Here is a 55,715-nt window from a genome sequence, read left to right as displayed (position 1 = left end):
CCACCCCCACCAGAAACAGCGGCCCGGTCAGTGCCGCTGCGGTGCCCGCGCCAAACAGCGCCGCCGCGCCGAGTACTCCGGCCGAGGCGCCGAAGGCCCCGCCCGCCACTTGCAGGCCACCGGCGGCCTGGGCCAGCGGGTCTTTGCTGTCTACCCCGGCCTTGATGGCCAGGGCGCCCAGCACGATGTCGGCAAAGCCGCCGGCGATGTCGGTGGCGGGGCCCAGGATCTTGATCACCGACCCTGCGATCTTGGCCGACTTGGACGCGCCGAGCTTGGCTGCACCTGCCGCGGCGAGCCCGTCGTCCAAATGGGTGGCCAGGCCGTCGGTCGCCTCGGCGACCGCTTTGTCGCCCTCGCCAAAGAGCTTGGAAATACCGTCGTACTGGCTGTCGGGCACCGCGTCCAGGGCCGTGGCGATCTTGGCCTTGACGTCCGGCGGCAGCTCGGTCACGCGAAACTCGAAGTTGGGCTCCTGCAAACCGGTCTTGCCCCAGATCTCCGGCAGGGTTTTGTCCAGCCCCAAAAAGTCCACCAGCCCGCCCTTGCCCAGGGTTTCACCGATCTTGTCACCCAGGCGCACAAAGTGGCTGGAGCCACCGGCAAAACTCAAGAAGTCCTTGGCGATGGTCATGCGCTGGGCCGGGGTTTCACCCAGCTTGCCGCCTTTGCCCACCAGTTGGTAAATCGCCGAGAACAGGCTCACACCCGCGCCCAGGGAGCCGAGGATGCCCTTGCTGTTGAGCGTATGGAACACCTCGCCGAGGGTGCCCCGGTCGGCGATCGGAATATAGGGTTTGTTCAGGGCGGTGTTCAGGTCGCTTTCAGTGATGACGCCGTTGTTTTTGTAGACCTCGCCCAACTCTTCCAGGGCCTGGGTCACGGCCGAAGATTTTTCCTTGCCTTGCAAGCCCTCGTTAAGGAATTTCTCGATGGTTTCCTGGGACCTGCGCGGCAGGTCGAGCAGGCTGCCCTTGAGCACCCCCTTGAGCAGGCCGAACAGGTCTTTGGTGGCCAGTGCTTTGTTTTCGTCGGAGATCTTGCTGGGGTCCGACAGGATCGCATTGAGGTCGGTGGTCAGGCCGTCGGCCTGAATGTTTTGCGCCGCCTTGCTGGCCGCTTCGGGGTCGAACAGCGACAGCGAGGTGAGCGTGTCGCTCAAGTCTTTTTGCGCCTCGGAGGTCTTGCCTTGGTTTTGCAGGTCCTTGAGGTAAAGCACGTAGTCGGGGTTGCTGGTGAGGTCGAGCAGTTTCTGCTTGATCTCGTCCTTGTTGGGCAGGTGGTTGATGGCATCGTCCATCTTGGCCTTGTAATCGGCCTGGATCGTCGGGTCGTTGAACAGTTCGCCGATCTGTTTTTGCACGGCCTTGCCGTCGATGATGTCGTGCATGTCGGCCGACGTCAGTTCGGTCTGATGGTCGTCGAACTCGCGCCAGGTGGTGTTGAACGGCCGCTTGGCTTCTTCATAACCGGTGATGCCATGGCCATTCTGATAGGCGGCCTGGGCCTCCAGCGCCCGTACCAGCTTGGCCCGCGGGTCGTCCTTGGGAATCGAGCCGTCCTTGACCCCGGCGCGGTAGGTGTCGATCAGCCCGGTGGTGGCCAGCTCGCTCACCGACAGGGTCGGTGACGTGTCGTCGTCCTTGTCGGCGTGCACGCCGGTGTCCATGTTCAGCACGTCCAGGTCGCCTGGCTTGGGCAGGTTGTGCTGGGCGCGGGTGTCATCGATGCCGCCCGCGCTGAAGTCGGTCCACTTGGCCAGGACGTCATCGTACAGCTGGGGGCTGAGTGCCTTGGAGACGATCACCTTGCCTTCGCTGGTTTCGTATCGGATCAGGCCGGGGCCGACTTCGTCGGGTGGGCCGATGGCCTTGTAGCTGCTGAGGTTGTCCGGTGCGGTCGCGTCCTTGGGGGCCAGGACGTAGCCCTGGTCCTGGCTGGCCTTGAGCCCCGAGACGGTCTTGTCCTGGGCGCCTGCCTTGTGAGTGGCGCTGTGCTTGAGCAGCGTATGAAACGCGACGCCGGAATCGAGGGCTTTGGAGGGCGGGGACTTGGGTTCGGACCAACGATTCAGCGGCTGCGTCGCCATAAAAGGGGCTCCTGCTGTGACCGGGGACGGGTCCGAAAACAGTAACAGCAGGCGTTTTAGCGGCGTTGCGAAACGTTGTGAATTGAGTGTTAACGCGCTTGCAGGCTGCGGGCCATACGCGCCAGGCCTTCTTCGAGCAGGGCCCTTGGGCAGCCGAAATTCAAGCGGACGAACTGTTGGGTGTCGTCACCAAACTCGAGGCCGGCGCTCAAGCCGACCTTGGCGTGCTCCAGAAAAAACTGCTGTGGGTCGTGCAGGCCCAATGCGCTGCAATCGAGCCATGCCAGGTAGGTGCCTTGCGGCGCGTGCATGACCACCCCGGGCAAGCGGGTGCGCACGGCGTCGAGCAGGTAGTCGCGGTTGGCTTGCAGGTAGGCCCGCAATGCTTCAAGCCATTGCCCGCAATCACTGTAGGCCGCCCGCGTGGCTTCCAGCCCCAGGGGGCTGACGCTGTCGACCATGCCGCAGCGGGCCTGGTTGAAGCGCTCGCGGATCGCAGGGTTCTGGACCACCGCAAAGCAGGTCTTGAGCCCGGCCACGTTATACGCCTTGCTGGCCGACATCAGGGTGATGGTGCGCTGCGCAATCTCGGGGCTCAGGCTGGCGGTGGGAATGTGGCGGCGCCCGTCGAAGCACAGGTCGGCGTGGATTTCATCGGAGATGATCAGCGCGCCGTGCTCCAGGCACGCGGTGGCTACGGCCAGCAATTCGTCACGGGGGAACACCTTGCCCAGCGGGTTGTGCGGGTTGCTCAGCAGCAACGCGCCCGCGCCGTTCAGTGCCTGGCGCAGGGCGGGCAGGGGCGTGAGGTATTCACCGTTGCCTGCCAGTTCAAAGGGCACTTCGATCCTTGGCAGGTTCCAGTGCCCGGGCGCCAGGCGGATCGGGCGATAGTTGGGGGTTTGCAGCACCACCGGCTGACCCGGCTGCACAAACGCATGCAACGCCATGTTGAAGCCGGGTTCGACGCCGGGCAAAAACAGCAATTCTTCAGGGGCGACGCGCCAGGCGTATTTGGCCCACAGGTCGGCGACGATGGCCGCACGCACCTCATCGCCTGCCACGCTGTAGCCGAGCACCTGCTGGTCGATGCGCTGGTGCAAGGCGTGCAGGATCGCCGGCGGCGCGGCGATGTCCATGTCGGCGATCCACATCGGCAGCACGTCTTGGGGGTAGCGGTTCCATTTGGTGCTGCCGGTGCCGAGGCGGGGGTGGATCGTGTCGAAATCAAAGCTCATGGCGGGCTCGTATCAAGGAGGCAGGCGAGAAAAGGCGCTGATTCTAGCGCCATGCTCGTCGCCCGAACACTGGTGCAGGCGGCCTTTTGATCCGGCGTTGCGCGGCTTATGGCTTGGCGGTCCGATAGACACCCCCGGGGCGCGCATCGACACGCAAAAAGCTTTCGTCAATATGGGCCAGGTCGGCTTCGTTCAGGGTGCCGGCGTAGTAGTGCAGTTTGGTCCAGGCGATCAAGTAGTCATAGCGGGTTTTGGCCAAGTCGCGACGGGTGGTGTAGAGCTGTTGTTGGGCATTGAGCACATCGAGGTTGACCCGTTCACCGCCCAGGACACTCTGCTGAGTGGACACCACCAGGGCCTGCGCCGACGCCAGTGCCTTGCGATACGCGGTTAACTTGTTGCGCCCGGACAGGCACGCGTTGTACTGGCGCCGCAGCTCGATGAGGGTTTCGCGGGTTTTTGCATCCAGCTCGAATTCGGCCTGTTCCATCGCGCTGTAGGCCTGGCGGGTGGAGGCCGAAACGCCGCCGCCGCTGTACAGCGGCACGCTGATGTCGATGCCAATGGTGTTGGTGTCGTAACGCTGGTTGAAGGTATTGCCGCTGTCGGACTGCTGTTGGCGCAGGCTGGCGTAGGCGGTGATCTTGGGCAAGTGCCCGGCGCGGTTGCGCTCCACTTCATTGCTGGCCACCTCGATGGCTTGGCGCTGTGACGCCAGTTGCGGGTTGTCGCTCATCGCGTGTGTGGACCAGGCGTTGAAGTCGGACGGCTCCAAGGCCAGGGCCTGAAAGTGCTCGTCCAGGGGCGCGAGGTCGTCGATGTTGAACGCAGAGGTGCCCGTCAGCGCGGCCAGTTCGCGCAGTGAGGCGTCCTGTTCATCACGGGCTTCGAGTTCTTCGGCGGTGGCCAATTCAAAGCGCGACTGGGCTTCGAGGATATCGGTACGGGTGCCTTCGCCCTGGATGAACAGCTGCTGGTTTTGCTGGCGCAACTGTTCGAAGGCTTTTTCTTTGGCCACGGCGATGTCGATCTGGTCCTGGGCAAACAACGCCTGGGTGTAGTCCGTCAGGACCCGCACGAGCAACTCTTGGCTTTTGCTGCGAAACGTCTCGTCGGCAAACAGGGCCTGCGCGATGCCCTTGCGGTAGGTGGCGTAGGCCTCGTAGTCAAACAAGGGTTGTTGCAGGCTCAGGGTCGAGCCGTAGCTGTCGTAGTTGCGCCGCTGGCTGATCGAGCCTTGCTGGGTATCCAGAAACGTGGCCTTGGAGGTGTTGTGCCCCGTGTTGTAGTCGTAGGACAGGTGCGGCAGCAGGCCCGCGCGGCCGATCTGGCGGTTTTGCTCTCCGGCGTCGCGCTCCTTGAGCGCACCGAGGTAGACGGGGTCGTTGCGCAGCGCCTGTTCGTAAACCTGGAAGGGGCCCATGGCGGCCAAGGCCGTGTTGCAGGCCAACAGGGCCAGGGCGGTGGCGGGTACAGTCAGCGTCTTCATTCGTCGCCAGGTCCTTATTGTTCGGTCAACGCGGAACCTGCCCGGTCGAGCAGGGGTTTGAACAAATAGTTGAGCAGTGAGCGTTCGCCGGTCCGCACAAACATCTGCGCGGGCATGCCCGGTTTGATCACCAGGTCGTGGAGTTTGCCCAGGGCCTGGGCGTCGACGCTGCTGCGCACGATGTAGTAGGGGGTGGCGGTTTTTTCATCGAGCAACTGGTCTGCCGATATCAGGCTGACTTCGCCCGACACCCGAGGCGTGCGGCTTTGGTTGAAGGCGGTAAAGAGGATGTCCACCGGCAAATGGGGTGCGATCTTGTCCACCAGGTTGACCGGCAGGTGGCCCTCGACTTCCAGCGGCGCGTCTTGTGGAACGATCTCCAGCAAGGTGTCGCCGGGGCGCACCACGGCGCCTTCGGTGTGAACGCCCAGGTTGACCGCGACACCTGCGGCCGTGGCCAGGATGTCGCTGTGTTGCAGGTCGAAACCGGCGGAAGTCAGTTGCTCGTTCAGGGTCACGCTTTTGAGTTGCGCATCGACCAGTTGGGCACGGACGTCTTTCTGGTACTCCTCGGTCTGTTGCTGCAATTTCAACCGGGTTTCCAGGATGCCTTGCGCCACGCGCCCGCTTTCGCCAGTGTTCTGGGCCAGCGACTGTTGGACTTGCGAGAGCTGTCGCTGAAAGTCCAGCAGGCGGTTGCGGGGGATGTAGCCGTTGTCGGCCAGCGGTTGCAGGTTGGCCAGTTGTTGGCGCAAGGAATCGGCCTGGGCCGTGAGGTCGCTGCGCGCTTGACGCATGCCCGCCAGTTGCGCGGTGGCGCCGTCGATGTTGGCGTGCAGGCCTGACTGCTCCCGGGAAAACGCTTCGCGGCGGCTGCTGAACAGCTGGCGCTGGCCTTCCAGCACCGTGGTCAGGTCGGCATCGGGAGGCCCGCCCGGCCACGCGGGAAAGTCGATGTGCGTGAGGTTGTCGCGCTCGGCTTGCAGGCGCGCCTGCGTGGCCCACGCCATGCGGTACTGGGCCTGCAACGATTGCACATCGGCCCCGGCGCGCGTGGTGTCGAGGCGAAACAGCGCTTGCCCCTGATGTACCGTTTCGCCCTCGTGCACCAGGATGCGGCTGACAATCCCGGCGCTGATCGACTGCACCGCCTTGCGTTTGCCCGACACCACCACCGTGCTGTTAACCGCGATGCCTTGGTCAAGCGGGGCCAGGCTGGCCCACAGGAAAAACCCGCCAGCGCCGATGATGACCAGCCCCCAGCCCAGGCGGGCAAAAAAGCCAGCGTCGCGCTCCACGTAGCTGCGGTGTGTCGGGGCCAGTGGGTCGTTTTGTGTGTAGAGGTTCATGCGCCGGGGCTCCGAGTGCTGCTTTGATAGTGGCGGCCGTAAGACAGGCTGACAGGGCCACTGGCTTTTTCCGGGTCTGATGCTTGCCGGGGGGACAGGGCTTTGAGCACCTCGTCGCTGGGGCCGAACGCTTGCAGGCAGCCGTCCCCCAGCACCAGCAGTTTGTCGGCCTGCTTGAGCGCCGAGGCGCGGTGGGTGACTAGCACCACCGTAGTGCCCTGGGCTTTCATCTGGCTGATGGCGTGGGCCAACGCCGCTTCGCCGACGGTGTCGAGGCTGGAGTTGGGTTCGTCGAGCACCAACAGTTTGGGCTCGCCATACAGGGCGCGGGCCAGGGCCAGGCGTTGCTTTTGCCCACCCGACAGCCCGCAGCCGTCATCGCCCAACAGGGTGTCGTAGCCTTGGGGCAGGCGCAGGATCATCTCGTGCACGCCGGCCTGGCGGGCCGCGCGTATCACACGTTCGGGGTCTGCCTGACGAAAGCGGGCGATATTGTCGGCCACGCTGGCGCTGAACAACTCGATGGTTTGCGGCAGGTAACCGATGTGCGGGCCCAGCAGGTCGCGGTCCCAGCGGTGAATATCGGCACCGTCCAGGCGTACCGTGCCCCCCAGTACCGGCCAGACGCCCACCAGCACACGAGCCAACGTCGACTTGCCGCTGCCGGAGGCGCCGAGCACGCCCAATACCTCACCGGCGGCCAGTTCAAAGCTGATCTGATGCAACGTGGCCAGGCGTTGCCCGGGCGGCGCAGCGCTGACCTGTTCAAAGCGGATGTGGCCGGTCGGGGCGGGCAGGTTCATCACCACCTGGCCGGGCGGGAACGCCTGCAGCAGCTCATTGAGGCGTCGGTAGGCCAGGCGGGCGCCGCTCCACTGTTTCCACACGCCGATCAACTGGTCAATCGGGCTCAGTACCCGGCCCATCAGGATGGAGCCTGCGATCATCATGCCGGGAGACATCTGGCCTTTGATCACCAGCAGGGCGCCCAGGCCCAGCACCAGCGATTGCAGGCACAGCCGCAGGGTTTTGCTCACGGCGCCAATGACCGAGCCGGTGTCACTGGCGCGGTTCTGCAAACCCAAAAAGTGGCTCTGCAGCGTAAACCAGCGCTCACGCAATGCGCCCAACATGCCCATGGCCTGGATCGCCTCGGCGTTGTGCAGGTGGCTGGTCGCCAGGTGGCTGGAACGCTGGGCGTAGCGGCCGGCCTCTTGCAAGGGGCGCCGGGTGAGGACTTCATTCAGGTAGGCCAGGGCCATCAACAACAGCGCACCGCCGGTGGCCAGCAAGCCCAGCCAGGCATTGAACAGGTAAATCACCAGCAAGTAGACGGGAAACCATGGCGCGTCGAAAAAGGCGAACAGGGCGGGCCCCGTGAGGAACTGGCGCAGCAGGGTCAGGTCCCCCAGTGCCTGGCCCGCATTGCCTGCCGATTGGCTCAGGTTACGCTCGAACGCGGCCCGGTAGACGTGCAGGTTCAAGCGCCGCTCCAGGTCGCTGCCCACGCGTATGACGATTAAGCTGCGCACGCATTCGAGCAGGCCGATAAAGCCAAAGAAGCCGACGACCATCAACGTCAGCATCACCAGCGTGGTTTCGTTCTGCGACGTCAGCACCCGGTCATACACCTGCAGCATGTACACCGACGGCACCAGCATCAGCACGTTGATCAGCGCGGTAAAACAACCCACGCTCGCCAGTGTGCTTTTGAAGTCTGCGAGCACTTTGAACAACGGGACGACGGCCTTGCTCATGGCGCATCCTTGCGACGCAGGACCAGGACAGGGCGTGCGCCGGGCAGGCTCTGATACACGCCCTCCTGCTGTTTGCCCAGGTGAAGGAGGCGTGAGCCCTGCGCGTCGGTGAGCGACACCCCATCGGGCTCGGGAAACCAGCCCGCCGGTGGCTGTTCAAGCCAGCCGGCCAGGCAGTCGAGGTCGCCGCCCAGGGTTTTGTCGGGCCCCAGTGCCACGCTGCAGCGCGTGTGGGATTCTGATTGCAGGTAGGCCTGCCATTGGCCAGCCAACGCAGGGGCGTTGGCCAGTTGCAAACTGTTCGCCATGGCGGTTTCTCCAGTAAAAATCATCAGCCAGGCGAGCCCGCTGGCGTATCGATGCAAAACGGTAGGGGTCATAAGTGCGGTTCCGCTGGCGTTCCGGGGAGAAGGGCGGTGCGCGTGCACCGCCCTTCGGGTCATCGCGTTACGCAGCGATATCCGTTGTTGCCACATGGCCAACGGTCGTCACCAGGAAGTCCGCTGTTCCGTGCCCGGAAAAGTCGACGTACAGGTTGCTACCGTTGACGTTGTTGGTCAGCACGGCTTCATCGGCATGGCCGCTGAACGCGTTGACGAAATGCAACCCCACGCCCTTGGTGATGGCCGTGACGTCGATCTTGTCGATGCCGCTCTGGAAATCCATGATCTGATCAAACGCCCTGGGCGTGGAGTCCGACGATTGGGTGAACAGGAAGGTATCGGCGCCGTTGCCACCCCACAGTTTGTCGGCACCGCCGCCGCCGTAGAGGATGTCGTTGCCGTCACCACCGCGCAGTACGTTGGCGGCATCGTTGCCGATCAGGATGTCGTTGCCGGAGCCGCCGATGGCATTTTCGATGGTCACCCCCTTGGCGATGGAGACGTTGCCCACCAGGCCGCCGACGTCGGAGAACGAACCGGCGTTGAGGTTGATTTTCTGGTTGTCGCTGTAGCCGGAGAAGTCGAGGGTGTCGTTGCCACCGCCGTCCCACACGGCAAACACCAGCTTGTCCGAGGCCGAATTCGCGGTGTAGAAGTCGCGACCGGTGTTGGAGTGAAAGCCATACGTGGTGTCACCGGCACGGGTGCTCATGTTGGCGCCATAGAGTTTCTGGATGGCGGCAATGTCGTCCAGCATCGGCGCCGAGGCGTAGTACTGCACACCGTTCTTGGCGAAGTCCTGGCCGGTGTTGGCTTCACTCCAGTAGCTCATGATGCTGTAGCCGCGGGTGTCCTGGGCGTAGGTCACGTCGTTGTAGGTCGGGTTGCCGTTGGTGGCGTCGTAATCGCCCGGGTGTGCGAGGCCCAAGGCATGGCCCAGTTCGTGGGTGAGGGTCTGGCGCCCGAAGTTGGCAACGCCGGGTGTGAGGTTTTCGGTGTAGTTGTTGTTGACCAAGTACCAGGAACTGCCGGAGTTGCTGTAAGGCCCGGGGTAGTAGGTAAAGGCCGAAGCGCCATCATGGCCACTGGCATAGTTGGCCAACGTGATATGCCCCTCACCGCCGGATGCGCGTTCGGTGAACGTCACATTGGCCACGTCGGCCCATGACTGCATGGACAATACGGCCTGGGCCTTTTGTTGTGCATTGAACCCACTGACCCCGGACATGCCTAGTTGGCTCGCCAGGTTGGAGGAACTGATGAAACTGTAAGTCAGGTCGATCTTGCCGTTGTGGTTCTGGTCATGCCACACCTGGCCAAGCCGGTCTATTTGTGTCGCCGCCTGGTCAATGGAGTAGGAAGGTTTGCCATTGAGGGTGCCGGAGCCCCGCGTGTATTCGTTATAAAACCCGACAAATTGCTGATAGTCCGAACTTACCGCGCCGCTGGCGTCAGCGTGTAACAGCGTGGGTAGTGTCGCCGGAGTAATACCCCAGACATGTTTTTTTACGGCCATACATGGCACCTCTTTATAAGAAAGTTAGACAGCTGTTTGGCAGCGGCGCGCCCAGGCGGGTTCGCCCTGACAAGTGTCCGATCAAGGAGAGCGGATGCTGACAGATTTGTTATATGAACGAGGTGCGAAGGGTTGTTTTGTTGCGCTCTGTCTCAAAATGGAAATAATTTAACGCGGTGTGCCGGACTTATATAAATAAGTCCGGTCTAAGTGCAAAGATTGATGGCGTAATGATTTCAATGTTTGAATAAAGACTCAAACTTTTAAAGTGGCGTCGGGAAACGTGCGTTATTTAATCTGTTTGAGTGTTTATTTAATTGACTCTTTTTGTGAAGTTTGGTTTTTACTGTCATAAAAGCGGCCCGCATTCGTCCAGGGCCTGGCATACCTGTTCGCGAGCGTTTGCAACACTCAAGTTGACCGCCTCCTGGCCGCGCACCATGGCCGGCAAGTACACAAACGTTACCGAATGGATACCCAGCATTGCCAGGAGGGCGCTCAGGTACGGCGTGAGAAAGTCCGGCTCATGGCCCTTGCGTGAGTTGCCGCAGCTGACCAGCACCACGGTCTTTCGGTCATTGAGCAGACCGACTTTTTCAAAGGCCTCGTTGAGCGTGAAACTGCGATGGATGCGCACCACGTGGTCGATCCAGCCTTTGAGCGCGGCGGGCACGGTGAAGTTGTGGATCGGGGTGCAGATCACCAGCAGGTCGCAGTTTTCCAGTTCGACGATCAACTGTTCGGAACGGTCCGTCGCGCCGTCATCAGGGCCGCCGGTCAACGCGATGGCGTAGTCGCGGGTGACCGGTGGAAGCGCATGGTAATCACGCTCTGTGAGCTGCGCCTGGGGCAATTGCTCAGTGATTACGGTGCGGGCCAGTTGATAGTTTTCGGCTGCCTTGCCGTGTGGGCTGAAGGCCAGCAGCAGGGCGCGGGTCATTGAGTCAAATCCTGGGAAAAGTGCATGCCCAGAGGCAGGAGGCCCTGGCGGAAGTAGAAACGCTGGGCCAATGGCATGTGCATGCCGGTGTCCAGTACCAGGAACGGGTAGCCCAACGCCCGGGTGATCTGGCGTACGTGGTCCAACAACTGCTCGCCCAGGCGGCGACGTTGCAAGGTGGCGTCCACCACCAGGTCGTCCACATAGATGAAACGCCCGTACAGCAGGTTTTCCGTCAACCGATAGCCCGCCAGTCCCAGCACCTTGCCGTTTTCCCGGGCCGCGAGCAGGCGGTAGCCGTTTTCGCGTTGGCGCTGGACCTGGCGCACAAAGGCTTCGGGGTCGCTGAGTTTGACGCGCAATTGCTGCATCACGGCAAAACAGGCCCGGCAATCGTCATCGCTTTCCATCTGCACGAATTGGACCTGATTATTCATCGTTGCCATGCTCCATGTGGGCCTTCACGGCGGCGGGCACTTTGCGAAAGCTCACGCCGATGCGGTTCAGGGCGTTCATCATCGAAATCGCCAGGGTCAAGTCGGCGATTTCCTTGTCATTGAACACGGCTGCCAGCTCGGCATAGTCGGCGTCCGGGACGTTGGTCTCGGCCACCCGGGTGACCGATTCAGCCCAGGCCAGTGCGGCCCGTTCACGCAGGGTGAACAACGGCAGCGCTTCGGGCCAGGCGGCCAGCAGCACCAGTTTTTCCAGGCTGATGCCTTGCTTGAGCAGGTCGCGGGAGTGGGAGTCCAGGCAATAGGCGCAGCCGTTGAGCTGCGAGACGCGCAGGTACACCAGGTCAATCAGGGGTTTTTCCAGGCCGCAGCCGTGGACGTAGCTATGCACGGCCAGGAGCGCGGCGTAACCGGAGGGCGCTGTTTTGGCGTAGTCGAGACGATCTTTCATGGCGGTGTTTCCTGAGGGCTGTAAAGGAACGACGCCATTTTGGCGGCTGGCCTTACGGCCCAGTAGGGCCAAAAATGGACAATCGGGTTGGGACATGCCCAGACTTGGGCCTTTGAGTTGCCATAAGCGTGTGAACGATGCCGTCTCTGCCCAAATACCAGGAAATTTACCGGCGCTTTCGCCAGGCCATCGACCAGGGCCAGCTGCGCCCCGGCGAACGTGTGCCGTCGGTGCGCGCCCTGGCGCAGGAACTCAAGGTGGCCCGGGGGACGGTCGAGACGGCGTATCAGTTGCTGGTGAGTGAGGGGTTTTTCCTGGCGCGCGGGCAAGCGGGCACGGTGATCGCCGATGCGCTGCCGCAACGTTCCATCAAGCCGGCGCCGGTGGTTGCGCCGCTGCCTGAATCGCCGCTGGCACCCCGACCGTTGCAGATGGGCCTGCCCGCCCTCGATGGGTTTCCGCGCAAACTGTGGGCACGGCTAGTGACCCGCCAAGTGCGGCGCAGTGACCTCAACAGCCTGGCCAATGGTGACGAACAGGGCGTTCACACGCTGCGCGTGGCCATCGTTCATTACCTGGCGTTGTACCGGGGCATCGAGTGTTCGCCAGAGCAAGTGTTTGTCAGCGCAGGTTACGCGGCCGGGCTGGGGTTGGTCTGCGATGCGTTGGAAATGGCCGGCCAGCAGTGTTGGTATGAAGACCCGGGCTACCTGTATGCGCGGCGTTTGTTGGTGCACCGCAGCGTTGAACTGGTGCCGGTGCCGGTGGACCGCCAGGGCATGCAGGTGGACGAAGGCGTGCGGCGTGGCCCGCAGGCGCGCCTGGCGATTGTCACCCCCGCGCATCAGAGTCCGCTGGGCGTGGCCCTCCACCCGTCGCGCCGCCAGGCCTTGCTGGAGTGGGCGCGAGAGCAGGGCAGTTGGGTGGTCGAGGACGACTACGACAGTGAATTTCGCTACAAGGGCCAGCCGCTGGCCGCGCTCAAGAGCCAGGACGCCCATGACCGGGTGATCTACGCGGGCAGCTTCAGCAAAATGCTGTTTCCGGGGTTGCGCCTGGGCTACCTGGTGGTGCCGCAAACCCTGGTGCCGACGTTCGGGCGCAGCGCTCGCCTGTTGCAGAACCGCAGCGCCGAACTGCTGCAGGCCACCACCGCAGAATTTCTGGAACAGGGGCACTTCTCGCGGCACCTGAAAAAAATGCGCCAGCTGTACCGCGAGCGCAGGGCGTTGCTGGTGCACGCCCTGAAAACCCATTGCGCCACGTTATTGCGCGTGGATGAACAGGCGGGCGGCATCAACCTGTTGGCCCGGCTGTTGGTGGCGGTGGATGACCAGGCGGTGGCCGACGGCGCCGACCGTGCGGGGCTGGGCGTCCAGGCGTTGTCCCGCTGGACCGTGGCAGGCGGCGCGCAGGGCTTGATGATGGGCTTTACCAACGTGACCTCCCAGGAGGAGGCCATGGCCGCTGCGCAGGTGTTGCGCGGTGTCATCACCGCTGCCGTGGACGCGTGAGGCTTATTTGTCGATTTGGGTGCCGAACACGCGATTGAGCTCGTGGGCAACAGCGATCAGTTGATGCTCCAACGCCTCGACATCACAGTGGGTGATGCCCTCGTTTACCGTGTGTAACGAGGCTGCGTGTTGTTTGGAGGGGTTGGTCAGGTCGTAGGTGTATTGAGACAGCAACACCTGGCGCAGCACGTTATTGATGACGGTCTGATAACCGATGCCCGCGCTTTCGGCGCGCGCGCGTGCGGCCTCGATCACCGTGTCGTCGAGCATGATACTGATGCGGGTCTTGCCTTTGCCGCTGGCGACAGCGCCGCGCTTGGCGTTGCCGAAGTCATATTCGTCTTTCATGGTTCAAGCCTCCTGATACTGGCGTCGTTCATGCCGGGTTGCCAGCCTGGCACTGATGATTCGCACGATGTCCGGTTCCCGATAGGTGTAAGCCACCACGAGCAGCCGTCCGCTTGCGTCCTTGCCCAGGGTGATCCAACGGGCTTCGTCGTGATCACGGTCTTGCAGGGTCAATGCCGCTTCGTCGAAAAGCACCGCGTCGGCGTCGGCCAGGCTGACGCCGCCGTGTTTGCGTAGGTTGGCGATGTTTTTGGCAGGGTCGTACTGAATCTTGAAGTTCATCAGTATGCATATTTTATATGTATATAGAAGCGATTGAGGGGACCGTCGGTCAGGCGGCTGCCAGGCAGACGTTGTCCGATCTGCCGGGGAGCAATATTGAGAGGGGCAACATCCGATGTGTGCCTGAAAACGCCAATTCGCGGGGTATGAAAACTCTGAATTTATTATCGGATTTACAGCGCTTCTTGCTTTGACGGTGTTATTTGCTGACGTCCACTCAGTGTGCGGGGCTACCTCCACGTATCACGTGCCCCCTCACAACCCCTGGCTTGCCCGAATCAAGTCATACGCCTTGCGCGCAATCGGGTTCGCCGTATTGGGTCGGATCCACAGGTAATACGTCACCTCCGGCATCCTCGGTAGACCGTCGTTTTCACCCAGTACCCGCATGTCCGGGCCGAGCATTTCCATGCTGCGTGGCGTCACGCCCAGCCCTGCGCGGGTGGCGGCCTTGATGCCGATCAGGTTGGACGCCAGGTAGGCCTGGCGCCACGCAATATTTGCTCGCTCCAATGCTTCCAGTGCATAGCGGCGGTAGATGCTGGGCTCGTCCACCAGGATCAGGGGCAGCGGCTCGCTGGGGGCGTGCAGGTACTGCGCCGAACAGATCCACCACACGGGCGAGGTGCGCAGGGCAAAGCCTTCCAGATTGGGATCGGTACGGGTGGAGATGATCATGTCGACCTTGCCCCGGTGCAGATCGTCCATCAGGAAGGGGCTGCGGCCCACGTCGATTTCCAGGCGCAAGCGCGGTGCCGACCGGGCGATGCGACTGAGAATGGGCGGCAGGATGGTGTCGGCAATGTCGTGGGGCGAACCGATGCGTAACACGCCACTCAGGCTGCTTTCACGCAGTGAATTGAGCGCGTCGTCGTTGAGAGACAGCATTTGCCGCGCATGCCGCAGCAGTTGCAGGCCGGGTTCGGTCAGTTGTTTTTGGCGGCCGCGCTTTTCGAACAGGCTCACCCCCACTTGCTGTTCCAGGCGCTGCATGTGCTGGGTGACAGACGATTGCGTGCGCGCCAAGTGGGTGCCGGCTTCGGCAAAACTGTGGTGATCGACCACGGCAATAAAAGTGCGCAGCAGTTCAAGGTCAAGGGTCGACATGGCCAGTTCCGGGGCGGTTTTATATCAAGTGCGAGAAGATAAACATTACAGATATTTATGTATTGGATCGCGAATTTTTTATATGGGCCCGCAAAATGGGTGATTAATCCAAGGTCGTGGTTTTAGAAACACGGCAAGTTATAACGATATTAGATATTTGCATTTCCGTTCACCCAGCACTCTCCCTAGCATGCCCTCCCATCAGGTCGGGGTACGCCGATCGCTAATGAGGGGCAGAGGCCATGGGCGTTGTGCGCGCAGCGGTAAAACAAGGGATGCCGGTGATACTGGGTGCGTTGATCGCCCTGGGCAGTGCGGCGGTGCAGGCCGATGCGACCCTGGACAAGATCCAGCAACGCCATGTGCTCGTGGTGGGGGTGATGTTGTCCGGCGGGCCGTTTGGCGGCATCGACCCCGTGACCCAACAACCCAAGGGCCTGAACGTGGACCTGGCCAACGAACTGGGGCGCCAGCTGGGGGCCGAGGTGCAACTGGTGCCGGTGCTGCCCGCCAACCGCGTGCAGTTCCTGCAACAGGGCAAAGTCGACCTGTTGATCGCCAACATGGAATGGACCGCCGAGCGTGGCGAGATCCTCGGGTTCGTGCCCACCCCGTTCTACAAGATCGGTGGCACCGCCGCCGTGCTCAAAGACAGCACGATCACCACCTGGGCCGACCTCAAGGGCCAGCCCGTGTGCACCTCCCAAGGCAGCAGCTACGTCAAGCCGTTGACCGAGTTGGGCGCGCAGATCAAGGCGTTCAAAAGCTCCTCCGAGTCGCTGCTGGCACTGCGCGGCAACAACTGCGTGGCGGCGGTGCATGACTCCACCCTGGTCAACCCGCTGGTCAACGACAGCGCCGAATGGAAGGACTACCGCGCTATCAGCCCGGAGCTGAACCCGGCCCCGTCCGTGATCTGGACCCGGCGTGGCGAGGGCGACACCCAAGCCCGGCTCGACCCCATCGTGCAGCAGCTGCACCGCAGCGGCTGGCTGATCGAGGCACAGACCCGCAACCGCATCACCCCGGCCTCACCGGCATTGGTGCAATTGCACAACCAGTTCAAGGGCGCCTGATATGACCTTAAAACTGCTGGCCGCCCTCAGTCTTGCCGTGTGTGCAAGCGTGGCCCAGGCCGACGCCACCCTGGACAAGATCCAGCAACGCCATGCCATCAGCGTAGGGGTGATCCTCACGGGCCCACCGTTTGGCAGCATCGACCCCAAAACCGGCGAGCACCTGGGCTACAACGTCGAGTTGGCCAAGGGCATCGGCCAGGCGCTGGGCGTAGAAACCAAGACCGTCTCGGTACTGGCGCCCAACCGCGTGCAGTTCCTGCAACAAGGCAAGGTCGACATCCTGATCGCCAACATGCAGTACACCGACGAGCGCGCGCAGATTCTGGACTACGTGCCCACGCCTTATGAGGAAGTCGGCGGCGCGGCTTTGATTCGCAAGGGCGCCGGCATCACCCAGTGGGCCGACCTCAAAGGCAAGCCGGTGTGCGTGTCCCAGGGCAGCAACTTCATCAAGCCGTTGCAGGAAACCTACGGCGCCGAGATCAAGGCGTTCCGCAGCCAGTCCGAGTCGCTGCTGGCGCTGCGCGGCAACGGTTGTGTGGCGGCGGTGCACGTCAGCCCGACCATGCACGCCTTGCTCGACGATGCCGAGTGGTCCGGTTATGAAATCCCGTTGCCGGGCGATTTGATCCCGTCCAAATCGGTGATCTGGGTCCGCAAGGGCGAGCACGACACCCAGGCCAAGCTCGACGCCATCGTGCGCGAGTGGCACCGCAGCGGCTGGCTGATCGCCCTGGGCGAGCGCACCGGCATGGCCCCGTCCCAGGCCCTGCGTGACTTGCACGAGCAACTGAGCCATGAGTGAAACGCTGTTCGACACCCTGCAACAACTGCTCGGCGCCGCCCACGTGCAGCGCAATGAAGACGCCGCGCCCTGGCTCACCGACAAGCAGGGCCGCTACACCGGCAAGGTGATCGCGGCGGTGCACCCGGCCACTACCGAAGAAGTGGCGGCGGTGGTGCGCGCGTGCGTGGCGCTGAACACGCCGGTGGTGGTGCAGGGCGGCAACACCGGGCTGATGGCCGGTGCCACTCCGGACGCCAGCGGCCGTTCGGTATTGCTGCTGCTGGACCGCATGAACCGTGTGCGCAGTATTGATACCGACAACGACACCCTCACCGTCGAAGCCGGGTGCATCCTGCAAAACGTGCAGGACGCGGCCCGTGCGGCAGGGCGCCTGTTTCCGCTGAGCCTGGGCGCCGAGGGCAGTTGCACCCTTGGCGGCAACCTTGGCACCAACGCGGGTGGCACTGCGGTGTTGCGCTACGGCAACACCCGGGAGCTGACGTTGGGCCTGGAGGTGGTGACCGCCGAAGGTGAGATCTGGAACGGCCTGCGTGGTTTGCGCAAGGACAACACCGGCTACGACCTGCGTGACCTGTACATTGGCAGCGAAGGCACGCTGGGCATTATCACCGCCGCCACCCTCAAGCTGTTCCCGCTGCCCAAGGCCCAGGCCACTGCGTTGCTGGCCTTTGACGAACTGGCGCAGGCCGTGGCGTTTTTGTCCCATGCCCGCGCAGGGTTTGGCGCCAGCCTGACCGCGTTCGAACTGCTCAGCGCCGATTGCCTGGCGCTGCTGCGCGAGCAGTTTCCCGAAGGCCCGCAACCGTTCCTCGACGCCCGCCAGCCGTGGTTCGCGTTGCTGGAGCTGTCGGACAACCACGGTGAGGCCCACGCCCGTGAAGCCTTTGAAACGGTGCTGGGCGCAGCCTTTGAGCAGCAATTGCTGGCCGATGCCTTGATTGCCGAAAGCCTGGCGCAAAGCGAAGCGCTGTGGCTGCTGCGCGAAAACATGAGCGAGGCGCAAAAGCGTGCCGGGCGCAACATGAAGCACGACATCTCGGTGCCGATTTCTCAGGTGGTGGCCTTCGTCGCGCATACCGACGCGTTGTTGCAGCAGCATTTTCCCGGCGTGCGCAATTTTACTTTCGGCCACTTGGGCGACGGCAACCTGCACTACAACGTGTCCCATCCGCTGGGCTCGAGCATCGACGCGCACATGGCCCACTACGCCCAATTGAGCGCGCTGGTGCATGACAGCGCCCACGCCCATGGCGGTTCCATCAGTGCCGAGCACGGCATTGGCCAGCGCAAGGTCGGTATGCTCAGCCGCTACAAAAGCGCGGTGGAGCTGGACCTGATGCGCCGCATCAAGCACGCGCTTGACCCTCACAATTTGCTCAACCCCGGCAAGGTGCTGCCATGACCGTCCGCTTGTCCCAACGGGTGCAGCGCGTGTCGCTGTCCGCCAATGCTGCCGCCAAGTCCCGCGCCACCGAGCTGCGCGAGGCCGGTCGCGACATACTTGACCTCACCACCGGCGAACCGGATTTCGACACCCCCGAGCACATCAAGCAGGCCGCCTACGCCGCCATTGCCGCAGGCGCCACCAAGTACACGCCGACACCGGGCGTCAAGGCCCTGCGGGTGGCGGTGCAGCGCAAGTTGCTGCAAGAAAATCACCTGGACTACCCGCTGGCAAACATCGTCATTGCCAACGGTGCCAAACAGATCATCTTCAACGCCTTTGCCGCGACGCTGGATGACGGCGACCAGGTGCTGGTGCCCACGCCTTATTGGCCGTCGTTCCCCGACAGCGTGCGCTTCAACGGCGGCGAGCCAGTGTTCATCGAATGTGGCTTTGCCCAGGGCTGCAAGCTGCTGCCCGCGCAGTTGGAGCAGCACCTCAACGCCCGCACCCGCTGGCTGATCCTCAACGGCCCGGGCAACCCCAGCGGGGCGGTGTACAGCGAGGCCGAACTGCACGCGTTGGCCGAGGTGTTGCGCCGCCATCCCCACGTGCTGGTGTTGCTGGACGAGTTGTACGAACACATCCGTTTCGACGGCCGCCCGGCCCAGAGCCTGCTTAATGTCGCACCCGATCTGCAGGGTCGCTGCCTGCTGGTGGGCGGCGTGTCCAAGACGTACGCCATGACCGGCTGGCGCATCGGCTTTGGCGCCGGGCCCAAGGCCCTGACTGAGGCGATGGCGGTGGTGCAATCGCAATCCACCTCGGGTGCGTCTTCGGTGGGGCAGGCGGCGGCACTCGCGGCCTATAACGGGGGCCTGGCGTTTCTTGCAGAGCAGGTCGCGGCCTATCAATTGCGCCGGAACCTGCTGGTGCAGGCGCTCCAGCCGGTGGACGGCCTCGAGGTGCTGGAGCCGCAGGGCGGTTTCTTCGTGTTCATTCGCTGCCAGGGCCTGCTAGGCCGCTACCGCCCGGACGGCCAGCGCCTGAACGACGACGCCGACGTGGTCGCGTATTTGCTGGAAGAAGGCGTGGCCGGTGTGGCGGGCAGCGCGTATGGCCTCTCGCCGTGGTTTCGCCTGTCCATCGCCACTGCCACCGACAGCGTGGTGGAAGCCGGGCGGCGGATTGCGGTGGCATGCGCGCAATTGCGGGGCGCGGCATGAGTGATTGGCTGGCGCTTTTTGTTCATTGGGCCGCAGGGTTCGGGCTGAACTACACCTTTTTGCTGGACGCCTACCAGCGCGGCACCTTGGTGCAAGGCGCCTGGACCACGGTGTTGTTGTGCCTGTTCACGATCGTGGGCAGCTTGCTGGCGGGCATCAGCCTGGCGGCGCTGCTGACCTCGGGCAACCCATGGTTGGCGAGGCCTGCACGGGTGTTCATCGAGGTCACGCGCAACACGCCGACGCTGGTGCAGCTGTACTGCGCGTTTCTGGTGCTCAACATGTTGCTCACCCAAGCGGTGGGCGCGGCCAACCCGCTGACGCCGTTTGCCTGGGTAGTCATCGTGATCTCGTTGCACAAGGGCGCCTTTCACGCCGAAGCCCTGCGCGCGGGCATCGAAGCGGTGCCGGCGGTGACGCTGGAGGCCGCCAGCTCCCTGGCCTTCAGCAGTCGCCAGTTGCTGTGGAACGTGCAGTTGCCGCTGGCCGTGCGGTTTGCCTTGCCGTCGTTGATCAACAACCTGATCGACCTGGTGAAGATGACCGCCGTGGCCTCGGCGATTGCTGTCGGCGATATCACCTACGCCTCGATCATGATCTGGACCCAGAGCGACAACGTGCTGGAGCTGATGATCTTGATCCTGAGCTTTTTCGGCCTGCTGAGTTTTGTCGTCAATTGCGTGGGGCGTGCGCTGGAAGCGCGCCTGAGGATGCCCGGTTATGGCCATTGAATCGTTCCCGGTGCTCAACGCACTGTTGCAATGGTCGCCCGCGCTGGCGGTGGGCTTTGCCCAGAATATTTTGATCAGCCTGTTGGCGATTGCCCTGGGCACCGTGCTGGGGGTGTTGATCGGCGCGTTGGCGCTGTCACCGCTGCGCAGTGTGTCGCGCCTGTGGGTGCAGGTGTTTCGCAATGCGCCGTGGTTGGTGCTGATCTACTTCACCACCTATGTATTCCCCTTCGAGATCCACATCGGCAGCAGCTACGTGTCGTTTCCCGACTGGATCAAAGTGACCATCGGGCTGGCGTTGCCAGCGAGTGCCAACGTGGCGGAGATCTTTCGCGGCGCCATCGGCTCGATCCCCAGCACCCAGTGGGAGGCGGCGCGCTCGCTGGCGTTTACCCGGGTGCAGTTGTTCACCTCGATCATTTTGCCGCAGTGCTTCAAGCGCATGTTGCCGCCGTGGATGAACCTGTATGCCGTGGTGACCATGGGCACCGCGCTCGCCTCGCTGGTGGGAGTCCATGACGTGATCGACACCGCGCAGATCGCCAGCAACACCGTGAACATCACCGGCTTCACCGTGGTGATTTACCTGAGCCTGCTCGCGCTGTTCTTTGCCTATTGCTACCCGATTTCCCGTTTGACCCAACACCTGGAGCGCCGTTATGCCTTCTATTGAACCCTTGGTGAGCCTGCGGGATGTGCACCTGTCGTTTGGCGACAACCGGGTGCTCAAAGGCATCGACCTTGACGTGCATCGCGGCCAGGCCGTGTCGATCATCGGCCCGTCGGGGTCGGGTAAATCCACCATCCTGCGCTGCATCACCGGTTTGCTGTCGTCCCAGCAAGGCACGATTCGCGTGGGCGACACACGGGTAGACACCCTCACCCAGGAGGCCCAGCGCATCCAGTTGCGCAAGCGCGTCGGGTTTGTGTTCCAGCAATACAACCTGTTCCCGCATTTGTCGGTGCTGGAGAACCTGGTGATCGCCCCGCGCAAAGTGCTGGGCCGCCACCGCAGCGACGCCGAAAAAGACGCCCGCGCCTTGCTCGCCAAGGTGCGCATGGAGCACAAGGCCGATGCCTACCCGGGCCAGCTTTCCGGTGGCCAGCAGCAACGCGTGGCGATCGCCCGCGCATTGGCGATGCGCCCGGAACTGATCCTGTTCGATGAAGTGACCTCGGCCCTGGACCCGGAAACCGTCGGTGAAGTGCTCACCGTGATCCGTGAGCTGACCGAAGAGGGCATGACCTGTGTGCTGGTCACCCACGAAATGCGCTTTGCCGAGGACATCAGCGACCTCGTCTACTTCACCGAAAACGGTGTGATTGTGGAGCACGGCAGCGCCGCGCAGATCTTCCAGAACCCGGCGAGCGAGCGCACCCAGGTGTTCCTGCGCCATGCGCTGGGTGACCCGGGACGCCGTCCGGTGCCTGCCAACGACCCGTACCTGTTGACCAATTTGAGCCGTTACAGCCTGTCTGTCTGATAAGAGGAGTACCGTCATGAGTACCGCAAACCGTGCCGCCGTTATCGAAGCCTTCCTGCAGCAAGTCCGCGTGATCAACGACCGCGGCGTCGACCGTGCCGCGCTGGCAGAAATCGTCGCCTTGCTGGAAGGCCTCACGGAGCGCCGCGACCTGTTCAACTTCGACGCCTTCCCCGCGCCGGTGCCGGGGCAGGGCAGTACCGCGTTCCGCTATCGCCTCAACGACGACGGCGATACCCCGACGCTGTACCTGAACTCATTGCTGCCGGGCAAAAGCACCATCGCGCACAACCACGAGACGTGGGCGATCATCAGTGCCATCGAGGGGCAGGAGATCAACCATGTCTATGAGCGCAACGATGAAGGGCGCGAGCCGGGCTTCACCACGCTGAGCCTGCAAAAGGAAGTGATTGTGCAGCCGGGCACCTCGATTTCGTTTTTGGGTGAAGACCTGCACGGCATTCGTGTGGAGGGCGAGCAGGCGACATTGCATTTCCACCTGTACGGCTTGCCGCTGGAGTCGCTCAACGGTCGTTACGGTGTGGAGGCGGACGGTCGAATCCTTAACTACAACGCCTCGCAGATGGCGCCTTCGATCAAGGCCTACGCATGATCGACTTCTACTACTGGCCGACCGGCAACGGGCTGAAAGTCGGCATCCTGCTCGAAGAGCTGGAACTGGATTACCGCTTGATCCCGGTGAACATCCGCGAGGGTGCGCAAAAACAGGAGAGCTTCCAGCGCATCAGCGCCAATGGGCGCATTCCGGCGATTGTCGACTACCGCGGCCAAACGCCGCTGAGCCTGTTCGAGTCTGGCGCCATCCTCAATTACCTGGCTGACACCGACGGGCGCTTCTTGCCGCCTGCCGGCACGGCCGAGCGGCAAACGGTGCAGCAATGGCTGTTCTGGCAAGTGGGGCATATCACCCCGTACCTGAGCCAGTTGCAGGTGTTCAAGGAAAAGGCGCCCCAACCGATCCCATTTGCCCTGGACCTGTTGAACGCCGAAGCCACGCGTCTCTACCAGGTGCTGGAGCAGCGCCTCGCCGAGGTGCCTTACGTGGCCGGGGACTACTCGGTGGCCGATATGGCGATTTTCCCGTGGATCCAGCCGCTGCGCCAAGGCCAGGACCTGGCGAGCTACCCGCATATCCAGGCCTGGCGCCAGCGCATCAAGGCGCGCCCGGCGGTGCAACGGGCGTATGCCAAGGGCCGCGACATCGCGGTAAACGAGCGCTCGCTGGCGCTGCAATAACTCCTCTTTCTGGTTGGGACTTTCATGAGCAAGACCATCACCCCAAAGCAATTGCAGCAATGGTTGTTTGACGGGCAGGAAATCGCCCTGTTCGACGTGCGTGAGCACGGTCAATACGGCGAGGCCCACCTGTTTTATGGGGTGAACCTGCCCTACAGTCGCCTGGAGCTGGAGGTGCGTCGCCTGGCGCCCAACCCTCAGGTGCGCCTGGTCATTTACGACCAGGACGACAGCGACGTGGCCGCGCGCACGGCGCAGCGCTTGGAGGCGCTGGGGTATACGCATGTGCATCGCCTGCAAGGCGGCGCCGAGGGCTGGCAGGCCGCCGGTTTCCAGCTGTTTGCCGGTGTGCATGTGCCGTCCAAAGCCTTTGGCGAGTTGGTGGAGGAGGCCAGTCACACGCCTCACGTCACCGCTCGCCAGTTGGCCGACTGGCAAGCCGCGGGCACGCCATTGGTGGTGCTGGACGGCAGGCCGTTCGAGGAATACCGCAAGATGACCATTCCCGGCTCCGTCTGCTGCCCGAATGGCGAGCTGGGGTATCGCGTGCATGACCTGGTGCCCGACGACGCCACGCCCATCGTGGTCAATTGCGCGGGCCGCACCCGCAGCATCATTGGCGCACAGACCCTGATCAACCTGGGCCTGAAAAACCCGGTGTACGCGCTGGAAAACGGCACGCAAGGCTGGTACTTGGAAGACTTCCAACTGGAACACGGCAGCACGCGGCGGTATGCCGACGCCGTGAGCAGCGACTTGCAGCCCCAGCGCCTGGCCGCGCAGCAGTTGGCCGAGCGCGCAGGGGTGGTCACGGTGACGGCCGGGCAGGTGCGCCAATGGGCCGATGACGCCGCGCGCAGCCTGTTCCTGTGCGACGTGCGTACCGCCGAAGAGTTTGCCGTGGGCACACTGCCCGGCGCGCAACACACCCCGGGCGGGCAGTTGATCCAGTCCACCGACCTGTACGTGGGCGTACGCCGCGCGCGGGTGGTGCTGGTGGACAGCGACGGCATCCGCGCGCCCATTGTGGCCAGCTGGTTGCGCCAGTTGGGCCACGAGGCCTACGTACTTGAAGGGGGCATCGGCAGCGGTTTGGTGCTGCCCCTGATCGCGCCGGTGGCGTATGCGCCGTTGCCGTTGATCAGCGTGCAGGCGCTGGAAGGCCTGGCGGTCAACCTGGTGGACCTGCGCCCCAGCATGGTGTACCGCAAGGGGCATATTGCCGGGTCGCAGTGGTCGATCCGCTCATTGCTGACAACCGATCACCGCCCGCTGGTGCTGGTGGCTGACGACCCGGCGCTGGCCGCTTTTGCAGCCCTCGACCTGCCGGGGCCGGTGCACCTGCTCGACGGCGGTTTTGCCGCAGGGGTGGCCGCCGGGTTGCCGGTGAGCGAGGGCGTGCAGACGCTGGCAGACGCTCAATGCATCGACTTTCTGTTCTTCACCCACGACCGCCACAGCGGCAACAAGGCGGCGGCGCGTCAGTACCTGGCGTGGGAGATCGGCTTGCTCGCGCAGATGAGCGAGGCCGAGATTGCCAGCCTCACCCCGCTTACAAAACCGTCGCGGGTACGCACCCGCCTGGCGCATGCCGCACGTACTGCAAAAGGCCAGGGCGGCCGTGCAGTGAATGTGCCGGTGACCCGTTTGAGCACGGTGTTGTTCGACAACCTGGCGCAGATGCGCGATGCCCGCGCCCGACGCGACAGCGAGCGCGTACTGAGCTATGGCGCACGCGGTAATCCGACGGCGTTTGCCCTGGAAGACCTGGTGACGGAACTCGAGGGCGGCTATCGCACACGGCTCTACAGCACCGGCCTTGCCGCGGCGGCGCAGGTGTTTCTGGCCTACCTGCGTCCCGGCGACCACGTGTTGATCACGGATGCGGTGTACTCGCCCGTGCGCAAGTTGGCGCTTGAGTTTCTTCAGCCGTTCGGTATCGAGGTCAGCTATTTTGCCCCTAACGGCAAGGGCCTTGAGGCCGCGCTTCGGCCCAACACCCGAATGGTCTACGCCGAGGTGCCGGGCTCGCTGTTGTATGAGCTGTGCGACTTGCCCGCGATAGCGGCGCTGTGCAAACCGCGCGGCATCCTGTTGGCGGTGGACAACACCTGGGGCTCGGGTTACCTGTACCGGCCGCTGACGCTGGGGGCGGATATTTCCATCATGGCGTTGACCAAGTACCTGGGCGGCCATAGCGACGTGATGATGGGCAGTGTGTGCACCACTCAAGCGGCGTGGCCGACGCTTGCGAAGATGAGCGATACCTTCGGCAACGCCGTGAGCCCGGACGATGCGTACCTGGTGCTACGCGGCGCCCGCCCGCTGGCTGCGCGGCTGGACGTGCACGAGCGCCAGGCGTTGCAGGTCGCGCAGTGGTTGCAGGCGCAACCGCAGGTGCGACAGGTGTTCCACCCGGCATTGCCCGGGCATGCGGACCACGCCCTGTGGCGGCGCGACTTCACCGGCAGCAACGGCTTGCTGTCGTTCGAACTGGTGGACGCCGATGTGCGCAACGTCGAGCGCTTTATCGACGCGCTGCAGGTCTTTGGCCTGGGCGCATCGTGGGGCGGCTACGAAAGCCTGATCACGCCAGCCGATACCCAGGACCGCGAAAACCAGGCAAACCGTGCACTGAACCCGGTGCTGCGTTTGCATATCGGCCTTGAGGATGTGGAGGCGCTGATCGAGGATTTGCAGCGCGGGTTTGCAGCGCTGGCTTAATGGCCGCGCCTGAAAAGCAGGGGAGCGTGCACCGCCGCTTCCCAGCTTTTTTCAGCGCTATCAGTCAGGCGGTTTTGAAGCCCGGCAGACCGTTGGTTTCGCGCCAATGCTTAACCGTTTGCGTAATGCCCTCGTTGGAATTATCTGCACCCTCTTCGGGGTAATAGATCAAGTCTGTACCGTCAGGGTGTTCTGTGACAGAGCAAAACTGACTCAACAGCAGATCAAGCACTTCATCAGAAGCTTCTCTGTTGGCCGCTCGAATGCTCTGCATAAAACGTATGAATTGCGCTTCGGTAAAGTCAGAGAACTGTGTTTTCATCCGTCTGTTTCCGGTGAATGTGTCGAGGGTTTTTAGGCGTATTGACCCGAACGTTGTCGACGTTGTAAGTCTCGCCGCCTGCGCAAAGCCCATTCACAGGGTGAAGTTCAAAAGCCCTGTTTCCCTGCTGGAGCGAGCAATCACTGCTCCAGTAGGGAAAGAGGCCAGGGTTTACGGCTTGAGGGTCACCGGAGTAGGCAAGGTTACGAGGTTGACGTAGCCGTCCCAGAATTTTTTCTGGTCCACGCCGAACACCACCTTGGCTTTTTGCGTTCCCACCGGCGCGACTTTGCTGTAGCCCAGTGCGCGGCCGTAGTCGGCGCCAAAGGTGGCGTCTACGTCCACCCACAGGTCGCGCGATTGGGTGACGATGTCGGGGTTGACCAGAAACAGCGCGGGCAGGCTGTCCCAGGTGAAGCTGTGGTAGCTCGGGTCTTTGGCGAACAGCGGGCCGAACTCGTGTTTGTACAGGTCGGCAATCGCGCCTTTGTGGGCAATCACGCGCTCGTACACCGACTTGTCAAAGGTGACGGTCTCGCAGACATCGTTGGGGAAGATCACGTGTTCCACTTTTGAGCGCAACACGATCTTGGCCGCCTCGGGGTCGAACCACCAGTTGAACTCCGCCGCGGGCGTGGTGTTGCCCGGGATCTCCAGCGCGCCGCCCATGTACACGATGCGTTTGATCAGCGGCACGATGTCCGGTGCCGAGCGGATCGCCAGGGCGATGTTGGTCAGTGGGCCCACCGCCAGGAGCGTGACTTCATGCGGGTTGGCCCGCACGCTGTCGACGATGAACTGGGCGGCGGTTTCCTTGCGCAGTTGGGTGTGGGTCGCGAGGCCGTCTGGCGGGGCGATCAGTTGGGCAGGCGAGGTGGGGCGCGGGGCCTTGAAGGCGCCGGACCAGGCCGTGCCGAATAGCGCCTTTTCCTGTTCGTAACTGGCGTAGTCATGCAGCAACGGGTAGGCCGCGCCGGAATACACGCCGACGTGTTTTTCGACGCCCATGCGTTCTACCGCCTTGAGCGCATCCACCTGTTCCTGGTCGACCCAGGCGTTGCCGCTGACCAGGGTCATGCCCAGCAGGTCGATGCGTTTTTGTGCATGCAACTGGGCGAGCATGATGAAGGCCTGGCCGTCATCGTTGAGCACGTTGAAGTCGGTGTCGAAGATGACCTTTTCGGCCGCCTGGGCCGTACCGGCGCACAGGCCTACGGCAACGAGCAGGGCACAGCGTTTGATGAAACCTTGCATGGGGATTCACTCGAAAAATTGTTGTTGTTAGCGGTTCACCAGTTTCGCCGGCAAGGCGATGACCAGGAAGCTGCTGAGAATCAGGCAGCCAGCGAAAAACCACAAGGCCCCGGCGCTGCTGCCGGTGAGGTCGATCGCCACCCCCATCAACGAATTGCTCACCAGGCCTGCAATGTTGGCCAGCGAACACGCCAGCGCAAAGCCGGTGGCCGCCGCCGTGCCTTTGAGAAAGGTCGCTGGCAGGCTGAAAAACACCGGCACGGCGCCGATGATGGCGGCCGAGGCAATGGCGAACAGCGCCTGGCCACCACGTTATGGGTAAAGAACGTGCTGGTGGCCATGGCTGCTGCGCCGATGAAGAACGGCACGATGATGTGCCAGCGGCGTTCGCGGTGTTTGTCGGAGCTGGCGCCGATCAACAGCATGCCCAGCAGCGCAGCGACGCTGGGCAGGGCGGTGAGTACGCCGATGTGAAAGGTGTCGGTGACACCGGCGTTGCGGATGAAGGTCGGCATCCAGAAGCCCATGGCGTAGGCGCTGAGCAGGATCGAGAAGTCGATGCCGCCCAGCATCCACACTTTGAGGTTGAAGAAACCGTCGCGAAAGCTGTGCTTGCTGGCGCTGCCGTCGGCGTCGTCCTTGCGCAGTTCGCTTTGCAGCAGGCGTTTTTCGTCCTCCGACAGCCATTTGGCTTGCTGGTAGCTGTTGGGCAGTGCCCAGAAGGTCAGCACGCCGAGCAGCACGCTGGGAATCGCTTCGATCAAAAACAGCCACTGCCAGCCGCGCAGCCCGGCGATCTGGTCGAAATGCCCCATGACCCAACCCGACAGCGGGCCGCCGATGACGCTGGACAGCGGCAGGCCGATCATGAACAGCGCGATGATCCGCCCCCGGCGGTAGGTGGGAAACCAGGTGGTGAGGTAATACAGCACGCCCGGCAAAAAGCCCGCTTCGGCGGCGCCCAGCAGGAACCGCAGAATGTAGAACTGGGTGGTGGACGTGACCAGCAGGGTGCATGCCGACAAGAGCCCCCAGGTGATCATGATGCGGGCGATCCAGATCTTCGCACCGACCTTTTCCAGTACCAGGTTGCTGGGCACTTCAAACAGGATGTAGCCGACAAAAAACAGCCCGGCCCCCAGGCCGAACGCGGTTTCGCTGAAGTGCAACTGGTCGAGCATCTGCAGTTTGGCGAAGCCGATGTTGATCCTGTCCAGGTAAGCGGCCAGGTAGCAGAAGCACAGGAACGGGATCAGCTTCCAGGTGATCTTGTGGTAGAGCGTGTGGACGGGGTCGGCGACGGTGGTCGCGGGCGCTGCATTCGCAATGGGCATCGGGGTGTCTCCTGGCGGTGACTTATGGTTTTTATACGGCCGCTTTGTTCAGCACTTCGGCGTGCTGTAGAAGCGACGTCCAAAGGCAGTGTCAGAAGACTGAGGCGGCCCTGCTTGGAGGCCAGCCTCAGTTTTTCAAGGACCGCGCTCTGTGGCGCGGTTCCGGGTCAAACCTTATTGCTCCTTGAACCGGGCGATGGCCTCCTGCTTGCTCACCACGTCGCCGTACTTGCTGTCGATGTCGAACAGGTTGGCTTCGTGGGGCGCCGGGTGTCGGTCGCCGACGCACTCGCGCACGACAATGGTGCGAAAGCCGTGTTGCACCGCGTCCACTGCGGTGGCGCGGATGCAGCCGCTGGTGGAGCAGCCCGCCAGCACCACGGTGTCGATGCCCTGAGCGTGCAGCATCGGGGCCAGGCTGCTGCCAAAAAACGCGCTGGCGTACTGCTTGGTGATCACCACTTCATCGGCATGCGGCAGCACCTCGGTGCAGAACGCGGCCAGCGGGTTGCCCTCGACCATGTCCTTCATCACCGGGGCTTTTTTGACCCAGATACCGCCGTCGGCGAAATGGCCGGGATGGTAGCGGATATTGGTGTGCACCACCGCAATGCCCTGCGCCCGGGCGGTGGCCAGCAGCGCGACGCTTTCGGCCACGGCGCTGACCACCCCCGGCGCGAACAGCGGCGCGCCCGGCGTGGTGTAGCCCTGCATGAAGTCGATCATCAGCAGCGCGGCTTTTTTGCCGAAACCGATGCGGTTGCCCCACACGCCCTGGTAGTTGGCGTCGGCGGTTTGTTCACTCATGGCCGCGCTCCTCAGTACGCGCCGGACAACAACGCACCGGCGCCGGGAACCACAGGTTCCAGGTCCAGCGCCTTGAGCATGGCGTAGGTGGTGGCGATGGCCGCGGTGAGCACGGGCTTGCCGGTTTGCGCTTCGACCTTGGCCACGACCGGCAGCGACTGCATCTGCACGCAGGCCGACAGCACGATCACATCCACGCCTTCCAGGTTCATGCCTGCGACGATGGCGGGCAGCCTGGCCGGGTCGTGGCGGGCCACTTCGAGGTTGTCGGGGATCTCCAGGGCGCGCCAGTCCACCACCTCAAAACCCTCTTCGCGGATGTAGTCCACCACCAGTTCGGTGAGCGGCTTCATGTACGGCGCGACAATCGCGATGCGTTTGGCGCCCATCACTTTCAGGCCTTCGATCAGCGCACCGGCGCTGGTGATGACCGGGGCGTTTGCGTCGTTGTCGGCAGTGGCCTTGCGCAGGCGCTGTTCGGACTGGCGGTGATAACCCAGCCCCATGGCCATGATCGCCACCAGGCAGGCGTAGCCCAGCACGTCCACCTTGGCGTCGGACAGCTCGACGGCGCAGCGGTCGGACTCGCCGTCCATGGCCGCCAGTTCTTCCTTGCGCACCTGTTTCATGCGCATGCGGCTGGAGTGAAAGGTAAAGCGCTCCGGGCGGATCGCCTGGCGTGCGATGAGCATCGCCGGGATCTCGGTTTCCATGGTGGTGTTGGAACTCGGCACGATCTGGCCGATGCGGTAAGGCTTGAGCATGGAGGTTTCCCTTATTGTGGGGTGAGGCGTGGGCCGAGGAATTCGTCGAAGGCTGCGAAGAAACCTTCCAGGTCATCCCAGGGGATCATGTGCCCGGCGTTGGCCACGCGGGCGACCTTGATGGCCGGTTGCAGGTCCTGGATTTCGGCGATGTCTTCATCGAGGATCACGCCGCCGCGCCCGGCCACCATCAGCAGGGTGGGGGCCTTGAGGTGCGGCAGGTGCTGATGGAAGTCCACATCGTGGAAGTCGTTGAAGGCCCGCACGATGGCTGGCGTGTAGCAGGTGTGCAGCCATTCGGCGCGCAGTTGCAGCTGCTCCTCGCTCCAGGTGGCGCAAAAGGCGCGCATCGCCTCGGCGTCCATGCCTTGGGTGGCCTGGCGGATCGAGTCGACGTACCACGGCAGTTTGCTCGGGTATTCACGGCGGCCGGGGCCGGACACGGGCGGGTCGATCAGCACCACACGGTCCACGCCCTGCGGGTGGCGTACTGCGCTCAGCACGGCAAAGCGGGCGCCCATGGAATGGCCCACCAGGTGGTAGCGGTCCAGGTTCAGTGCTTGGGCGAACGCGCCAATGTCATCGGCGCAGGTTTCGACGCTGTAATCCAGGTCGGGGCCGGTTGCCGACAGGCCGCGCCCGCGCACGTCCAGCACGTAGGTGTCAAAGTGCGCGCCAAAGCGCTCGGCCACGAACCCCCAGGTGATCGCAGGGCTGGTGATGCCCGGGACCAGGACAAGCACGGGGCCCTTGCCGCCGTAGCGCAGGTAGTGCTGGCGAATGCCGTTGGCGTGCACGTGAGCGCCGTAGAGAAAGGTGCTCATGCGGCCACCCCCGACTTGAGGGGGTGGGCATACAGGTCGTAACCGTAGACCCAGTCGGGGTCTTCCTGGCTGCGCAGCCAGGTGTTGGCGTTGGACACGGCCTGCACGCGGGAGGCGCGCTCCTTGCGGTTGGCTTCGTACAGTTCAAAGGCGGTGCGGTAGTCACTGATGCCGGTTTCTTGCAGGCAGCGTGTGAGCATCGCGGCATCTTCAATGGCCATGCCAGCGCCCTGGGCCATGTGCGGCTTCATCGGGTGGCAGGCGTCGCCCAGCAACACCAGGCGGCCACGGCTCCACAGGGGTAGCGGGTTGCGGTTGCGCAGCGGCCATTTGGTCACGCTTTCGGTGGACTCGATCAGCGCCTGCACGGTGGGGTGGTAACCCTTGAAGGCCTCGAACATCTCTTCGCGGCTGCTGTCGACAAAGGCGCCCTGGAAGTCCCACTCGGCATGGGGCACGCCGGTGACGTAGTAGTACTCGTCGCGCTTGCCGGTGGTGTAGTAGACCATCATGTGGCGGTCTTCGGTCCACCACTTGATGCAGTCTTCAAACGCGAGGTCGTACTTGGCCAACTGGTCGCCACGGATCAATGCACGGTGCGCGACCCAGCCGCTGTACAGCGGTTTTTCGACCCCCAGCAGTTCTTCGCGGATTTTCGAGTTGATGCCGTCGGCGCCGATCACGATGTCGGCGTACCTCACCTCGCCGTCGGCAAAGGTCATGCGCACCTGGTTGTCGGTTTCTTCCAGGGTTTCCAGGCGCTTGTTGAAGTGCAGGGTGCCCGGCTTGAGGGTGGACATTTGCAAGGCGTGCAGGTCGCCCCGGTGCACGGTGATGTAGGACGCGCCGTAGCCGGTGAGGGGGATGCGCGAGAAATAATCACCGGTCTGGCCGCAACGGCTGAACCAGTGCTCGGGGTGCGAGCCCATCAGGTCCAGCTGTTTTTCGATGCCCATGCGGCGGAAGATTTTCATGATGTTGGGACCCATGTGGATCCCGGCTCCCAGGCGGGAAAATTCCGGTGCCTGCTCGAAGATGTCCACGTCGAACCCGGCCTGTTGCAGCAGGGTGGCGGCGGCGGCGCCACCCAGGCCTGCGCCGACGATCGCGATTTTCTGTGTGCTTGCCATGGGGCGTGGTCCTCTCTTTTTTGGTTTTCTGGCGGCAGCGGTCCGCAAGGTTTTTAAAGTGTATACGCTCATATTTTTAAATTAATAGCCTGTGGGCGAAAAATTATTTTTTGGCCATATTTATCCCGTGTAACGCATATAGCCCATATTTTATTGGGTTTGTGTGGATTGGTAACGTTTTGGTGCGCTGCTTGCAGTCCGGCCTTAATTCAGGTCTTATCGTGATTAATTAGCGTATACGCTATAAAAATGCACCGAGGTGAAGCGTGGTGCCAGAACTTGGTGCAATCTTTCAGGAGACAGGAACATGCCGGTAAGCGACTGCGAACTGACCCAGATGTTTGAACACGTGTTGAGCTTGTCCAAGGTCGATGCGACCCAGAGCGTGGCAGTGCTCAAGAGTCACTATTCCGACCCGCGCACGGTGCGCGCCGCGATGGACGCCGCGCAGCGCCTGGGGGCCAAGGTGTATGCGGTGGAATTGCCCTCGTTCAACCACCCCAAGGCGATGGGTAACGACATGACCGCTTACTGCGGCGACACCGCGCTGACTGGCAACATCGCGGCCCAGCGGGCGCTGGAGGCGGCCGACTTGATCGTCGACACGATGATGCTGCTGCACTCACCGGAACAGGAGCAGATCCTCAAGACCGGCACGCGCATCCTGCTGGCAGTGGAGCCCCCGGAAGTGCTGGCGCGCATGCTGCCCACCGAGCAAGACAAGGTGCGGGTGCTGGCGGCCGAGCAACTGTTGAAAAAGGCGCGCTCGATCCATGTCAAATCCCGCGCGGGCAGTGATTTTCGCGCCGCGCTGGGGCAATACCCGTCGGTCACCGAATACGGCTTTGCCGACGAGCCGGGGCGCTGGGATCACTGGCCCAGCGGCTTCCTGTTCTCCTGGCCCAACGAGGAAACCGCCGAAGGCGTACTGGTGCTGGACATTGGCGACATCCTCTTGCCGTTCAAGACCTACACCCGCGAGAAAATCACCCTGGAAATCGAAAAAGGCTTCATCACTCGCATTCACGGTGGTTTCGAGGCGCAGTACCTGAGCGACTACATGAAGTACTTCGACGACCCCGAGGTGTACGGCATTTCCCATATCGGCTGGGGCTTGCAGCCACGGGCGCAGTGGACCGCCATGGGCCTGCACGACAAGAACGACGGCATGTGCATGGACGCGCGGGCGTTCTACGGCAACTTCCTGTTCTCCACCGGGCCCAACACCGAGGTGGGTGGGACGCGCAAGACGCCGTGCCACATGGACATTCCGCTGCGTAACTGCGACGTGTACCTGGACGACGAAGCAGTGGTGATCGGCGGTGATGTGGTCGCGCCCCAGGCTTCCCGCGCCCGCTAGGGGCCGGGGCGGGGCTGGGGCGGTTGTGGTGAGCGGGGCGGCACGCCACGCCACTTCAGCACGGGTGCTTGAGTCCGGCCTGCAACCTCGCCATCATGCCCACTCTCGTCCATCGCCTGTAGAGCCCGCAGTGTCTGATCCCTACGTTTTTTCCGAGCAAGTCGGCCACCTGTTGCGCAAGGCCTATCAGCGCCACCTGGCGATCTTTCAGCAGCATGTCGGTGACTCCCAGCTCACCGCCGTGCAGTTTGTCACCCTGTGTGCCTTGCGCGATCACGGTGCGAGTTCGCTGACCGAGCTGGTCAAGGCCACAGCGGTAGACCAGGCGACCATTCGCGGTATTGTCGAGCGGCTCAAGGCCAAGGAACTGATCACCCTGGAACCAGACCCCCAGGACCGGCGCAAGGTGGTGGTGGACTTGTCCGCCGCCGGTGCCGCAACGGTGGCGCAGACCGTGACCAGTGCCGCCAAAATCAGCCAGTTGACCCTCAGTAACCTCAACCCCGCCGAGCAGGTGGCGGTGCTGTTTTTGCTGCGCAAGATGATCGACGATCCGCAGGAATAAATCGGCTGGCATTGTTCTTGCTGGTTGTTCATGTAGTCGCCACTTCATCAAAAAAGTGTGTCGCGAGGCCCCAGGGACGCGGCGCTTTTTTTTGACTTTTTGATGTAGTAGGCACTTCACCAACAGCAGTGGGCGAAGCGCATGAACAGCCAGCACATCACCGTGGCCCTTGAGGTCAACGGCCATACCACGCAGGTCAGCGCCATGGCCGATACGCCGTTGCTACTGATCTTGCGCAACGATTTGCAGCTCAACGGCCCCAAGTACGGCTGCGGCCTGGGCGAATGTGGCGCGTGCACGGTGATCGTCGACGGCGTGGCCGCGCGCGCTTGCGTGTTGCCCCTGGGCGGCGCGGTGGGGCGCGAGATTGTCACCCTTGAAGGGCTGGGCACACGCCAGGCGCCGCATCCGGTGCAGCAGGCGTTTATCGACGAGCAGGCCGCGCAGTGCGGCTATTGCCTGAACGGCATGATCATGACCGCCAAGGCCTTGCTCGACCGCAACCCCAACCCCAGCGAAACCGAGGTGCGCAATGCGCTGTCGGGCAACCTGTGCCGTTGCGGTACTCACATCGAAATCCTGCGGGCAGTGCTGCGTGCCGCCCGTCAAACCGGACCTCGCCCATGACCGACGTGATCCCTACCCGTGACCAATGGCTGGCCAAGACCGGCGTGCTGCTGATTGTCGATGACGTGTTGCCGCCCTCGGGCCCGGTGGCCAAGGGCGGCACGCCCACGGTGAAACCCAAGGAGCTGGGGCTGTTTATCGCCGTGAACGATGACGGCCTGGTGTATGCGTTCAACGGCCATGTGGACCTGGGCACCGGCATTCGTACTTCGCTGGCGCAGATCGTCGCCGAAGAACTGGACCTGACGCTCGAGCAGGTGCACATGGTGCTGGGCGACACCGAGCGCGTGCCGAACCAGGGCGCGACCATCGCCAGCGCGACCTTGCAGATTTCCGCGGTGCCGCTGCGCAATGCCGCGGCCGAAGCGCGGCGTTTTCTCCTGGCGCGTGCCGCTGCACGCTGGCAGGTGGACGCCGGGCAGCTGACGGTGGACGCCGGGGTGATCCACGCCAGAGACGGCCGCACCGTCAGCTATGCGCAACTGGTTCGTGGCGAGCATGACGAGCTGCGTATCTCTGGCGACGCGCCGCTCAAGCCGATCGACGAGTACCGCCTGGTGGGCAAAGGCGCCGCCAGGGTCGACATTCCCGGCAAGGCCACCGGCGAGTTGACCTACGTCCACGACCTGCGCGTGCCGGATATGCTGCACGGGCGGGTGATTCGCCCGCCGTACGCGGGGCTGGATTGCGGCGCGTTTGTGGGCAACAGCTTGCTGAGCGTGGATGAAGCGTCCATCGCCCATATCCCGGGCATCGTCGCGGTGGTGGTGATCCGCGACTTCATCGGTGTGGTGGCGCTGCGTGAAGAACAGGCGATCAAGGCTGCGCAGCAGTTGCAGGTGCAGTGGAAGCCCTGGAACCAGGCGTTGCCGGACATGAGCGATGTGGAGCAGGCCATTCGCGACAACCCACGGGTGCGGCGCACGGTGCTGGACCAGGGCGAGGTTGACAATGCGCTGGCCGCCGCCAGCCAGCGGATGCCGCGCACGTACCTGTGGCCTTACCAGATGCATGGCTCTATCGGCCCGTCCTGCGGCGTAGCGGATTACCAACCGGGCGGCAGCCGTGTGTGGACCGGCAGCCAGAACCCGCACCTGCTACGTGCGGACCTGGCCTGGTTGCTGTCGTGCGAAGAAGGCCTGATCGACGTGATCCGCATGGAGGCCGCCGGTTGTTATGGGCGCAATTGCGCTGATGACGTGTGCGCCGACGCCTTGCTGCTCTCGCGTGCGGTGGGCAAGCCGGTGCGGGTGCAACTGACCCGCGAGCAGGAACACCAGTGGGAGCCCAAGGGCACCGCGCAGTTGATGGAGGTGGACGGCGGCCTCAACGCTGACGGCAGCATTGCCGCCTATGACTTTGAAACCAGCTACCCGTCCAACGGCGCGCCGACCCTGGCCTTGCTGCTGACCGGGCGGGTGGAGCCGGTGGCGGCGATGTTCGAGATGGGCGACCGCACGTCGATCCCGCCGTATGCCATCGACCATATGCGCGTGAGCATTAACGACATGGCGCCTATCGTGCGGGCTTCGTGGATGCGCGGCGTGTCGGCGTTGCCCAATACGTTTGCCCACGAATCCTATATCGACGAACTGGCGTTTGCCGCCGGGGTGGACCCGGTGGAATACCGCCTGCGTTACCTCAAGGATGAGCGGGCCATCGACCTGGTGAAATCCACCGCCGAGCGCGCCAACTGGTCACCGCGCACTGCGCCGATGCAAACCGCCAACGACGACCATCTGTTGCGTGGCCGCGGCTTTGCCTACGCGCGCTACATCCACAGCAAATTCCCGGGGTTTGGCGCCGCGTGGGCGGCGTGGGTGGCGGACGTGGCTATCGACAAGCAGACCGGCGATGTGTCGGTCACGCGGGTGGTGATCGGCCACGACGCGGGGATGATGATCAACCCGGCGGGGGTGCAGCACCAGATTCACGGCAACGTGATCCAGTCCACCAGCCGGGTGCTCAAGGAGCGGGTGACGTTTGAAGAGTCCACCGTGGCCAGCAAGGAGTGGGGCGGCTACCCGATCTTGACCTTTCCCCAGGTGCCCGAGATCGACGTGCTGATGATGCCGCGCCAGGACCAGCCGCCCATGGGCTCGGGCGAATCGGCGTCGGTGCCCAGTGCGGCGGCCATTGCCAATGCGATTTATGACGCCACCGGCATTCGTTTTCGTGAGCTGCCCATCACCCCCGAGCGGGTCTTGGCGGCCTTGAACGCGGGCACCTTGGGCGAGCCTGCGAAGGCCCCCGAAAAGCGCCGCAAATGGCTGTTCGGCTCGCTGTTCGCAGCCTTCGGTGCGGTGCTGGGCATGGCCGCGACAGCGTGGCCGTTTCACGCGCAGATCGCACCCATTGCGCCCCCCAGCGCAGGCACCTGGTCCAAGGCCACTCTGGAGCGCGGGCGGTTGCTGGCGGCGGCGGGTGATTGCGCGGTGTGCCATACCGCGCCGGGCGGGGCCACTAATGCGGGCGGCCTGGCGATGCACACGCCGTTTGGCACCTTGTACAGCAGCAACATCACCCCGGATGAAAAGACCGGCATCGGTAACTGGTCGTACCCGGCGTTCGAGCGGGCGATGCGCGACGGCATTGGGCGGGATGGGCGCAACCTGTACCCGGCGTTTCCCTACACGGCGTTTCGCAACATCAACGATGCGGACATGCAGGCGCTGTATGCGTACCTGATGTCGCAGGCGCCGGTCAGCCAGGCGCCGATGCCCAATGCGATGAGCTTTCCGTTCAACCTGCGGCCGTTGATGGCGGGCTGGAATGCGTTGTTTCTGCGCCGGGGTGAAATCCGCGTGCAGCCCGAGCGCAGTGCGCAGTGGAATCGCGGGGCGTACCTGGTCAATGGGCTGGGGCACTGCGCGGCGTGCCATTCGCCGCGCAACCTGATGGGTGCGGAGAAGGGCGGCGCGGCGTTCCTGGCTGGCGGCACGGTAGACGGCTGGGAAGCCCCTGCGCTGAATGGCCTGTCCAAGGCGCCGACCCCGTGGACCGAAGACCAGTTGTTCACCTACCTGAGCACCGGCTACTCCGAGGCCCACGGTGTGGCCGCAGGGCCGATGGGGCCGGTGGTGACGCAGTTGGCCAAATTGCCCGAGGCGGACGTGCGCGCGATGGCGGTGTACCTCGCTTCACTCAATGACCAGGCCGCGGGCGAAGCCCGGGTGGTGGCGACGGCGACGCAGCCTAACCCCGAGGGGCGCCGGGTGTTCGAGGGCGCGTGCAAGGCCTGCCATGCCGATGGGCTGGGGCCGAAACTGTTTGGCGTCAGCCCCTCGCTGGCCACCAACACCAATGTGCACAGCGACCGGCCCGACAACTTGATCAAGGTGATTTTGCAGGGCATCAATACCCCGGCCACCCAGGACTTGGGGTACATGCCAGGGTTCAAGGACAGCCTGTCGGACACCCAAGTGGCACAACTGGCGGCTTACCTGCGCGGGCAATTTGCGCCCAATGCACCGGCCTGGGAGGGGTTGGTGCAGAAGGTGGCACATTTGCGCGCCAACCCGGGAACGCACTGACCGGGTTTCAGCGCTGGATACCGCGCAGGATCTGGTCGGTGATAAAGGCCAGCCAGTCGCGCTGCTGGCCCTTGTCTGCCAGGTTTTCGCCCAGGAACGAGCTGAGGGTGTGCTGGTTGGAGTTATAGAAGTAGCACAGCGAGGCGATCATCAGGTAGACGTGCTTGATGTCTACATCATCGCGAAACAGGCCCTGCTGCTGGCCCGCCTCGATGATCGGGCGCAGCACGCCCACCGCTTCACCCGACAAGCGTTTGAGTTCGCTCGACTGCTGGGCATGCTTGCCCTTGTGCAGGTTTTCGACGCTCAGGATCGCCACGAATTCGGGGTGCTTGACGTAGTAATGCCAGATAAACCCCACCAGGTCCTGCAACGCTTGCGCGGGCGCCGCCAGGTCGAGCTTGAGCTTGCTTTCGGCTTTGTTGAATTGCTCGTAGGTGTGCTCCAGCACGCACACGAACAGGTGTTCCTTGCTGCCGAAGTAGTAATAGAGCATGCGGTCGTTGGAGCCCGCTTCCTTGGAGATGCTGTCTACGCGCCCGCCGGAGTAGCCGTCGCGGGTGAACACCTTGACCGCCGCCTGGAGAATGCGCGCGCGCGTCTGGTCCGCTTGTTGGGCGCGGATCCCGGTTTTCCTGGTTGCCATCGGGCGGCTCCTCACGACCAAAGGCCGCGAATATAGCATGGGTATATCTCTGTTCCCGACAGGCGCTGTCACAAACACGCCAAGGCGCTGCGAATTGGATCCGAAAAGCGTTACCTTCGGGGGCTTCCAATAAACAGAGTAGTCATGGATGAAATATCAACCCTTTACCCGCACACTCCTTGCCACCGCGCTACTGGTGCCCTTTGGTATGGTCAACGCCGCTTCACAGGCCCCGGTGGCGGGCGAGAACGGCATGGTGGTCACGGCCCAGCACCTGGCCTCGCACGTGGGCGTCGATGTCCTCAAGGCCGGCGGCAACGCGGTGGATGCCGCAGTCGCGGTGGGTTATGCGCTGGCGGTGGTGTACCCGGCGGCCGGCAACCTGGGCGGCGGCGGGTTCATGACCGTGCAACTGGCCGACGGGCGCAAGACCTTCCTGGACTTTCGTGAAAAAGCCCCACTGGCCGCCACTGCCACTATGTACCTGGACAAGGACGGCAAGGTCATCGACGGCCTGAGTGCCAAGGGCCACCTGGCCGTCGGCGTACCGGGCACGGTGTCGGGCATGGAGATGGCGCTGAACAAATACGGCACCTTCAAGCGCGCCCAGGTGATTGCCCCGGCGATCAAGTTGGCAGAGGAAGGGTTTGCCCTGGACCAGGGCGATATCGACATGCTGCACAGCGCCACCGACGAGTTCAAGAAAGACGCGGACTTGCACGCGATCTTCCTGCATAACGGTGAGCCGATGCAGGTTGGCCAGACGCTGGTGCAAAAAGACCTGGCGAAAACCCTGCGGGAAATTTCCGCCAAGGGCAGCGACGGTTTCTACAAGGGCTGGGTGGCCAAGGCGATCGTCGACGCCAGCCAGAAGGGCAAGGGCATCATCGTCCAGGCCGACCTGGACGCGTACAAAACCCGCGAACTGGCCCCGGTGGAGTGTGACTATCGGGGTTACCACGTTGTGTCGGCGCCGCCGCCGAGTTCGGGTGGCGTGGTGATCTGCCAGATCATGAACATCCTTGAAGGCTACCCCATGGCCGAGCTGGGCTATGGCTCGGCCCAGGGCGTGCACTACCAGATCGAAGCCATGCGCCACGCCTACGTGGACCGCAACAGCTACCTGGGCGACCCGGACTTCGTGAAGAACCCGGTGGCCCATCTGCTGGACAAGGACTACGCCGCCAAACTGCGCGCCGCCATCGACCCGCACAAGGCCGGGGATTCCCAGGCGATCAAACCGGGCGTGTCGCCCCATGAAGGCAGCAACACCACCCATTATTCGATCGTGGACCAATGGGGCAACGCGGTGTCGGTGACCTACACCCTCAACGACTGGTTTGGCGCGGGCGTCATGGCCAGCAAGACCGGCGTGATTCTCAACGACGAGATGGACGACTTCACGGTCAAGGTCGGCGTACCGAACATGTATGGCTTGATCCAGGGCGAAGCCAATGCGATTGCGCCGGGCAAGACGCCGCTGTCATCGATGAGCCCGACCATCGTCACCCGCGATGGCAAGGCCGTGATGGTGGTGGGTACGCCAGGTGGCAGCCGGATCCTGACCGCGATCTTGCAGACCATGATTAATGTCATCGACTACAAGATGAACATTCAAGAGGCCGTGGACGCGCCGCGTTTCCACCAACAGTGGATGCCGGAAGCGACCAACATCGAACGCTTTGCCTTGAGCCCCGACACCCAGAAGATCCTCGAAAGCTGGGGGCATAAATTTGCCGGGCCGCAGCCTGCGAACCACCTGGCGGCGATTCTGGTGGGCGCGCCGTCGCTGGGTAGCAAGCCGGTGGGCAACAATCGGTTCTACGGGGCTAACGACCCACGCCGCAACAGCGGGTTGTCGCTGGGTTACTGATTCAGCCCACGTGGTTGCGCAGGTGGGCCAGGGTGAGGGCGATCGCGTCGTGGGACAGCAGCACCGCTGCCGACTCGGCGCTGTCTTTGGCCAAGGGCGCTACCCGTTGGAACATCTCGCGCTCAAAGGCCTGTACCGCCTGCGAGAGCGACGGGCTGGCGATCAATTGCCGCGCCAGTTGCGCTGCGTCCAACATGGCCGCGTTCACGCCCTCGCCACCAAACGGTGACATCAGGTGCGCGGCGTCTCCGATCAAGGTCAACCCCGGCCGGTGGGGCCAGCAATGGCCTATCGGCAAGGCGTTGATCGTCAGGGGCACAAAGCGGTCGTTGGCTGCCTGCAACAGCGCAAGTATGTCCGGGTGCCAGCCGTTGAATTGCGCAAGCAATGCCCGGCGGGCGGCGTGGGGCGAGGCAAGGTCCAGTGACTGCCTGGCCCAATCGGCCGGCACGCGGAACACCGCGTAACCGCGCAGGTGTGCATCGGCGTTGCGTTGCACGATCAGCGCCTTGGCGTCTCCCACGACTTCGAGTTTGCCGTGGCCCACTAACCGGGCGATGTCCGGGTGGCGGCGGTCGACGTCATCAATCGAAAACTCGATAAACGTCAGCCCGCTGTACTGCGGCGAATAGGGGGAAAGCAGCGGGCGTACCTTGGACCAGGCGCCGTCGGCACCCACCACAAGGTCGAACGGGCCGTGAGCGGTGTCGCCTAGATACACGCTCCAGCGGCTGTCGCCCGCCTCGCGGATTTCCCGCACATTGGCGTCCCAATGCACGCCGCCCGGGGGCAAGGCCTCCAGCAGGATCTGGCGCAGGGCGGCGCGGTCGACTTCGGGGCGGTCACCGGCGTGCGGGTTGGGGTCTTCGAACAGCAGGCGGGCGTGCTGGTCCATCAGCCGCGAGCCTTGGTCGTCGTAGCGGGCGATGCGGTAAAAGGCGTCTTCAAGCCCCGCGTGCTGCAGCGCGAGTTGGCCGGACTCACGGTGCAGGTCGAGGGTGCCGCCCTGGGCGCGCTCGTGGGGCCCACGGTCTTTTTCAAAGACGTGCACGGTGAAGCCGTTGAGTGTGAGAATGCGCGCCAGGGTCAGGCCGGCGGGGCCGCCGCCGATGATGGCGATGCGTGAGAGGGTGTTCATCGAAAAGGCCCTTGGCGGTCTGGATAGGATCCTATACATTTGATGCATAGGCTCCTATGGAAAGTCAACGCCATGATCAGCGATACCCCTTTGGCACCCAATCCGATGCAACAGATCGGCCTGGCCAATCGAAGTTTTACCCGTCTCTACGAAGGGCGCCTGCGCGCACTGGGGTTTGCCGTGGCGCAAATTCCGGTGTTGGTGGCGCTCAAGCACAGCGACGGTTTGCCCCAGGCCGAGTTGGTGCGCATCGCGCGTGTCGAGCAGTCAAGCATGGCGCAGTTGCTGGCGCGCATGGAGCGTGACGGCATGATCGAGCGGGTGGTCGACCCCGCCGACAAGCGCAGCCGCCTGATCACCCTGACCGACGCTGCCCGCGAGAAAATGCCGCTGGCTCGCGAGGTGTTGGTGCAGGGGACCGTGCAGGCGCTGGAGGGGTTTTCTGGCGAGGAGCAGCAGACGCTGCTGGCCTTGCTGCAGCGCTTGAACGCCAACCTGGATCGCTTGGGCGAGCAGGGTTTATGACTGGAGCAGGTGCGCCACGGCGGCAAACGCTGCGTCGTGACGGGCCTGCCAGTCGCCACGGATCACCTGCAGCGGTTGGTGGTGTTGCTCCAGCCACTCGACGCTTGCCTGGAAAAACGCCAGGCGGTCGGCCAACTGCGGTTGGCAGCGCTGGCCGTCGGCGGTCCATTCCACGTCTTCGGGCGACAGCACCAGGTGCAGGTCGTAATGGCGGGCCAGCAACTCGTCTTCCAGCCAGGCGGGGCAGTCGCCAAACAGCGTCTGGCTCCAGAGCCGGTTGGTCAGCAGGTGGGTGTCCAGGATCAACAGGGCTGGGCGCTTGGCGCGGGCGGCGTCTTCCCAGGCCAGTTGGCCGCAGGCGATGGCCGGGATGTCGGCCAGGGTGGTGTCGCGTTGGTGCAGGTCGATGAAATGACGCACGTATTCGCTCACCATCACCCCACCAAAATGCGCCTGCAATTGCGCGCTCAGCCAGCTTTTGCCGCTGGATTCGGGCCCGGCCAGTACCACCACCTTCATGCGTGCAACGCCGGGTCGGCGCGCCATTCACGCCAGCCTTGCACGGCGATCACGGTGAACAACGCATACAGCGCGGCGGTCAGGTAGAGGCCTTTGTAGAGAAACAGGCCCACGAAGATCACGTCCACCGCGATCCACAACGGCCAGCATTGCACGCGTTTTTGCGCCATCCACATTTGCGCGACCAGGCTAAAACCGGTCAGGACGGCGTCGAGCCAGGGTTGTGAGGCGTCGGTCCAGTGGGCCATGACCGCGCCCAGCAGCAGGCCGCCGATGGCGCCGACCGCAAGGCCTGAAAGCACCGGCTTGAGGCCCAGGCTGGTCACCTGCCGGCCCTGGTGGACTTCGCCCGCGCGGGTCCATTGCCACCAGCCATACAGTTGCAGCGCGGCGTAGACCCCTTGCAGCAGGGTGTCGGAATAGAGTTTTTCGTCGAAGAAGATCCAGGTGTAGAGCAGCACCATGACCAGGCCGATCGGCCAGCACCACGGGTTCTGTTTTGCGGTCAACCAGACGGCGATCACGCCGAGGGCGGCAGCAAACAATTCGAGCCCGGACATGGCGGTTCCTCGGAGGAAGGGGAAAGGGCGCCGATTGTAACCAAAGATGCGCGATGAAGGACGTTAGAATGTTAATTTTGGCACTTTTGTCGACATTTTCGGCGTGTCTGATTAGGCTTTCGGCCGTGCATCAAAAAGGCCGGATCCAGCCTTGGTGATGACGTTTTTTCGCAGCCGGGCATTTCAGCTCCCGGTCACTATCCGGAACACATCGACAAGGCATGCCAGGGGCATGTCTTTGGGGGAAAAATGGATCTTTGGACCGCCGCTCAAGCAGTGATACTCGGCGTTGTGGAAGGGCTGACGGAGTTTTTGCCGATCTCCAGTACCGGGCACCAGATTATCGTCGCCGACCTGTTGGACTTCGGTGGCGAACGGGCCATGGCGTTTAACATCATTATCCAGCTTGGCGCCATTCTGGCGGTGGTCTGGGAGTTTCGCCGCAAGATTCTCGACGTGGTAACGGGCCTGCCCACCCAGCGCAATGCCCAGCGTTTTACCGTCAACCTGCTCATCGCGTTTTTGCCCGCGGTGGTGCTGGGGGTGATTTTTGCCGACCTGATCCATGAATACCTGTTCAACCCGATCACCGTGGCCACGGCGCTGGTGGTGGGCGGTTTCATCATGTTGTGGGCCGAGCGCCGCCAGCATGCGACGCATGCCCACACGGTGGACGAGATCACCTGGAAGGACGCGCTCAAGGTGGGGTTCGCCCAGTGCCTGGCGATGATCCCGGGCACCTCGCGCTCGGGCTCCACGATCATTGGTGGCCTGCTGTTCGGCCTGTCGCGCAAGACCGCCACCGAGTTTTCGTTCTTCCTGGCCATGCCGACCATGGTCGGGGCCGCCGTGTACTCGGGCTACAAATACCGTGAGCTGTTCCAGCCGGACGACCTGCCGGTGTTTGCGATTGGCTTTGTCACCTCGTTCATCTTCGCGATGATCGCGGTCAAGGGCCTGCTCAAGTTCATCGCCAATCACAGTTATGCGGCGTTTGCCTGGTATCGGATCGCGTTCGGTTTGTTGATCCTGGCCACCTGGCAGTTCGGCTGGATCGACTGGGCGGCGGCCAAGGCCTGATGCCCATGACTCTTCAATACCCACGCCTCAAGGCGCTGTTGTTTGTGCTGTTGTGCGCCGCGCCGCTGGTGGGTTCGGCATTGCTTTGGTATCGCGACATTTCGCGGGTGCCGTTGGTGGCGTACGGCGTGGTGAGTCTGGTCGCGTTTTTGCTGTACTGGAGCGACAAGCGCAAGGCCGCGTCCCAGCAATGGCGCACCCCGGAAAACGTGCTGCACGCCGTTGAGCTGGCGGGCGGTTGGCCGGGGGCGTTGATCGCCCAGCAGGTGTTTCGTCACAAGACGCGCAAGGTGTCTTATCAGGTGCTGTTCTGGGTGATCGTGTTGCTGCATCAAGCGTTCTGGTTCGACCAGTTGCTGCTGGGCGGCACGTTACTCTCGCTCTTCTAGCCGCAACCCGACCTGCGTGCGCTTGGGCAGTTTGCTCACCACCAGTTGGTGAGAACGCTGCAACAAGCCGCGCAATTCCTCGGCGCCCAGCGGGTAGGGCGTTTGCATGATGATCCACTGCGCTCGTGCCAGGTAGGGCGCAGGATGAATGCCGGGACGGTCGACATGGCCAAGAAACAACGCCTTGTCCACCTTGAACGCCAGGGAGTCTCCACGCAGGTTCTGCAGGGCGAACATCTTGTTGCCGGCGATCGAAAACACCCGCACACCGCCCCATTTGTAATCCTCCCGTGCGCCGGGCAAGCCCAGGCAGAAGCGGGCGACCTCGTCTTCGGTCATCGTCATAGAAAACGGTCCCCGCAGTTATCGAAGGCATGCTCCAGGAAGTCGATCCAGGCGCGGATGGCGGGCAGGACGCCACGGCGATGGGGGTAGACCGCCTGCAACCAGCCGCCCGGCAGTGACCAGTCGGGGAGCAATTGCACCAATTGCCCGCTGGCCAGTTCCGCCTCGCAATACATCCTCGGCAGCACGGTAAAGCCCAGGCCCTTGATGGCACAGGCTCGGCGCACCACAAAATCGTCGATGCCCAGGCGTGCTTCCATCATCAGTTCGTGGGCATTGCCTTTCGGGTCGTAGATGCGTTGGTGGACCATGCGGTCGGCCTCCAGCGCGCCCAGGATGGGCAGTTGCCTGAGGTCTTCCAGGGTGATCACCTGGCGACCGTTGACCAGTTCCGGGCTGGCCACCAGTGTGGTCTGGGCCTGCCGCAAGCGTTTGGTCACCAGCAGTGGGTCTTCATCGCCCAGCTCTCGCACCCGCAGGGCCACGTCGATGCCTTCGGCCACCAGGTCGACACGGCGGTTGACCAGGGTCATTTCCAATTGCACTTGCGGGTAGGCGGCCAGAAAGTCGGCCACGATGTTGGGGAGCTTGTGTTGGGCCATGCCCACCGGGCAACTGACCCGCAGGCGCCCACGCGGTTCACTGGACATGCTGGCCACCGCTTCATCGGCCATCTCCGCTTCCAGCAACATGGCCTGGCAGTGGCGCAGGTAGCGTTCGCCCACGGCGGTGAGGGTCAGTTGCCGGGTGGTGCGTTGCAGCAGACGGGCGCCCAGGCGTTCTTCCAGCTCGGCGATGCGGCGCGACAACCGCGACTTGGGGATGCCCAGCAGCCGCCCGGCGGCGGCGAAACCACCGGCTTCGACCACTTTGGCGAAGTAATAGAGGTCATTCAGATCTTGCATGGCGAGCCTATTGTCCTGTCAGTGGGACGAACTATCCGCGTGTAGCGCGGGTTAATCCACCCCCCGGACAATCAAAACGCGTCAGCCTAAGTGGTCGTCGATGTACGCGCCGTGCTGTTGAGGGCCATCAGCAGTGCCGTGCCCGCAAAGGCGACACCGGTCAGCGCCTGGCCTTGCCAGCCGTAGTGCTCGGACACCAGGGCACCGGCCGCCGAGCCTAAGGCGCCGCCGATAAAGTAGACCACCATGAACACCGTGTTCAGGCGGCTGGTGGCGGTGGGGTCCAGCGCCAGGACGCGGGTCTGGTTGGACAATTGGTTGATGCGGTTGCCCAGGTCCAGAAAGGTGGCCGCGATCAGGATCGGCCACCACCAGCCTTGTGGGCCAAAGATGAAAATCAGCCCAAAGGCCGCCAGCACCGTGCTGATGCCGACCCACTCCAGCCGCGCGGCATGGCGCCGGGTGTGGCGGCCGATCGACGAGGCGCAAAGGATGCCGACAATCGCCGACAACCCCAGCAACCCCGCCTGTGCGCTGGAAAACCCATAAGGCGGCAACGCCAGCAAGGCGGCCATCGAGCCCCAAAACACGTTTAGCGCGCCAAACACCAGGCCGCCCTTGATCGCCGAGCGGCGCAGGGTGGAGTGGGTCTTGGCAAGGCTCCAGAGTGATTTGAGCAGCGCCGAATACTTGAGTTTGCTCACCGAAACCGACACCGGCATGCGCGTCAGTATCGCCAGGAACAACAGCGTGTCCAGCGCCGCCGCCAGCGCGAACATGCCGCGCCAGCCCAGCCAGCCACTGACCACGCCGCTGACGGTCCTGGCCAACAGCCCGCCAGCGGACAGGCCGCTGACCATCATGCCCAGCACCGCGCCTTTATTAGCGGGGTCGCTGAGGTCGGAGGCGGCGGGAATGATCACTTGGGCGCTGATGCCCGACAGGCCCAGCATCACGCTGGCCACCAGCAACCAGGCATACGACGGCGCGGTGGCCGATGCCAGCAGGCTGACAAAGTTGAGGCACAGGACGGCGAGGATCAAGGTGCGCCGGCTGATGCTGTCTCCCAATGGCACAAACAGCAGCAGGCCACAGGCGTAGCCGAGCTGGGTGAGCATCGCGATCTGGCCGACATGGGCGGTAGACACCTCGAACGTGCCCGCAATGAGCGGGAGCATCGCCTGGTTGTAATAGATGGTGGCGACCGAAAAGCCGCAACAGATCGCCAGGATCAGGGTCAATCCGGTCGTCAGGGGAGGGTGCTGTGTGTTCGTCAAAGGAGTCTGTCCGCCAAGGGCTGTCTGGGGATGATAGTTGCCAGGGCGAGGAGGATGAAGGGCGCGCGAGGTTTAATCCAGTGTTTCGCGGGAGGGTGCGTCCCGTGGGCGGTTTGGGCGAGGTGTGGGCGTGTATTGTCCTGCATGTGGAACGAATAGTCGCATTTGAGTTGCCTAGTCGATGATTGGTGTCATCTGTAGGATTGTCCCCATTCGATCGCCCCTGGCGATACTCACTTGGAGAAACCTGATGAAACTGTTGCATATCGATTCCAGCATTCTTGGCGACAACTCGGTATCCCGTACGCTGAGCGCGGGTGTGGTCAAGGCCTGGCAGGCAGCAGAGCCCGCCGCGCAGGTGACTTACCGCGACCTGGCCAGCGAAGGCATCAACCACTTCTCGGGTATCACGCTGGGCGCATTGGGCACTGCCGCTGAACTGCGCGACGCGGTGCAGCAGCATGAGGCGGACTTGAGCGCCTCCACCCTGGCCGAATTTCTGGCTGCCGACGCCATCGTGCTGGGCGCACCGATGTACAACTTCACCATTCCCACCCAGCTCAAGGCCTGGATCGACCGCATCGCCGTGGCTGGCCAGACATTCCGTTACACCGAAAAAGGCCCGGAAGGCCTGTGCGGTGGCAAAAAAGTGATCATCGTTTCGACCTCCGGCGGCCTGCATGCTGGCCAGCCGACCGGCGTGGCCCATGAGGATTATCTGAAGGTATTGCTGGGTTTCCTGGGGATTACCGACATCGAAATCGTGCGTGCCCACGGCCTGGCCTACGGCGACGAGGTGCGCGGCAAAGCGCTGAGCGGCGCCCACCTGCAAATCGAAGAGCTGTTCGCCGTGGCGTAATACTTGTGTAAATTTTGACCCGGCTCGATTTCATTCTGAAGCGAGACGCCTAAACTCTGTATTCTGGTGACATAAATAGTTACCGGAGTACGGAGTTTTTTCGTTTTCCCGCAGTCTTTATTTGGCCCAGGTTATGCACACGTGGGTTTACCCCCGGTTTGAGCACCCTGGCCATGGATAATTCAAGCGATACGCGGGCCTACGCAGCAAAGGTGGACATCCCCATGATGCGTCTTTGTGCAGTTCTGGTTCTTACCCTGCTCGGCGGCATTGTTTCAGTGCACGCCGCACCTGCGCCGCACCCGCATTGGAGTGTGGGCTTTCACCGCATGACGTTTCTCGACCCTCTGGACGGCCAGCCGATGAAGGCGATTGCCTTTTATCCGTCCACGGGGCTTGAGCATGTCAGTGAATTGGGCGCCTATCGGGTGGCCGCGACGCAAGACGCGAAGATCGCAATTGGCCGCTTCCCCATGCTGATGTTGTCCCACGGCAACACGGGCACGCCGCTGGCGCTGCACGACCTGGCGACGTCGCTGGCGCGCAAAGGGTTTGTAGTGGTGGCCGTGTTGCACCCGGGCGACAACTATAAAGATCACAGCCGGTTGGGCACGGTCAGCAACCTGTACGGGCGGCCTATCCAGATCAGTGCGGCGATTTCCGCCACCCTCGACGACCCGATGCTCTCGCCGTTCGTCAACATCAACCAGGTGGGCATCATTGGCTACTCCGCCGGGGGCGAAACCGCCTTGATCCTGGCGGGCGCCAAGCCTGACTTCAATCGGCTACGTCGTTATTGCCAGCAACGCCCCGAGGACCGTGATGCCTGCACCACCAAGGGCGAGCTGGTGGTCGATCGCGAGGACTTGCAACCCCAGGCCGACCCGCGCATCCACGCCTTGATGCTGATGGCGCCGTTGAGCCTGATGTTTGGTCGTCACACCCTGGCCGATGTGCATGTGCCGGTGCTGCTGTACAGCGGCGATGGCGACAAACTGGTCGCCGTGGACAAGAACGCCGAAGCCCTGGCGCGCAAACTGCCGCAGCCACCGGACTTCAAGTTGCTGGCGGGGGCGGGGCACTTTGTGTTCATGGCGCCGTGCGACGAGTACCAGTTAGCCGCAACCCCGGCGCTGTGCACCGACGCAGACGGCGTGGACCGCGAAGGCATTCACCGTGACCTGATTTCCCAGGCGGGGCGCTTCTTCAGCCACAACCTGGCGCAGTCCAGCCGCGCCGGGCTGGAAACCGCCGATCAGTAAGCGCGGCGCTTGAGCAATAGGGTCAAGCCCAGGGCGCTGACCGAGAGCAGGGCGGCGCAAAAGAAGATCCAGCCGTAGCCGAGGTTAAGGGCGATAGCGCCCATCAACGGCCCGGCGATTGCCAAGGCCAAGTCAAAAAACACCGCAAAGGCACTCAAGCCAGCGCCCCGGCTGCTGTCGGGCACCTGTTTGATCGCTTCGACGCCCAGCGCCGGGTAAACCAGCGACAAGCCAAAGCCGGTCAGCCCCGCGCCTATCAGGGCGATGCCGGTGGACGGGGCCAGCCACAGCAGCACAAGGCCCAACGTTTCGACACTCATGCAGGCAATGGCCGCCTGAAAACCGCCAAAGCGCTTGATACCGGAGATAAACACCAACCGCGACAGGATAAAGCACAGGCCGAACACGCTCAGGCAATACGCCGCCCCGGACCAGCCGCGAAAGAGGTAATAGAGGGTGATGAACGTGGTGAGCGTGCCGTAGCCGATCGACGCCAGGCACAGGCTGGCGCCAAACGGCGCAATACGCCCGAACACCGCCCAGAATGGCAACCGCTCGCCGCGCACCACCGGCACCGAAGGCTTATTGCGGATCAACACCAAGCCCAAGGCGGCCAGCAAGGCCAGGACGATGCCGAGGCTGTTGTAGCCGTATTCGCCCACCATCACCACACCCAACGGTGCGCCGATGGCAATGGCGCCATACGAGGCGATGCCGTTCCAGGAAATCGACCGCGCGGTGTGTTCGGTGCCCACCTGGCCCATGCACCAACTGATGGTGCCCACCCCGATCAGCCCCTGGGCCACGCCCAACAGCAAACGTGCAACCACCAAGACGCCAAGGCTCAGCGACGGGATGCTGTGCAACAGGGTGGCGATCAAGGTCAGCACGCCGCTTAGCAGGATCCCGCTCAAGCCCAGCACGATGGCGCGCTTGGTGCCCACGTTGTCTGACATGCGCCCGGCCATCGGGCGGCTCAGCAGCGTGGCGAGGTATTGCGAGCCGATCGTCACGCCCGCTACCACCGCACTGAAACCCAACTCGCCATGAACGTAGCCGGGGATCACCGCAATCGGCAGGCCGATGCAGATAAACGCGATAAACGTATAAAAGACGATGGAAACGATCTGGAGGGTGACGGACAGGGAGCTGGGGGCGGCAGACATGGCAACTCATTCGCGGGCAGGCGGTCAGCCATGATGGCAAGCGCCTCGCCAAAATGAAAGCAGCCTAACGATCAATCCCGCCGCTCATAAAAAAGCCCCGTCACACCGGACGGGGCTTCTACTGGCTGCTAATTGCTAGCGCTTCAGATCACCACGCCTTGGCTGCGCAGGTAATCATCGTAGGTGCCGCTGAAGTCGGTCACGCCGCTTGGGCTCAACTCGATGATGCGCGTGGCCAGGGAGGACACGAACTCACGGTCGTGGCTGACGAAGATCAGCGTGCCCGGGTAGTTTTCCAGCGCCAGGTTCAGCGCTTCGATGGACTCCATGTCCAAGTGGTTGGTCGGTTCGTCCATGATCAGGACGTTTGGCTTTTGCAGGATCAGCTTGCCAAACAGCATGCGACCTTGCTCGCCCCCGGAGATCACCTTGACCGACTTGAGGATCTCGTCGTTGGAGAACAGCATGCGGCCCAGTGTGCCGCGAATGACTTGCTCGCCCTGGGTCCATTGGCCCATCCAGTCGAACAGGGTCACGTCGTCTTCGAAGTCATGGGCGTGGTCCTGGGCGTAATAGCCCAGCTCCGCACTTTCGGTCCACTTGACTGCGCCAGCGTCCGGGGTCAGTTCGCCGACCAGGGTACGCAGCAGAGTGGTCTTGCCAATGCCGTTCGGGCCGATGATGGCCACGCGTTCCCCGGCTTCGACGGTGAAGCTGAAGTTCTTGAACAGGGTCTTGCCGTCGAAGCCCTTGGACATCTGCTCGATGGTGACCGCCTGACGGTGCAGCTTTTTCGTCTGTTCAAAGCGGATGAACGGGCTCACGCGGCTCGAAGGCTTGACCTCGGCCAGCTGGATCTTGTCGATCTGCTTGGCGCGGGAGGTGGCCTGCTTGGCTTTGGAGGCGTTGGCCGAGAAGCGGCTGACGAACGTTTGCAGTTCGGCGATCTGGGCTTTCTTCTTGGCGTTGTCCGACAGCAATTGCTCGCGGGACTGGGTGGCCACCGTCATGTATTCGTCGTAGTTGCCCGGGAACAGGCGCAGCTCGCCGTAGTCCAGGTCAGCCATGTGGGTGCACACGCTGTTCAGGAAGTGACGGTCGTGAGAAATGATGATCATCAGGCTGTTACGCTGGGTCAGGATGTTTTCCAGCCAGCGAATGGTGTTGATGTCCAGGTGGTTGGTCGGTTCGTCGAGCAACAGCACTTCCGGATCGGAGAACAAGGCCTGCGCCAGCAACACCCGCAGTTTCCAGCCTGGGGCCACTTCGGTCATCGGGCCAAAATGCTGTTCCAGCGGAATACCCAGGCCCATCAACAGCTCACCGGCGCGGGATTCGGCGGTGTAGCCGTCCATTTCGGCGAATTCGGTTTCAAGCTCGGCCACCGCCATGCCGTCGTCTTCGCTCATTTCCGGCAGCGAGTAGATACGGTCACGCTCGGCTTTGACCTTCCACAGTTCTTCGTGGCCCATGATCACGGTGTCGATTACCGAGAATTGTTCGTAGGCGAACTGATCCTGGCGCAGCTTACCCAGGCGCACGTTTGGCTCCAGCATGACCTGGCCGCCAGACGGCTCGAGGTCGCCGCCCAGGATTTTCATGAAGGTGGACTTGCCGCAACCGTTGGCACCGATCAGGCCGTAGCGGTTGCCGGCGCCGAATTTGACCGAAACGTTTTCAAACAGCGGCTTGGCGCCAAACTGCATGGTGATGTTAGCTGTGGAGATCAATTGCTTTACCTGTCAATAGCTTAGGGTGCGCTTATTTGAACTGGGACCAATTTGGGACCAATCTGGAGCTTTTCCATTTCGCTCCAGTCCGAGCTTGAGTTGATCCAACGCGCATAAGTCGAGAGCAGCATCTGCACGTGATGGCCGAGCTGCTGGGAGATGAAGGCGGGGGTTCATGCCAGACGTAACGCGCATTGTCGCATAGGTGTGACGACAGTTATATGGCGAGCGCAGTCGGCAAACCGTTCAATTAGCCGATCCTTGCCCGCCCGGCGACGAGAGGCGCGAATCGCCGGTGCGTACATGCAGATCTTTGTGGCGGTTTTGTTACGCGGTTTTCATCCGTTCATGACAAATTTTTCACATGGCTCGCCAAGAGGCTCATGACACAATCCGCCGGGTTTGCAGGGTTGCAACGATGTTTGCATGACGGACGATAAAAAAATAATGTTCATAGGGGCGCAGTAAATGAAACTCTCTACACGAGCTTTAGCCATCGCCGCGGCAGTCCTTGCACAACACGCGTACGCTGACGATTTTGGTCTGGGTTCTCTGGGCACTGGCAACGGCCACAGCGGCTTTCTGGAAGACAGCCATTCGTCCATCAGTTCGCGGACGATGTACTACAACGCAGACGTTCACTCGGGCAGCGCCAATGACCTGCGCGAAGCCGCCGAAGTCCTGCGTTTTGACTACAAATCCGGTTTCACTCAAGGCAACGTGGGTTTCGGGCTCGACGTGATGGCGTTCCAGGGCCTGCGTCTGGACGGTGGCGACGGCCACGCGGCCGGCCCTGGCTTGTCGGGTAACGGCAACAGCTTCTTCCCGGTGAAGAACAATGGCACCGAGCCTGCTGATACCTTCAGTCGTGCTGCGGGGAACGTGAAATTCCGTATTTCCCAGACCGAACTGCACGTGGGCGGCGGCTTGGCACCGGTCTTGCCGATCCTGGTGTCCAACGACAGCCGTGCTGCGCCTCAGACCTTTGACGGCGGCATCCTGACCTCCAACGACATTCCAAACGTGACGTTCACCGGCGGTGAACTGAACAAGTCTGAAGGCCGTGCGTCGAGCAACTCCACAGGCCTGAGCGTGGCCGGTGCCACCCATGACAGCAGCAGCTTCCGTTTCGGCGGTGTCGATTACCGTCCATTCGGTTCTTCTGACAACGCCATCGCTAAAAACCTGACGTTGCAGTACTACTACGCCGACCTGGAAGACTTCTACAAACAGAACTATTTCGGCCTGGTTCACGTGCTGCCGCTGGGCAACGACCAATCGTTCAAAACCGATTTGCGTTATTTCGACAGCACCAGCGACGGCAAAAACGGCTCGGCCGGTTATGCGTTCAACAACAACGGTGGCTACGCCAAGCACGCCGGTGAAGTGGACAACAAAACCTACAGCGCCGCGTTCACCTACCAGTTGGGCGGTAGCCAGTTGATGCTCGGCCATATCGGCGTGAGTGACGACGGCGGCTTTGTGTGGGTCAACCAGGGCAGCATCGCCAACCCAACGCCACAAGGCGCGGGTGGTTCTGACTTCTACCTGTTCACCGACGCCGTGGTTGGCCAGTTCTCCCGAGCGGGCGAGCAAGTCAACTTTGGTCAGTACCTGTACGACTTCAGAACCCTGGTGCCTGGCCTGAAAGCGTCGATCGCCTACCTCAACGGCAGCGATATCAAGTCCAAGGTTGCCGGTGGCAGCGATCAGTCCGAGCGCGAGACCGACTTCCGTCTTGATTACGTCGTGCAAACAGGCCCACTCAAAGGCTTCGGCACCACGTTCCGTACCGGTAGCTACCACGGCCACAACACCGGCACGGCGGATCAGGATCAAACTCGCCTTATCCTCAACTACACCTACGCGATCTTCTAAGCGCGCTTAGATCTGAACCGAGTGTGAAAAAACCGCCTGTTTTTGGGCGGTTTTTTTATGGGGATCCTTTTGTCTCGGGCATCGCCAGCCACAACAACCCCAACGCCAGGGTGGCGACCGCTGCCAGCGTGAGGAAGGCTGCGTTGTAACCGGCCTGTTGTACCACCACGCCCGCGAGGCTGCTGCTCAAGGCGGCGCCCAGGCCAAACACCGTGGACAAGGCGCCCAGGCTGACGTTGAAGCGCCCGGTGCCCCGGGTGAGGTCTTTGACGACCACCGGAAACAGCGCGCCGAAAACGCCAGCCCCTACACCGTCGAGCATTTGCACGGCGACCAGCCAGTAAGGGTCGTCCCACAGCGTATACAGTACGCCCCGCAACGGCAGGATCACAAAGCCCGCCAGCAGCAACGGCTTGCGCCCCCACACATCGGCCTTGATGCCCACCAGGTAGGCGATCGGCACCATCACCAGTTGGGCCGCAACAATACATGCCGAGGTCAGCGGCGTGGCCATTTGCAGGTGGGTTTGCGCCAGTTTTTGGCTGACCAGCGGCAACATGGCCGCATTGGCCAGGTGAAACAACCCGCAGCAGATGGCAAACAGCAGCAAAGGGCGATTAGCCAGCAGTACCGCCACGCCGGAGGGGCGGTCATGACCGGTGTCGTGCGCAGGATCGAAGCCGCGGGCCGTTTCATGGTCGATTGCAGCCGGGTCGATGCAACAGACCGCAATAACGCTGGCGACCGCCATCACCGCCATCAAGTAAAACACCGCTACCGGCCCGAACAGGTACGCGAACCCACCGGCGAGCAGGGCGGCGGTCGCGTTGCCGGCATGGTTGAACGTTTCGTTGCGGCCGGTACGGCGGGTGAACGTCCGAGGCCCGGTGATCCCCAGGGAAATGGCCGAAATGGCCGGCGCAAAGACCGACGCGGCAATCGCACTGGCAGCCTGTGAGAGCGCCACCAGGCTAAAGGTGCTGACAAAGGGCAGCACCAGGCAACTGCCCGTGACCAGAAACGCTGCGGCCACAATGACGGCCCGCTTGCTGCGGGTCCGATCGATCAGCGCGCCAGCGGGTGCTTGAGTGATCAGCGCTGCAATACCCGCCAGGGTCATTACCACGCCAATACTGGCCGGGTCCCAGTGATGCACGGCCAACAGATAAATTGCCAGATAAGGCCCCAACCCATCGCGCACATCGGCGAGGAAAAAGTTGAGGCTGTCCAGGGACAGGGTGTTGCGCAACTCGCGGGGGTTTGCCATGGGTGGGTATCGACGGTTGGGGCGATTGCCGGATTGCGATAATGACCCGGGCCCCTGCGATTAAGTTTCGCGGGGCGGTAGTAAAAGCGTTACGTCGAGCGGTGAGCGGGCAAAAAAAAGGTTCTTCACGGAATCCCGGGAAAGACAGAAACAAGAACGCCGATT

Annotated in this window: 51 protein-coding genes and 3 pseudogenes (1 of these 54 running past the window's edge); 22 read left to right on the top strand and 32 right to left on the bottom strand. The window is 62.8% G+C overall.

Annotation, left to right across the window (positions count from 1 at the left end; genetic code table 11):
* The 10 genes and pseudogenes from ACW9H9_RS18840 to ACW9H9_RS18795 all read right to left on the bottom strand — a co-directional run.
* A pseudogene (locus ACW9H9_RS18840) lies at positions 1-1,948 on the bottom strand (hypothetical protein); its annotated part reaches 398 nt to the left of the window's first position; the annotation flags it as partial.
* 230 nt (positions 1,949-2,178) lie between these two features.
* Positions 2,179-3,327: a MalY/PatB family protein gene (locus ACW9H9_RS18835; protein WP_457344650.1), complete on the bottom strand. Its 1,149-nt coding sequence runs from the start codon at positions 3,325-3,327 to the stop codon at positions 2,179-2,181.
* Between the two features lie 106 nt (positions 3,328-3,433).
* On the bottom strand, positions 3,434-4,816 hold the full coding sequence (locus ACW9H9_RS18830; protein ID WP_457344651.1) for a TolC family outer membrane protein: 1,383 nt from the start codon (positions 4,814-4,816) through the stop codon (positions 3,434-3,436).
* A 14-nt stretch (positions 4,817-4,830) separates the two neighbouring features.
* The gene (locus ACW9H9_RS18825; RefSeq protein ID WP_457344652.1) at positions 4,831-6,165 is read right to left on the bottom strand and encodes an HlyD family type I secretion periplasmic adaptor subunit; all 1,335 of its coding nucleotides are present in this window, start codon (positions 6,163-6,165) and stop codon (positions 4,831-4,833) included.
* Positions 6,162-7,922 (bottom strand): type I secretion system permease/ATPase, encoded by a 1,761-nt coding sequence (locus ACW9H9_RS18820; RefSeq protein WP_457344653.1) that lies wholly within the window; start codon positions 7,920-7,922, stop codon positions 6,162-6,164. The genes ACW9H9_RS18825 and ACW9H9_RS18820 overlap by 4 nt, the downstream gene beginning before the upstream one ends.
* The gene (locus tag ACW9H9_RS18815; protein ID WP_457344654.1) at positions 7,919-8,230 is read right to left on the bottom strand and encodes an AprI/Inh family metalloprotease inhibitor; all 312 of its coding nucleotides are present in this window, start codon (positions 8,228-8,230) and stop codon (positions 7,919-7,921) included. Before ACW9H9_RS18815 ends, ACW9H9_RS18820 begins: the two co-directional genes overlap by 4 nt.
* A gap of 139 nt (positions 8,231-8,369) precedes the next feature.
* The gene (locus ACW9H9_RS18810; protein ID WP_457344655.1) at positions 8,370-9,821 is read right to left on the bottom strand and encodes a serralysin family metalloprotease; all 1,452 of its coding nucleotides are present in this window, start codon (positions 9,819-9,821) and stop codon (positions 8,370-8,372) included.
* Between the two features lie 349 nt (positions 9,822-10,170).
* A complete protein-coding gene (locus tag ACW9H9_RS18805; protein ID WP_457344656.1) occupies positions 10,171-10,761 on the bottom strand; it encodes an FMN-dependent NADH-azoreductase in 591 nt (196 codons plus the stop codon).
* Complete coding sequence (locus tag ACW9H9_RS18800; protein ID WP_457344657.1) at positions 10,758-11,198, bottom strand: N-acetyltransferase family protein; 441 nt, start codon at positions 11,196-11,198, stop codon at positions 10,758-10,760. Before ACW9H9_RS18800 ends, ACW9H9_RS18805 begins: the two co-directional genes overlap by 4 nt.
* The gene (locus ACW9H9_RS18795) at positions 11,191-11,667 is read right to left on the bottom strand and encodes a carboxymuconolactone decarboxylase family protein (RefSeq protein WP_457344658.1); all 477 of its coding nucleotides are present in this window, start codon (positions 11,665-11,667) and stop codon (positions 11,191-11,193) included. The genes ACW9H9_RS18800 and ACW9H9_RS18795 overlap by 8 nt, the downstream gene beginning before the upstream one ends.
* Positions 11,668-11,804: 137 nt before the next feature.
* On the opposite strand from ACW9H9_RS18795, the gene pdxR reads away from it, so the two are divergent.
* A complete protein-coding gene (pdxR, locus tag ACW9H9_RS18790) occupies positions 11,805-13,181 on the top strand; it encodes a MocR-like pyridoxine biosynthesis transcription factor PdxR (RefSeq protein WP_457344659.1) in 1,377 nt (458 codons plus the stop codon).
* A 3-nt stretch (positions 13,182-13,184) separates the two neighbouring features.
* Here pdxR and ACW9H9_RS18785 read toward each other — a convergent pair whose 3' ends face one another.
* The 3 genes from ACW9H9_RS18785 to ACW9H9_RS18775 form a co-directional block, all read right to left on the bottom strand.
* Entirely contained in the window at positions 13,185-13,529 is a 345-nt protein-coding gene (locus ACW9H9_RS18785; protein ID WP_457344660.1) for a BrnA antitoxin family protein, read from the bottom strand.
* A 3-nt stretch (positions 13,530-13,532) separates the two neighbouring features.
* On the bottom strand, positions 13,533-13,814 hold the full coding sequence (locus ACW9H9_RS18780; RefSeq protein ID WP_457344698.1) for a BrnT family toxin: 282 nt from the start codon (positions 13,812-13,814) through the stop codon (positions 13,533-13,535).
* A 252-nt stretch (positions 13,815-14,066) separates the two neighbouring features.
* Positions 14,067-14,918, bottom strand: coding sequence for a LysR substrate-binding domain-containing protein (locus tag ACW9H9_RS18775; RefSeq protein WP_457344661.1), 852 nt, complete (start codon positions 14,916-14,918; stop codon positions 14,067-14,069).
* Between the two features lie 242 nt (positions 14,919-15,160).
* Between ACW9H9_RS18775 and ACW9H9_RS18770 the strand changes: the two genes are divergently transcribed.
* Genes ACW9H9_RS18770 through metC form a run of 10 tightly spaced genes read left to right on the top strand, consistent with a single transcriptional unit; the run spans position 15,161 to position 25,611 of the window.
* Positions 15,161-15,994: a transporter substrate-binding domain-containing protein gene (locus ACW9H9_RS18770; RefSeq protein ID WP_457344662.1), complete on the top strand. Its 834-nt coding sequence runs from the start codon at positions 15,161-15,163 to the stop codon at positions 15,992-15,994.
* 1 nt (position 15,995) lies between these two features.
* Complete coding sequence (locus tag ACW9H9_RS18765) at positions 15,996-16,802, top strand: transporter substrate-binding domain-containing protein (RefSeq protein WP_457344663.1); 807 nt, start codon at positions 15,996-15,998, stop codon at positions 16,800-16,802.
* On the top strand, positions 16,795-18,207 hold the full coding sequence (locus ACW9H9_RS18760) for an FAD-binding oxidoreductase (protein ID WP_457344664.1): 1,413 nt from the start codon (positions 16,795-16,797) through the stop codon (positions 18,205-18,207). The genes ACW9H9_RS18765 and ACW9H9_RS18760 overlap by 8 nt, the downstream gene beginning before the upstream one ends.
* The gene (locus tag ACW9H9_RS18755; RefSeq protein WP_457344665.1) at positions 18,204-19,415 is read left to right on the top strand and encodes an aminotransferase class I/II-fold pyridoxal phosphate-dependent enzyme; all 1,212 of its coding nucleotides are present in this window, start codon (positions 18,204-18,206) and stop codon (positions 19,413-19,415) included. The genes ACW9H9_RS18760 and ACW9H9_RS18755 overlap by 4 nt, the downstream gene beginning before the upstream one ends.
* On the top strand, positions 19,412-20,146 hold the full coding sequence (locus tag ACW9H9_RS18750; protein ID WP_457344666.1) for an amino acid ABC transporter permease: 735 nt from the start codon (positions 19,412-19,414) through the stop codon (positions 20,144-20,146). The genes ACW9H9_RS18755 and ACW9H9_RS18750 overlap by 4 nt, the downstream gene beginning before the upstream one ends.
* Complete coding sequence (locus tag ACW9H9_RS18745; RefSeq protein ID WP_457344667.1) at positions 20,136-20,819, top strand: amino acid ABC transporter permease; 684 nt, start codon at positions 20,136-20,138, stop codon at positions 20,817-20,819. Before ACW9H9_RS18750 ends, ACW9H9_RS18745 begins: the two co-directional genes overlap by 11 nt.
* Positions 20,806-21,630, top strand: coding sequence for an amino acid ABC transporter ATP-binding protein (locus ACW9H9_RS18740; RefSeq protein ID WP_457344668.1), 825 nt, complete (start codon positions 20,806-20,808; stop codon positions 21,628-21,630). Before ACW9H9_RS18745 ends, ACW9H9_RS18740 begins: the two co-directional genes overlap by 14 nt.
* A gap of 16 nt (positions 21,631-21,646) precedes the next feature.
* Positions 21,647-22,243, top strand: coding sequence for a cysteine dioxygenase (locus tag ACW9H9_RS18735; protein ID WP_457344669.1), 597 nt, complete (start codon positions 21,647-21,649; stop codon positions 22,241-22,243).
* Positions 22,240-22,887, top strand: a complete 648-nt coding sequence (locus ACW9H9_RS18730; protein ID WP_457344670.1) for a glutathione S-transferase family protein — start codon at positions 22,240-22,242, stop codon at positions 22,885-22,887. Before ACW9H9_RS18735 ends, ACW9H9_RS18730 begins: the two co-directional genes overlap by 4 nt.
* A gap of 24 nt (positions 22,888-22,911) precedes the next feature.
* Positions 22,912-25,611, top strand: a complete 2,700-nt coding sequence (gene metC / locus ACW9H9_RS18725; RefSeq protein ID WP_457344671.1) for a cystathionine beta-lyase — start codon at positions 22,912-22,914, stop codon at positions 25,609-25,611.
* Positions 25,612-25,675: 64 nt separating this feature from the next.
* On the opposite strand, the gene ACW9H9_RS18720 is transcribed toward metC, so the two are convergent.
* The 8 genes and pseudogenes from ACW9H9_RS18720 to ACW9H9_RS18685 form a co-directional block, all read right to left on the bottom strand.
* A complete protein-coding gene (locus ACW9H9_RS18720) occupies positions 25,676-25,933 on the bottom strand; it encodes a bacteriocin immunity protein (protein ID WP_457344672.1) in 258 nt (85 codons plus the stop codon).
* Entirely contained in the window at positions 25,914-26,162 is a 249-nt protein-coding gene (locus ACW9H9_RS18715) for a hypothetical protein (RefSeq protein WP_457374539.1), read from the bottom strand. The genes ACW9H9_RS18720 and ACW9H9_RS18715 overlap by 20 nt, the downstream gene beginning before the upstream one ends.
* Positions 26,105-27,187: a nucleoside hydrolase gene (locus ACW9H9_RS18710; protein ID WP_457344673.1), complete on the bottom strand. Its 1,083-nt coding sequence runs from the start codon at positions 27,185-27,187 to the stop codon at positions 26,105-26,107. The genes ACW9H9_RS18715 and ACW9H9_RS18710 overlap by 58 nt, the downstream gene beginning before the upstream one ends.
* Positions 27,188-27,214: 27 nt before the next feature.
* Positions 27,215-28,521: pseudogene (locus ACW9H9_RS18705) on the bottom strand (MFS transporter).
* A gap of 174 nt (positions 28,522-28,695) precedes the next feature.
* On the bottom strand, positions 28,696-29,328 hold the full coding sequence (locus ACW9H9_RS18700; RefSeq protein ID WP_457344674.1) for an N-carbamoylsarcosine amidohydrolase: 633 nt from the start codon (positions 29,326-29,328) through the stop codon (positions 28,696-28,698).
* A gap of 11 nt (positions 29,329-29,339) precedes the next feature.
* Positions 29,340-30,092, bottom strand: coding sequence for a maleate cis-trans isomerase family protein (locus ACW9H9_RS18695; RefSeq protein WP_457344675.1), 753 nt, complete (start codon positions 30,090-30,092; stop codon positions 29,340-29,342).
* Positions 30,093-30,103: 11 nt separating this feature from the next.
* Positions 30,104-30,916 carry an alpha/beta fold hydrolase gene (locus ACW9H9_RS18690; RefSeq protein ID WP_457344676.1) on the bottom strand — a complete coding sequence of 271 codons (813 nt, stop codon included), beginning with the start codon at positions 30,914-30,916 and terminating at the stop codon, positions 30,104-30,106.
* On the bottom strand, positions 30,913-32,046 hold the full coding sequence (locus tag ACW9H9_RS18685; protein WP_457344677.1) for an FAD-dependent monooxygenase: 1,134 nt from the start codon (positions 32,044-32,046) through the stop codon (positions 30,913-30,915). Before ACW9H9_RS18685 ends, ACW9H9_RS18690 begins: the two co-directional genes overlap by 4 nt.
* Positions 32,047-32,353: 307 nt before the next feature.
* On the opposite strand from ACW9H9_RS18685, the gene ACW9H9_RS18680 reads away from it, so the two are divergent.
* The 4 genes from ACW9H9_RS18680 to ACW9H9_RS18665 all read left to right on the top strand — a co-directional run bounded on the left by ACW9H9_RS18680 (position 32,354) and on the right by ACW9H9_RS18665 (position 38,131).
* Positions 32,354-33,406 carry a 2,5-dihydroxypyridine 5,6-dioxygenase gene (locus tag ACW9H9_RS18680; protein ID WP_457344678.1) on the top strand — a complete coding sequence of 351 codons (1,053 nt, stop codon included), beginning with the start codon at positions 32,354-32,356 and terminating at the stop codon, positions 33,404-33,406.
* 130 nt (positions 33,407-33,536) lie between these two features.
* Positions 33,537-33,971 carry a MarR family winged helix-turn-helix transcriptional regulator gene (locus ACW9H9_RS18675; protein ID WP_457344679.1) on the top strand — a complete coding sequence of 145 codons (435 nt, stop codon included), beginning with the start codon at positions 33,537-33,539 and terminating at the stop codon, positions 33,969-33,971.
* A gap of 141 nt (positions 33,972-34,112) precedes the next feature.
* Positions 34,113-34,598, top strand: coding sequence for a (2Fe-2S)-binding protein (locus tag ACW9H9_RS18670; RefSeq protein WP_457344680.1), 486 nt, complete (start codon positions 34,113-34,115; stop codon positions 34,596-34,598).
* Positions 34,595-38,131: a molybdopterin cofactor-binding domain-containing protein gene (locus tag ACW9H9_RS18665; protein WP_457344681.1), complete on the top strand. Its 3,537-nt coding sequence runs from the start codon at positions 34,595-34,597 to the stop codon at positions 38,129-38,131. The genes ACW9H9_RS18670 and ACW9H9_RS18665 overlap by 4 nt, the downstream gene beginning before the upstream one ends.
* Positions 38,132-38,138: 7 nt before the next feature.
* Here the strand turns inward: ACW9H9_RS18665 and ACW9H9_RS18660 are convergent, their stop codons facing one another.
* Entirely contained in the window at positions 38,139-38,777 is a 639-nt protein-coding gene (locus ACW9H9_RS18660; protein WP_457344682.1) for a TetR/AcrR family transcriptional regulator, read from the bottom strand.
* Between the two features lie 148 nt (positions 38,778-38,925).
* Between ACW9H9_RS18660 and ggt the strand changes: the two genes are divergently transcribed.
* Complete coding sequence (gene ggt / locus ACW9H9_RS18655) at positions 38,926-40,650, top strand: gamma-glutamyltransferase (RefSeq protein WP_457344683.1); 1,725 nt, start codon at positions 38,926-38,928, stop codon at positions 40,648-40,650.
* Position 40,651: 1 nt separating this feature from the next.
* Here ggt and ACW9H9_RS18650 read toward each other — a convergent pair whose 3' ends face one another.
* Positions 40,652-41,788: an FAD-dependent oxidoreductase gene (locus ACW9H9_RS18650; protein ID WP_457344684.1), complete on the bottom strand. Its 1,137-nt coding sequence runs from the start codon at positions 41,786-41,788 to the stop codon at positions 40,652-40,654.
* A gap of 72 nt (positions 41,789-41,860) precedes the next feature.
* On the opposite strand from ACW9H9_RS18650, the gene ACW9H9_RS18645 reads away from it, so the two are divergent.
* A complete protein-coding gene (locus tag ACW9H9_RS18645; RefSeq protein WP_457344685.1) occupies positions 41,861-42,313 on the top strand; it encodes a MarR family winged helix-turn-helix transcriptional regulator in 453 nt (150 codons plus the stop codon).
* Here the strand turns inward: ACW9H9_RS18645 and ACW9H9_RS18640 are convergent.
* Entirely contained in the window at positions 42,308-42,832 is a 525-nt protein-coding gene (locus tag ACW9H9_RS18640) for an AAA family ATPase (protein ID WP_457344700.1), read from the bottom strand. The genes ACW9H9_RS18645 and ACW9H9_RS18640 overlap by 6 nt on opposite strands.
* Entirely contained in the window at positions 42,829-43,392 is a 564-nt protein-coding gene (gene pnuC / locus ACW9H9_RS18635; protein ID WP_457344686.1) for a nicotinamide riboside transporter PnuC, read from the bottom strand. The genes ACW9H9_RS18640 and pnuC overlap by 4 nt, the downstream gene beginning before the upstream one ends.
* A 249-nt stretch (positions 43,393-43,641) precedes the next feature.
* Here pnuC and ACW9H9_RS18630 point away from each other — a divergent pair, with 249 nt between their 5' ends.
* On the top strand, positions 43,642-44,472 hold the full coding sequence (locus ACW9H9_RS18630) for an undecaprenyl-diphosphate phosphatase (RefSeq protein WP_457344687.1): 831 nt from the start codon (positions 43,642-43,644) through the stop codon (positions 44,470-44,472).
* Positions 44,473-44,477: 5 nt separating this feature from the next.
* A complete protein-coding gene (locus ACW9H9_RS18625; protein WP_457344688.1) occupies positions 44,478-44,861 on the top strand; it encodes a DUF1294 domain-containing protein in 384 nt (127 codons plus the stop codon).
* Here the strand turns inward: ACW9H9_RS18625 and ACW9H9_RS18620 are convergent.
* The 3 genes from ACW9H9_RS18620 to ACW9H9_RS18610 all read right to left on the bottom strand — a co-directional run bounded on the left by ACW9H9_RS18620 (position 44,844) and on the right by ACW9H9_RS18610 (position 47,352).
* Positions 44,844-45,206 (bottom strand): MmcQ/YjbR family DNA-binding protein, encoded by a 363-nt coding sequence (locus tag ACW9H9_RS18620; protein ID WP_457344689.1) that lies wholly within the window; start codon positions 45,204-45,206, stop codon positions 44,844-44,846. The genes ACW9H9_RS18625 and ACW9H9_RS18620 overlap by 18 nt on opposite strands.
* Entirely contained in the window at positions 45,203-46,111 is a 909-nt protein-coding gene (locus tag ACW9H9_RS18615; protein ID WP_457344690.1) for a LysR substrate-binding domain-containing protein, read from the bottom strand. The genes ACW9H9_RS18620 and ACW9H9_RS18615 overlap by 4 nt, the downstream gene beginning before the upstream one ends.
* Before the next feature lie 86 nt (positions 46,112-46,197).
* Positions 46,198-47,352, bottom strand: coding sequence for an MFS transporter (locus ACW9H9_RS18610; RefSeq protein ID WP_457344691.1), 1,155 nt, complete (start codon positions 47,350-47,352; stop codon positions 46,198-46,200).
* A gap of 286 nt (positions 47,353-47,638) precedes the next feature.
* Between ACW9H9_RS18610 and ACW9H9_RS18605 the strand changes: the two genes are divergently transcribed.
* A complete protein-coding gene (locus ACW9H9_RS18605) occupies positions 47,639-48,247 on the top strand; it encodes an FMN-dependent NADH-azoreductase (protein ID WP_457344692.1) in 609 nt (202 codons plus the stop codon).
* Positions 48,248-48,471: 224 nt separating this feature from the next.
* A complete protein-coding gene (locus ACW9H9_RS18600; protein ID WP_457344693.1) occupies positions 48,472-49,509 on the top strand; it encodes an alpha/beta hydrolase family protein in 1,038 nt (345 codons plus the stop codon).
* Here ACW9H9_RS18600 and ACW9H9_RS18595 read toward each other — a convergent pair.
* From ACW9H9_RS18595 to ACW9H9_RS18585, 3 genes and pseudogenes are all read right to left on the bottom strand, one after another.
* Positions 49,503-50,675: an MFS transporter gene (locus tag ACW9H9_RS18595; protein WP_457344694.1), complete on the bottom strand. Its 1,173-nt coding sequence runs from the start codon at positions 50,673-50,675 to the stop codon at positions 49,503-49,505. The two genes, ACW9H9_RS18600 and ACW9H9_RS18595, sit on opposite strands and share 7 nt — an antisense overlap.
* Before the next feature lie 143 nt (positions 50,676-50,818).
* Positions 50,819-52,405, bottom strand: coding sequence for an ABC-F family ATPase (locus ACW9H9_RS18590; RefSeq protein WP_457344695.1), 1,587 nt, complete (start codon positions 52,403-52,405; stop codon positions 50,819-50,821).
* A gap of 20 nt (positions 52,406-52,425) precedes the next feature.
* Positions 52,426-52,642 (bottom strand): annotated as a pseudogene (locus ACW9H9_RS18585) (hypothetical protein); the annotation flags it as partial.
* A 231-nt stretch (positions 52,643-52,873) separates the two neighbouring features.
* Here ACW9H9_RS18585 and ACW9H9_RS18580 point away from each other — a divergent pair.
* On the top strand, positions 52,874-54,283 hold the full coding sequence (locus tag ACW9H9_RS18580) for an OprD family outer membrane porin (RefSeq protein WP_457344696.1): 1,410 nt from the start codon (positions 52,874-52,876) through the stop codon (positions 54,281-54,283).
* A gap of 55 nt (positions 54,284-54,338) precedes the next feature.
* Here the strand turns inward: ACW9H9_RS18580 and ACW9H9_RS18575 are convergent, their stop codons facing one another.
* Entirely contained in the window at positions 54,339-55,550 is a 1,212-nt protein-coding gene (locus tag ACW9H9_RS18575; RefSeq protein ID WP_457344697.1) for an MFS transporter, read from the bottom strand.
* Positions 55,551-55,715: the final 165 nt, after the last annotated feature.

The sequence above is a fragment of the Pseudomonas sp. SDO5215_S409 genome (assembly GCF_054071325.1).
The sequence above is the reverse complement of the archived record's forward strand: the minus strand, read 5'-3'. Positions and strand labels throughout refer to the sequence as shown.

Excerpts from the sequence above, each read along its gene's own strand:
- ACW9H9_RS18835 (WP_457344650.1), bottom strand. The coding sequence starts at position 3,327 with ATGAGCTTTGATTTCGACACGATCCACCCCCGCCTCGGCACCGGCAGC.
- ACW9H9_RS18830 (WP_457344651.1), bottom strand. The coding sequence starts at position 4,816 with ATGAAGACGCTGACTGTACCCGCCACCGCCCTGGCCCTGTTGGCCTGC.
- ACW9H9_RS18825 (WP_457344652.1), bottom strand. The coding sequence starts at position 6,165 with ATGAACCTCTACACACAAAACGACCCACTGGCCCCGACACACCGCAGC.
- ACW9H9_RS18820 (WP_457344653.1), bottom strand. The coding sequence starts at position 7,922 with ATGAGCAAGGCCGTCGTCCCGTTGTTCAAAGTGCTCGCAGACTTCAAA.
- ACW9H9_RS18815 (WP_457344654.1), bottom strand. The coding sequence starts at position 8,230 with ATGGCGAACAGTTTGCAACTGGCCAACGCCCCTGCGTTGGCTGGCCAA.
- ACW9H9_RS18810 (WP_457344655.1), bottom strand. The coding sequence starts at position 9,821 with ATGGCCGTAAAAAAACATGTCTGGGGTATTACTCCGGCGACACTACCC.
- ACW9H9_RS18805 (WP_457344656.1), bottom strand. The coding sequence starts at position 10,761 with ATGACCCGCGCCCTGCTGCTGGCCTTCAGCCCACACGGCAAGGCAGCC.
- ACW9H9_RS18800 (WP_457344657.1), bottom strand. The coding sequence starts at position 11,198 with ATGAATAATCAGGTCCAATTCGTGCAGATGGAAAGCGATGACGATTGC.
- ACW9H9_RS18795 (WP_457344658.1), bottom strand. The coding sequence starts at position 11,667 with ATGAAAGATCGTCTCGACTACGCCAAAACAGCGCCCTCCGGTTACGCC.
- pdxR (WP_457344659.1), top strand. The coding sequence starts at position 11,805 with ATGCCGTCTCTGCCCAAATACCAGGAAATTTACCGGCGCTTTCGCCAG.
- ACW9H9_RS18785 (WP_457344660.1), bottom strand. The coding sequence starts at position 13,529 with ATGAAAGACGAATATGACTTCGGCAACGCCAAGCGCGGCGCTGTCGCC.
- ACW9H9_RS18775 (WP_457344661.1), bottom strand. The coding sequence starts at position 14,918 with ATGTCGACCCTTGACCTTGAACTGCTGCGCACTTTTATTGCCGTGGTC.
- ACW9H9_RS18770 (WP_457344662.1), top strand. The coding sequence starts at position 15,161 with ATGGGCGTTGTGCGCGCAGCGGTAAAACAAGGGATGCCGGTGATACTG.
- ACW9H9_RS18765 (WP_457344663.1), top strand. The coding sequence starts at position 15,996 with ATGACCTTAAAACTGCTGGCCGCCCTCAGTCTTGCCGTGTGTGCAAGC.
- ACW9H9_RS18760 (WP_457344664.1), top strand. The coding sequence starts at position 16,795 with ATGAGTGAAACGCTGTTCGACACCCTGCAACAACTGCTCGGCGCCGCC.
- ACW9H9_RS18755 (WP_457344665.1), top strand. The coding sequence starts at position 18,204 with ATGACCGTCCGCTTGTCCCAACGGGTGCAGCGCGTGTCGCTGTCCGCC.
- ACW9H9_RS18750 (WP_457344666.1), top strand. The coding sequence starts at position 19,412 with ATGAGTGATTGGCTGGCGCTTTTTGTTCATTGGGCCGCAGGGTTCGGG.
- ACW9H9_RS18745 (WP_457344667.1), top strand. The coding sequence starts at position 20,136 with ATGGCCATTGAATCGTTCCCGGTGCTCAACGCACTGTTGCAATGGTCG.
- ACW9H9_RS18740 (WP_457344668.1), top strand. The coding sequence starts at position 20,806 with ATGCCTTCTATTGAACCCTTGGTGAGCCTGCGGGATGTGCACCTGTCG.
- ACW9H9_RS18735 (WP_457344669.1), top strand. The coding sequence starts at position 21,647 with ATGAGTACCGCAAACCGTGCCGCCGTTATCGAAGCCTTCCTGCAGCAA.
- ACW9H9_RS18730 (WP_457344670.1), top strand. The coding sequence starts at position 22,240 with ATGATCGACTTCTACTACTGGCCGACCGGCAACGGGCTGAAAGTCGGC.
- metC (WP_457344671.1), top strand. The coding sequence starts at position 22,912 with ATGAGCAAGACCATCACCCCAAAGCAATTGCAGCAATGGTTGTTTGAC.
- ACW9H9_RS18720 (WP_457344672.1), bottom strand. The coding sequence starts at position 25,933 with ATGAAAACACAGTTCTCTGACTTTACCGAAGCGCAATTCATACGTTTT.
- ACW9H9_RS18710 (WP_457344673.1), bottom strand. The coding sequence starts at position 27,187 with ATGCAAGGTTTCATCAAACGCTGTGCCCTGCTCGTTGCCGTAGGCCTG.
- ACW9H9_RS18700 (WP_457344674.1), bottom strand. The coding sequence starts at position 29,328 with ATGAGTGAACAAACCGCCGACGCCAACTACCAGGGCGTGTGGGGCAAC.
- ACW9H9_RS18695 (WP_457344675.1), bottom strand. The coding sequence starts at position 30,092 with ATGCTCAAGCCTTACCGCATCGGCCAGATCGTGCCGAGTTCCAACACC.
- ACW9H9_RS18690 (WP_457344676.1), bottom strand. The coding sequence starts at position 30,916 with ATGAGCACCTTTCTCTACGGCGCTCACGTGCACGCCAACGGCATTCGC.
- ACW9H9_RS18685 (WP_457344677.1), bottom strand. The coding sequence starts at position 32,046 with ATGGCAAGCACACAGAAAATCGCGATCGTCGGCGCAGGCCTGGGTGGC.
- ACW9H9_RS18680 (WP_457344678.1), top strand. The coding sequence starts at position 32,354 with ATGCCGGTAAGCGACTGCGAACTGACCCAGATGTTTGAACACGTGTTG.
- ACW9H9_RS18670 (WP_457344680.1), top strand. The coding sequence starts at position 34,113 with ATGAACAGCCAGCACATCACCGTGGCCCTTGAGGTCAACGGCCATACC.
- ACW9H9_RS18665 (WP_457344681.1), top strand. The coding sequence starts at position 34,595 with ATGACCGACGTGATCCCTACCCGTGACCAATGGCTGGCCAAGACCGGC.
- ACW9H9_RS18660 (WP_457344682.1), bottom strand. The coding sequence starts at position 38,777 with ATGGCAACCAGGAAAACCGGGATCCGCGCCCAACAAGCGGACCAGACG.
- ggt (WP_457344683.1), top strand. The coding sequence starts at position 38,926 with ATGAAATATCAACCCTTTACCCGCACACTCCTTGCCACCGCGCTACTG.
- ACW9H9_RS18650 (WP_457344684.1), bottom strand. The coding sequence starts at position 41,788 with ATGAACACCCTCTCACGCATCGCCATCATCGGCGGCGGCCCCGCCGGC.
- ACW9H9_RS18645 (WP_457344685.1), top strand. The coding sequence starts at position 41,861 with ATGATCAGCGATACCCCTTTGGCACCCAATCCGATGCAACAGATCGGC.
- ACW9H9_RS18640 (WP_457344700.1), bottom strand. The coding sequence starts at position 42,832 with ATGAAGGTGGTGGTACTGGCCGGGCCCGAATCCAGCGGCAAAAGCTGG.
- pnuC (WP_457344686.1), bottom strand. The coding sequence starts at position 43,392 with ATGTCCGGGCTCGAATTGTTTGCTGCCGCCCTCGGCGTGATCGCCGTC.
- ACW9H9_RS18630 (WP_457344687.1), top strand. The coding sequence starts at position 43,642 with ATGGATCTTTGGACCGCCGCTCAAGCAGTGATACTCGGCGTTGTGGAA.
- ACW9H9_RS18625 (WP_457344688.1), top strand. The coding sequence starts at position 44,478 with ATGACTCTTCAATACCCACGCCTCAAGGCGCTGTTGTTTGTGCTGTTG.
- ACW9H9_RS18620 (WP_457344689.1), bottom strand. The coding sequence starts at position 45,206 with ATGACGATGACCGAAGACGAGGTCGCCCGCTTCTGCCTGGGCTTGCCC.
- ACW9H9_RS18615 (WP_457344690.1), bottom strand. The coding sequence starts at position 46,111 with ATGCAAGATCTGAATGACCTCTATTACTTCGCCAAAGTGGTCGAAGCC.
- ACW9H9_RS18605 (WP_457344692.1), top strand. The coding sequence starts at position 47,639 with ATGAAACTGTTGCATATCGATTCCAGCATTCTTGGCGACAACTCGGTA.
- ACW9H9_RS18600 (WP_457344693.1), top strand. The coding sequence starts at position 48,472 with ATGATGCGTCTTTGTGCAGTTCTGGTTCTTACCCTGCTCGGCGGCATT.
- ACW9H9_RS18595 (WP_457344694.1), bottom strand. The coding sequence starts at position 50,675 with ATGTCTGCCGCCCCCAGCTCCCTGTCCGTCACCCTCCAGATCGTTTCC.
- ACW9H9_RS18580 (WP_457344696.1), top strand. The coding sequence starts at position 52,874 with ATGAAACTCTCTACACGAGCTTTAGCCATCGCCGCGGCAGTCCTTGCA.
- ACW9H9_RS18575 (WP_457344697.1), bottom strand. The coding sequence starts at position 55,550 with ATGGCAAACCCCCGCGAGTTGCGCAACACCCTGTCCCTGGACAGCCTC.